Annotated in this window: 46 protein-coding genes, 1 pseudogene and 1 riboswitch (1 of these 48 cut by a window edge); of the genes and pseudogenes, 30 read left to right on the top strand and 17 right to left on the bottom strand. The window is 70.6% G+C overall.

The features are described from left to right. From AQI88_RS47445 to AQI88_RS05775, 3 genes are all read left to right on the top strand, one after another. The coding region (locus tag AQI88_RS47445; RefSeq protein WP_244184047.1) for a cytochrome c oxidase subunit I at window positions 1-910 on the top strand (910 nt) is incomplete at its 5' end. Then, complete coding sequence (locus AQI88_RS05780; protein ID WP_066992855.1) at window positions 907-1,305, top strand: cytochrome c oxidase subunit 4; 399 nt, start codon at window positions 907-909, stop codon at window positions 1,303-1,305. The genes AQI88_RS47445 and AQI88_RS05780, both read left to right, overlap by 4 nt. 131 nt (window positions 1,306-1,436) lie before the next feature. After that, complete coding sequence (locus AQI88_RS05775) at window positions 1,437-2,699, top strand: L,D-transpeptidase (RefSeq protein ID WP_066992852.1); 1,263 nt, start codon at window positions 1,437-1,439, stop codon at window positions 2,697-2,699. Between the two features lie 81 nt (window positions 2,700-2,780). Here the strand turns inward: AQI88_RS05775 and AQI88_RS05770 are convergent, their stop codons facing one another. Next, a complete protein-coding gene (locus AQI88_RS05770; protein ID WP_066992850.1) occupies window positions 2,781-3,182 on the bottom strand; it encodes a response regulator in 402 nt (133 codons plus the stop codon). Window positions 3,183-3,328: 146 nt separating this feature from the next. On the opposite strand from AQI88_RS05770, the gene ctaE reads away from it, so the two are divergent. The 6 genes from ctaE to AQI88_RS05740 all read left to right on the top strand — a co-directional run bounded on the left by ctaE (window position 3,329) and on the right by AQI88_RS05740 (window position 10,411). Further along, window positions 3,329-3,949, top strand: a complete 621-nt coding sequence (ctaE, locus tag AQI88_RS05765; RefSeq protein WP_066992847.1) for an aa3-type cytochrome oxidase subunit III — start codon at window positions 3,329-3,331, stop codon at window positions 3,947-3,949. 62 nt (window positions 3,950-4,011) lie between these two features. Continuing rightward, complete coding sequence (gene qcrC / locus AQI88_RS05760) at window positions 4,012-4,824, top strand: cytochrome bc1 complex diheme cytochrome c subunit (RefSeq protein ID WP_066992844.1); 813 nt, start codon at window positions 4,012-4,014, stop codon at window positions 4,822-4,824. Further along, window positions 4,821-5,879, top strand: a complete 1,059-nt coding sequence (gene qcrA, locus AQI88_RS05755; RefSeq protein WP_066992842.1) for a cytochrome bc1 complex Rieske iron-sulfur subunit — start codon at window positions 4,821-4,823, stop codon at window positions 5,877-5,879. The genes qcrC and qcrA overlap by 4 nt, the downstream gene beginning before the upstream one ends. After that, window positions 5,876-7,513 carry a cytochrome bc1 complex cytochrome b subunit gene (gene qcrB, locus AQI88_RS05750; protein ID WP_066992840.1) on the top strand — a complete coding sequence of 546 codons (1,638 nt, stop codon included), beginning with the start codon at window positions 5,876-5,878 and terminating at the stop codon, window positions 7,511-7,513. The genes qcrA and qcrB overlap by 4 nt, the downstream gene beginning before the upstream one ends. A 119-nt stretch (window positions 7,514-7,632) precedes the next feature. Further along, complete coding sequence (gene trpD / locus AQI88_RS05745) at window positions 7,633-8,697, top strand: anthranilate phosphoribosyltransferase (RefSeq protein ID WP_066992838.1); 1,065 nt, start codon at window positions 7,633-7,635, stop codon at window positions 8,695-8,697. Between the two features lie 74 nt (window positions 8,698-8,771). After that, window positions 8,772-8,888: riboswitch (SAM riboswitch) on the top strand. 161 nt (window positions 8,889-9,049) lie between these two features. Then, window positions 9,050-10,411, top strand: coding sequence for an aminotransferase class V-fold PLP-dependent enzyme (locus tag AQI88_RS05740; protein WP_066992836.1), 1,362 nt, complete (start codon window positions 9,050-9,052; stop codon window positions 10,409-10,411). Window positions 10,412-10,994: 583 nt separating this feature from the next. On the opposite strand, the gene AQI88_RS05735 is transcribed toward AQI88_RS05740, so the two are convergent. Both AQI88_RS05735 and AQI88_RS05730 read right to left on the bottom strand, forming a co-directional pair. After that, window positions 10,995-11,276, bottom strand: a complete 282-nt coding sequence (locus AQI88_RS05735) for an Lrp/AsnC family transcriptional regulator (RefSeq protein ID WP_066992833.1) — start codon at window positions 11,274-11,276, stop codon at window positions 10,995-10,997. Then, entirely contained in the window at window positions 11,273-12,076 is an 804-nt protein-coding gene (locus AQI88_RS05730; protein WP_066992830.1) for a rhomboid family intramembrane serine protease, read from the bottom strand. Before AQI88_RS05730 ends, AQI88_RS05735 begins: the two co-directional genes overlap by 4 nt. 154 nt (window positions 12,077-12,230) lie before the next feature. Between AQI88_RS05730 and AQI88_RS05725 the strand changes: the two genes are divergently transcribed. The 5 genes from AQI88_RS05725 (at window position 12,231) to AQI88_RS05705 (ending at window position 17,587) form a co-directional block, all read left to right on the top strand. Next, entirely contained in the window at window positions 12,231-12,470 is a 240-nt protein-coding gene (locus AQI88_RS05725; protein WP_014672226.1) for a hypothetical protein, read from the top strand. A 37-nt stretch (window positions 12,471-12,507) separates the two neighbouring features. After that, window positions 12,508-13,851 carry an NYN domain-containing protein gene (locus AQI88_RS05720; protein ID WP_066992827.1) on the top strand — a complete coding sequence of 448 codons (1,344 nt, stop codon included), beginning with the start codon at window positions 12,508-12,510 and terminating at the stop codon, window positions 13,849-13,851. A gap of 212 nt (window positions 13,852-14,063) precedes the next feature. Next, on the top strand, window positions 14,064-15,098 hold the full coding sequence (locus AQI88_RS05715) for a C40 family peptidase (RefSeq protein WP_066992824.1): 1,035 nt from the start codon (window positions 14,064-14,066) through the stop codon (window positions 15,096-15,098). Between the two features lie 237 nt (window positions 15,099-15,335). Then, the gene (locus AQI88_RS05710) at window positions 15,336-16,355 is read left to right on the top strand and encodes a C40 family peptidase (RefSeq protein WP_079057405.1); all 1,020 of its coding nucleotides are present in this window, start codon (window positions 15,336-15,338) and stop codon (window positions 16,353-16,355) included. A gap of 29 nt (window positions 16,356-16,384) precedes the next feature. After that, on the top strand, window positions 16,385-17,587 hold the full coding sequence (locus AQI88_RS05705; RefSeq protein ID WP_066992821.1) for a hypothetical protein: 1,203 nt from the start codon (window positions 16,385-16,387) through the stop codon (window positions 17,585-17,587). Here the strand turns inward: AQI88_RS05705 and AQI88_RS05700 are convergent. Then, window positions 17,575-18,105, bottom strand: coding sequence for a PadR family transcriptional regulator (locus AQI88_RS05700; protein ID WP_066992819.1), 531 nt, complete (start codon window positions 18,103-18,105; stop codon window positions 17,575-17,577). The genes AQI88_RS05705 and AQI88_RS05700 overlap by 13 nt on opposite strands. A 32-nt stretch (window positions 18,106-18,137) precedes the next feature. On the opposite strand from AQI88_RS05700, the gene AQI88_RS05695 reads away from it, so the two are divergent. Then, entirely contained in the window at window positions 18,138-19,529 is a 1,392-nt protein-coding gene (locus AQI88_RS05695) for an MATE family efflux transporter (protein ID WP_107118466.1), read from the top strand. Here the strand turns inward: AQI88_RS05695 and AQI88_RS05690 are convergent. After that, a pseudogene (locus AQI88_RS05690) lies at window positions 19,493-20,706 on the bottom strand (glycosyltransferase 87 family protein). The gene AQI88_RS05695 and the pseudogene AQI88_RS05690 sit on opposite strands and share 37 nt — an antisense overlap. 95 nt (window positions 20,707-20,801) lie before the next feature. Between AQI88_RS05690 and AQI88_RS05685 the strand changes: the two are divergent. Both AQI88_RS05685 and AQI88_RS05680 read left to right on the top strand, forming a co-directional pair. Continuing rightward, window positions 20,802-21,944, top strand: a complete 1,143-nt coding sequence (locus AQI88_RS05685) for a glycosyltransferase family 4 protein (protein WP_066992813.1) — start codon at window positions 20,802-20,804, stop codon at window positions 21,942-21,944. Window positions 21,945-22,093: 149 nt separating this feature from the next. Continuing rightward, window positions 22,094-23,731: a GMC oxidoreductase gene (locus tag AQI88_RS05680; protein WP_449657832.1), complete on the top strand. Its 1,638-nt coding sequence runs from the start codon at window positions 22,094-22,096 to the stop codon at window positions 23,729-23,731. Window positions 23,732-23,756: 25 nt separating this feature from the next. Here the strand turns inward: AQI88_RS05680 and AQI88_RS05675 are convergent, their stop codons facing one another. Continuing rightward, complete coding sequence (locus tag AQI88_RS05675) at window positions 23,757-25,592, bottom strand: AMP-dependent synthetase/ligase (RefSeq protein ID WP_066992808.1); 1,836 nt, start codon at window positions 25,590-25,592, stop codon at window positions 23,757-23,759. Between the two features lie 300 nt (window positions 25,593-25,892). Between AQI88_RS05675 and AQI88_RS05670 the strand changes: the two genes are divergently transcribed. The 6 genes from AQI88_RS05670 (at window position 25,893) to AQI88_RS05645 (ending at window position 30,917) form a co-directional block, all read left to right on the top strand. Then, window positions 25,893-26,690 (top strand): metallophosphoesterase family protein, encoded by a 798-nt coding sequence (locus tag AQI88_RS05670; protein ID WP_066992806.1) that lies wholly within the window; start codon window positions 25,893-25,895, stop codon window positions 26,688-26,690. A 100-nt stretch (window positions 26,691-26,790) separates the two neighbouring features. After that, window positions 26,791-27,243: an SRPBCC family protein gene (locus tag AQI88_RS05665; RefSeq protein WP_066992803.1), complete on the top strand. Its 453-nt coding sequence runs from the start codon at window positions 26,791-26,793 to the stop codon at window positions 27,241-27,243. Window positions 27,244-27,319: 76 nt separating this feature from the next. After that, window positions 27,320-28,492, top strand: a complete 1,173-nt coding sequence (locus tag AQI88_RS05660) for an ArsA family ATPase (RefSeq protein ID WP_066992797.1) — start codon at window positions 27,320-27,322, stop codon at window positions 28,490-28,492. A 57-nt stretch (window positions 28,493-28,549) separates the two neighbouring features. Continuing rightward, window positions 28,550-29,041 (top strand): DUF5304 domain-containing protein, encoded by a 492-nt coding sequence (locus tag AQI88_RS05655; RefSeq protein WP_066992794.1) that lies wholly within the window; start codon window positions 28,550-28,552, stop codon window positions 29,039-29,041. A gap of 67 nt (window positions 29,042-29,108) precedes the next feature. Continuing rightward, on the top strand, window positions 29,109-30,062 hold the full coding sequence (locus tag AQI88_RS05650) for an ROK family glucokinase (RefSeq protein ID WP_066992791.1): 954 nt from the start codon (window positions 29,109-29,111) through the stop codon (window positions 30,060-30,062). Window positions 30,063-30,170: 108 nt separating this feature from the next. Continuing rightward, window positions 30,171-30,917 (top strand): endonuclease/exonuclease/phosphatase family protein, encoded by a 747-nt coding sequence (locus AQI88_RS05645; RefSeq protein WP_066992788.1) that lies wholly within the window; start codon window positions 30,171-30,173, stop codon window positions 30,915-30,917. A gap of 8 nt (window positions 30,918-30,925) precedes the next feature. Here AQI88_RS05645 and AQI88_RS05640 read toward each other — a convergent pair whose 3' ends face one another. Further along, the gene (locus tag AQI88_RS05640; RefSeq protein ID WP_066992786.1) at window positions 30,926-31,489 is read right to left on the bottom strand and encodes a hypothetical protein; all 564 of its coding nucleotides are present in this window, start codon (window positions 31,487-31,489) and stop codon (window positions 30,926-30,928) included. After that, entirely contained in the window at window positions 31,482-32,261 is a 780-nt protein-coding gene (locus AQI88_RS05635) for an alpha/beta hydrolase (protein ID WP_066992784.1), read from the bottom strand. The genes AQI88_RS05640 and AQI88_RS05635 overlap by 8 nt, the downstream gene beginning before the upstream one ends. A gap of 175 nt (window positions 32,262-32,436) precedes the next feature. Here AQI88_RS05635 and AQI88_RS05630 point away from each other — a divergent pair, with 175 nt between their 5' ends. From AQI88_RS05630 to AQI88_RS05615, 4 genes are all read left to right on the top strand, one after another. Beyond that, window positions 32,437-33,192 carry a lysophospholipid acyltransferase family protein gene (locus AQI88_RS05630; RefSeq protein ID WP_079057432.1) on the top strand — a complete coding sequence of 252 codons (756 nt, stop codon included), beginning with the start codon at window positions 32,437-32,439 and terminating at the stop codon, window positions 33,190-33,192. Between the two features lie 27 nt (window positions 33,193-33,219). Continuing rightward, window positions 33,220-34,434, top strand: coding sequence for a MacS family sensor histidine kinase (macS, locus tag AQI88_RS05625; RefSeq protein WP_066992781.1), 1,215 nt, complete (start codon window positions 33,220-33,222; stop codon window positions 34,432-34,434). Continuing rightward, window positions 34,431-35,108 (top strand): response regulator, encoded by a 678-nt coding sequence (locus AQI88_RS05620; RefSeq protein WP_066992780.1) that lies wholly within the window; start codon window positions 34,431-34,433, stop codon window positions 35,106-35,108. Before macS ends, AQI88_RS05620 begins: the two co-directional genes overlap by 4 nt. A 123-nt stretch (window positions 35,109-35,231) precedes the next feature. Next, a complete protein-coding gene (locus AQI88_RS05615) occupies window positions 35,232-36,260 on the top strand; it encodes a 6-phosphofructokinase (protein WP_066992777.1) in 1,029 nt (342 codons plus the stop codon). Between the two features lie 17 nt (window positions 36,261-36,277). Here AQI88_RS05615 and AQI88_RS05610 read toward each other — a convergent pair whose 3' ends face one another. Beyond that, window positions 36,278-38,155, bottom strand: coding sequence for an anthranilate synthase family protein (locus tag AQI88_RS05610; RefSeq protein ID WP_066992774.1), 1,878 nt, complete (start codon window positions 38,153-38,155; stop codon window positions 36,278-36,280). Window positions 38,156-38,245: 90 nt separating this feature from the next. Next, on the bottom strand, window positions 38,246-38,302 hold the full coding sequence (locus AQI88_RS49005; RefSeq protein WP_078912442.1) for a trp operon leader peptide: 57 nt from the start codon (window positions 38,300-38,302) through the stop codon (window positions 38,246-38,248). Between the two features lie 105 nt (window positions 38,303-38,407). Here AQI88_RS49005 and AQI88_RS05605 point away from each other — a divergent pair, with 105 nt between their 5' ends. Both AQI88_RS05605 and AQI88_RS05600 read left to right on the top strand, forming a co-directional pair. Continuing rightward, a complete protein-coding gene (locus AQI88_RS05605) occupies window positions 38,408-39,760 on the top strand; it encodes a class II 3-deoxy-7-phosphoheptulonate synthase (RefSeq protein WP_066992771.1) in 1,353 nt (450 codons plus the stop codon). A gap of 137 nt (window positions 39,761-39,897) precedes the next feature. After that, window positions 39,898-40,140: a (2Fe-2S)-binding protein gene (locus AQI88_RS05600; protein ID WP_066992769.1), complete on the top strand. Its 243-nt coding sequence runs from the start codon at window positions 39,898-39,900 to the stop codon at window positions 40,138-40,140. On the opposite strand, the gene bfr is transcribed toward AQI88_RS05600, so the two are convergent. Then, entirely contained in the window at window positions 40,137-40,616 is a 480-nt protein-coding gene (gene bfr / locus AQI88_RS05595; RefSeq protein ID WP_066992767.1) for a bacterioferritin, read from the bottom strand. The genes AQI88_RS05600 and bfr overlap by 4 nt on opposite strands. Before the next feature lie 177 nt (window positions 40,617-40,793). Between bfr and AQI88_RS05590 the strand changes: the two genes are divergently transcribed. After that, entirely contained in the window at window positions 40,794-41,426 is a 633-nt protein-coding gene (locus AQI88_RS05590; RefSeq protein WP_066992765.1) for a sulfite oxidase-like oxidoreductase, read from the top strand. Between the two features lie 18 nt (window positions 41,427-41,444). On the opposite strand, the gene AQI88_RS05585 is transcribed toward AQI88_RS05590, so the two are convergent. The 6 genes from AQI88_RS05585 to thiO form a co-directional block, all read right to left on the bottom strand. Further along, window positions 41,445-41,945, bottom strand: a complete 501-nt coding sequence (locus AQI88_RS05585; RefSeq protein ID WP_066993709.1) for a DUF4396 domain-containing protein — start codon at window positions 41,943-41,945, stop codon at window positions 41,445-41,447. A gap of 75 nt (window positions 41,946-42,020) precedes the next feature. Next, on the bottom strand, window positions 42,021-42,926 hold the full coding sequence (locus AQI88_RS05580; protein WP_066992762.1) for a deoxyribonuclease IV: 906 nt from the start codon (window positions 42,924-42,926) through the stop codon (window positions 42,021-42,023). Window positions 42,927-42,960: 34 nt separating this feature from the next. Continuing rightward, window positions 42,961-44,892, bottom strand: a complete 1,932-nt coding sequence (gene pknB / locus AQI88_RS05575) for a Stk1 family PASTA domain-containing Ser/Thr kinase (RefSeq protein ID WP_066992759.1) — start codon at window positions 44,890-44,892, stop codon at window positions 42,961-42,963. 132 nt (window positions 44,893-45,024) lie between these two features. Next, window positions 45,025-45,819 (bottom strand): thiazole synthase, encoded by a 795-nt coding sequence (locus tag AQI88_RS05570; RefSeq protein WP_066992757.1) that lies wholly within the window; start codon window positions 45,817-45,819, stop codon window positions 45,025-45,027. Between the two features lie 3 nt (window positions 45,820-45,822). After that, on the bottom strand, window positions 45,823-46,023 hold the full coding sequence (thiS, locus tag AQI88_RS05565) for a sulfur carrier protein ThiS (protein ID WP_066992754.1): 201 nt from the start codon (window positions 46,021-46,023) through the stop codon (window positions 45,823-45,825). Then, a protein-coding gene (thiO, locus tag AQI88_RS05560; RefSeq protein ID WP_066992751.1) for a glycine oxidase ThiO crosses the window boundary here: on the bottom strand, window positions 46,020-46,698 show its 3' portion. 482 nt of this gene lie beyond the right edge of the window; only the last 679 of its 1,161 coding nucleotides appear in the window; its start codon lies off the right edge, out of view — the gene reads right to left on this strand; the stop codon is at window positions 46,020-46,022. The genes thiS and thiO overlap by 4 nt, the downstream gene beginning before the upstream one ends.

Below are 46,698 nucleotides of genomic sequence, written 5' to 3'. Positions count from 1 at the left end.
GCCGTTCTTCGGCATCATCTCCGAGGTCATCCCGGTCTTCTCCCGCAAGCCGATGTTCGGCTACATGGGTCTGATCGCGGCCACCATCGCGATCGCCGGTCTGTCCGTGACGGTGTGGGCGCACCACATGTACGTCACCGGCGGTGTGCTGCTGCCGTTCTTCTCCTTCATGACCTTCCTGATCGCGGTCCCGACCGGTGTGAAGTTCTTCAACTGGATCGGCACGATGTGGAAGGGCTCTCTGTCCTTCGAGACGCCGATGCTCTGGGCGACCGGCTTCCTGATCACCTTCACGTTCGGTGGTCTGACCGGTGTCATCCTGGCCTCGCCCCCGATGGACTTCCACGTCTCCGACTCGTACTTCGTGGTGGCCCACTTCCACTACGTGGTCTTCGGTACGGTCGTCTTCGCCATGTTCTCCGGCTTCCACTTCTGGTGGCCGAAGATGACCGGCAAGATGCTGGACGAGCGCCTCGGCAAGATCACCTTCTGGACGCTGTTCATCGGCTTCCACGGCACCTTCCTGGTCCAGCACTGGCTGGGCGCCGAGGGCATGCCGCGCCGTTACGCGGACTACCTGGCGGCCGACGGCTTCACGGCCCTGAACACGGTCTCGACCATCAGCTCGTTCCTGCTCGGCCTGTCGATCCTGCCGTTCCTCTACAACGTGTGGAAGACGGCCAAGTACGGCAAGCCCGTCGAGGTCGACGACCCGTGGGGCTACGGCCGTTCGCTCGAGTGGGCGACCTCGTGCCCGCCGCCGCGGCACAACTTCCTCACCCTGCCGCGGATCCGCAGCGAATCCCCGGCGTTCGACCTGCACCACCCCGAGATCGCCGCCCTCGAGCAGCTTGAGTACGCCGGGCACGGCACCAGCGCCGTCGAAGGCAGCAAGGAGGCCGGCAAGTGAAGATCCAGGGTCGGATGTTCATCTGGCTGAGCGTCTTCATCCTGATCATGGCCATCGTGTATGGCGTGTGGTCGAAGGAGCCGGCCGGTACCACGGCGCTCTTCCTGTCCTTCGGTCTGCTCGTCATGGCCGGCTTCTACCTGGGCTTCACCGCCAAGCGGGTCGACGCGGGTGCCCAGGACGACAAGGAGGCCGACGTCGCGGACGGCGCGGGCGAGCTGGGCTTCTTCAGCCCGCACAGCTGGCAGCCGCTCGCCCTGGCCGTCGGCGGCGCGCTGGCCTTCCTCGGTGTCGCGGTCGGCTGGTGGCTGCTGTACTTCTCGGCACCGATCATCATGATCGGCCTGTTCGGCTGGGTGTTCGAGTACTACCGCGGTGAGAACCGCACCCAGTAGCACGCACCGAGCACACCGGGAGCCCGGACACTCCGTCAGGAGAGTCCGGGCTCCTGCCTTTGCAGCAGTGTCTGTCCCTCGTACGAGTTACGTACCGTGCCAGTAGGGTCTGCACCTCATAGCGTGATCGTATGAACCACACTCCGCGGACCCGCACCGTCGTCAGCTGCGCCCTGCTGGTGACCGCCCTCGGCGCGGGCGTCACCGGCTGCGGTTCGGACGGCAACCCCCTGTCGGCCAAGCCGTACGACGCAGCGGACCAGATTTCCTTCAACGGCCCCACCGGTGCGGGAAAGCGGGCCGACCCGGACAAGCCGCTGGAGGTCACCGCCAACAGCGATGACGGCCGTATCACCGACGTCACCGCCCAGGACTCCACAGGGCGCTATGTGGCGGGCGAACTCGCCGCCGACGGGAGCCGCTGGCACAGCACCTCCCCGCTGGCCGCCAACGCCCACTACACGGTCACGGTGAGCACGGAGGACGAGGACGGTGCGCCCGGCCGCCGGGTCCTCGCCTTCGACACCAGCAGGCCGACCGCCCAGAAGCGCCTGAACGTCACCTTCGGGCCGGACGCGGGCGAGTACGGCGTCGGACAGCCCCTCACCGCCCAACTCGACCACGAGGTCAAGGACAAGGCACAGCGGGCCGTCGTCGAACGCGCCCTCAGGGTGGACTCCACACCGGCCGTGCAGGGCTCCTGGTACTGGGTGAGCGACAAGGAACTCCACTACCGCCCCAAGGAGTACTGGCCCTCGCACGCCACGATCCAGGTGCACAGCAACCTGGACGGCGTAAAGATCAGCGACCGTCTCTGGGGCGGCAAGTCCAAGGCCCTGAAGATCACCACCGGTAACCGGATCGAGGTCGTCACGGACGCCTCGGCCCACCAGCTGACGTTCTTCGAGAACGGCCAGGTGATCAACCAGATCCCCGTCACCACGGGCAAGCCCGGCTACGAGACCCGCAACGGCGTCAAGGTGGTCCTGGCCAAGCAGTACTTCGTACGGATGCGCGGCGCCACGGTCGGCATCGCCGAGGGCAGCGCGGACTCCTACGACCTGCCGGTCTACTACGCCACCCGGGTGACCTGGTCCGGCGAATACGTCCACGCCGCGCCCTGGTCCGTGGGCTCCCAGGGCTACGAGAACGTCAGCCACGGCTGCACGGGCATGAGCACCGGCAACGCCGAATGGTTCTTCGACCACATCCACGAGGGCGACATCGTCAAGGTCGTGAACTCCAACGGCGACCCGATGGAACCCTTCGGCAACGGCTTCGGCGACTGGAACGTCGACTGGAAGAAGTGGCGCACAGGCAGCGCCCTCATCAACGGCACCCCGGAGGGCCCGGCACCACAGGATGCGTTGCGCCTCCAGCCAACAGCGGTGTGAGCGCCCCACAGGGGCGCGGGGAACTGCGCGACCAGCCACACACGACCGGCACTCGCGCCCGTACCCTCGCGCCCCGAGCTCCTAGGCGCTCAGCAACCGCTTCTGACGGAGCAGACCAGCCAGGGCAGCCGCAAACTCCACCGGATCCACCGGCAAGGTGACCGCCGCGTCAGCCCGACTCCACGTGGCCAGCCATGCATCCTGAGGCCGCCCCATCAACAGAAGCACCGGCGGACAGTTGAACACCTCATCCTTGATCTGCCGGCACACCCCCATGCCCCCCATGGGCACGGCCTCGCCGTCGAGCACACAGACATCGATGCCGCCCTTGCCCAGCTCGCGCAGCACCGCCTCAGGAGTCGCACACTCCAGGAACTCGACCAGGGGAACATCAGGAGCGGGCCTACGGCCGGAGGCCAACCGCACCTGTTCGCGCGTGTTGGAGTCGTCGCTGTACACCAGCACCGTAGCGGTCGGCTGCATGCTTCCTCCGGGACGTCAGCGTCGTACGGACAGGGCCGTTTGGGGCGGATGTTACTCCCATGAACACCACGTCAACACCGGTTCGGCGGGCAGCAACACTCCGAACGGCACCCCCCGGAGTGAGGGCGGGATAAGCGACCGACATAATGTCGGTCGTGGCGACAGCAACGACAGTAGAAACCGGGCACGCGCACCCGTCGGTCAACCGGCCGAACCTCACCAGCGTCGGAACCATCATCTGGCTGAGTTCCGAGCTGATGTTCTTCGCGGCCCTCTTCGCGATGTACTTCACCCTGCGATCGGTGACGGGTCCGGCGCACTGGAAGCACATGGCCGAGGCGCTCAATGTGCCCTTCTCCGCGACGAACACCACGATCCTGGTGCTCTCCTCGCTCACCTGCCAGCTCGGCGTGTTCGCCGCCGAGCGCGGGGACGTGAAGAAGCTCCGTGGCTGGTTCATCCTCACCTTCATCATGGGTGCGATCTTCATCGGCGGTCAGATCTACGAGTACACGGAGCTGGTGAAGAAGGACGGGATCTCCCTGTCCTCCGACCCGTACGGCTCGGTGTTCTACCTGACCACCGGCTTCCACGGCATGCACGTGACGGGCGGCCTCATCGCCTTCCTGTTCGTCCTCGGCCGTACCTACGCGGCCAAGAGGTTCACGCACGAGCAGGCGACCGCAGCCATTGTCGTGTCCTACTACTGGCACTTCGTCGACGTGGTCTGGATCGGCCTTTTCGCCACGATCTACCTGATCAAGTAGCCGGGACCGCTCCCGCACATCCAGAAGCATCGACGCAGAAGATCCTGACACCGGGGTAATCCGTGAAAAAGCTCTCCGCACGACGACGCCATCCGCTGGCGGCGGTCGTCGTCCTACTCTTCGCGCTGGCGGCCACTGGGGGGCTGTACGCCGCGTTCGCACCCGCGAGCAAGGCGCAGGCCGATGAAACCTCCCAGTCCCTGACCATCAAGGAGGGCAAGAAGCTCTACGAGGTCGGCTGCGCCAGCTGCCACGGCACCGGTGGCCAGGGCTCCTCCGACGGCCCGAGCCTGGTCGGCGTCGGCGCCGCGGCCGTGGACTTCCAGGTCGCGACCGGCCGTATGCCGGCCGCCACCTCGCAGGGCCCGCAGGTCGTCAAGAAGAAGAACATCTACACGCAGGCCCAGATCGACCAGCTCGCCGCGTACATCGCGTCGCTGGGCGCCGGCCCGAGCGTGCCGACGAAGCAGCAGTACGGCCCGGACGGCGCGGACATCGGCAAGGGTGGCGAGCTGTTCCGCACCAACTGCGCGCAGTGCCACAACTTCACCGGCAAGGGCGGTGCCCTCACCAAGGGCAAGTTCGCGCCGGACCTGACGGGCGTCGACCCGAAGCACATCTACGAGGCCATGCAGACGGGCCCGCAGAACATGCCGTCCTTCCCCGACACCACGCTGTCGGAGAAGAACAAGAAGGACATCATCGCGTACCTGCACGCGATCAACAGCAGCGAGACTGAGCAGCCGGGCGGCATGGAACTGGGCGGCCTCGGGCCGGTCACCGAGGGCCTGTTCGCGTGGATCTTCGGCCTCGGCGCCCTGATCGCGGTAGCCGTCTGGGTCGCCGCTCGGACCGCAAAGGCCAAGAAGTCATGAGTAGCCAAGACATTCCAGAAGAGAACCTGCCCGCTGAGCAGGAGCACGCGCACGTCGCCGTGAGCGTCGCGGACGAGGAGAACCCGTTCGCGGACCCGGGGCTGCCGCCCCACGAGCACCGGATCCAGGACATCGACGAGCGGGCCGCCAAGCGGTCCGAGCGCGTCGTCGCCCTGCTGTTCACGGTGTCGATGCTGGCCACCGTCGGCTTCATCGTCTCGTACGTGACGATCCCGCACGACAAGTCGATCTTCGTCTTCCCGATCGGGCACATCAGCGCGCTGAACTTCGCGCTCGGTCTGACCCTCGGCACGGCGCTGTTCTGCATCGGCGCGGGCGCGGTCCACTGGGCCCGCACCCTGATGTCCGACGTGGAGGTCGCCGACGAGCGTCACCCGATCGCGGCGTCCCCCGAGGTCCGTGCGAAGGTCCACGCGGACTTCAAGCAGGGTGCCAAGGAGTCGGCGATCGGCCGCCGCGGGCTGATCCGCACCACGATGTTCGGCGCGCTGGCCCTGGTGCCGCTCTCCGGCGTCATGCTGCTGCGCGACCTCGGACCGCTGCCCGGCACCTCGCTGCGCCACACGCTGTGGGCCAAGGGCAAGCTGCTCGTCAACATGAACACGAACCAGCCGCTGCGTCCCGAGGACGTCGCCGTCGGTTCGCTGACCTTCGCCAAGCCCGAGGGCCTGGAGGAGACCGACGAGGAGTTCCAGAACGAGATCGCCAAGGCGGCCCTGATGATCATCCGGCTGCAGCCGGACAACATCAAGGACAAGCGCGAGCTCCAGTGGTCGCACGAGGGCATCGTCGCGTTCTCGAAGATCTGCACCCACGTCGGCTGCCCGATCTCCCTGTACGAGCAGCAGACGCACCACGTGCTGTGCCCGTGCCACCAGTCCACCTTCGACCTCTCCGACGGTGCCCGAGTGATCTTCGGCCCCGCCGGTCACGCCCTGCCGCAGCTGCGCATCGGCGTGAACGACGAGGGTTACCTCCAGGCGCTCGGCGACTTCGAGGAGCCCGTCGGTCCTGCATTCTGGGAGCGCGGATGAGCACTACACCGAACGAAGAGGCCCGCTCTCGCGGGAAGGCACCGGCCGGCGAGCGGGTCGCCGACTGGGCCGACGGACGGCTCGGGATCTACTCCCTGGCCAAGTCCAACATGCGCAAGATCTTCCCCGACCACTGGTCGTTCATGTTGGGCGAAGTCTGCATGTACAGCTTCCTCATCATCATCCTGACCGGTGTCTATCTGACGCTGTTCTTCCACCCGTCGATGAACGAGGTGGAGTACCACGGCAGCTACGTCCCGCTCCAGGGACAGCTGATGTCCGAGGCGTTCAGCTCGACCCTGCACATCTCCTTCGACGTGCGCGGTGGTCTGCTCATCCGGCAGATCCACCACTGGGCCGCGCTGATCTTCCTCGCCGGCATGTTCGTGCACATGATGCGCGTGTTCTTCACCGGCGCGTTCCGCAAGCCGCGTGAGATCAACTGGCTGTTCGGCTTCCTGCTGTTCGTCCTCGGCATGTTCACCGGCTTCACCGGTTACTCGCTCCCGGACGACCTGCTCTCCGGCACCGGTGTCCGCTTCACCGAGGGCGCGATCCTGTCGATGCCGATCGTCGGCTCGTACATCTCGTTCTTCCTCTTCGGCGGCGAGTTCCCCGGCCACGACTTCGTGGCGCGGTTCTACTCGATCCACATCCTGCTGCTGCCGGGCATCATGCTCGGCCTGATGGTGGGCCACCTGATCCTGGTCTTCTACCACAAGCACACGCAGTTCGCGGGTCCCGGAAAGAGCGAGAAGAACGTCGTCGGCATGCCGCTGCTGCCGGTGTACATGGCCAAGGCGGGCGGCTTCTTCTTCCTGGTCTTCGGTGTGATCGCGGCCATCGCCGCGGTGACCCAGATCAACCCGATCTGGGCCATGGGTCCCTACCGGCCCGACCAGGTGTCCACCGGCGCCCAGCCCGACTGGTACATGGGCTTCGCCGAGGGTCTGGTCCGCTACATGCCGGGCTGGGAGATCAACTTCTGGGGCCACACGCTCGTCCTGGGCGTGTTCATCCCGCTGATGCTCTTCGGCCTGGTGCTCGCGGCGATCGCGCTGTACCCGTTCATCGAGTCCTGGGTCACCGGTGACAAGAGCGAGCACCACATCCTGGACCGCCCGCGCAACGCCCCGACGCGTACCGCGTTCGGTGTCGCCTGGGTCACCGTGTACATGGTCGGCCTGGTCGGCGGTGGCAACGACCTCATCGCCACCCACTTCAACCTGTCGATCAACGACGTGACCTGGTTCGTCCGGATCTTCTTCTTCGCCGGACCGGTCATCGCGTTCATCGCCACCAAGCGGATCTGCCTCGGCCTGCAGCGCCGCGACCACGACAAGGTGCTGCACGGTCGCGAGACCGGCATCATCAAGCGCCTGCCGCACGGTGAGTTCATCGAGGTCCACGAGCCGCTCAGCCAGGAGCAGCTGCACACCCTCACGGCGCACCACCAGTACGAGCCGGCCGAGATCGGCCCGACGGTCGACGAGAACGGTGTCGAGCGGAAGGTGAAGACGTCCGAGAAGCTGCGCGTCAAGCTCAGCAACGCCTACTACGGCGAGGACAACCAGATCCCGAAGCCGTCCGTAGAGGAGTACAAGGAGATCACGAGCGGCCACGGCCACCACTGATCCCCGCGTCGCCACGCCACGCTGAAGGGCCCCGTCCGGCTTACGGACGGGGCCCTTCGCCGTGTCCGCGGCTGGATAGGGTGGGATCAGACTGTTTTTCTACGACACAGGAGCGGCTGATGAGCGCTGTGACCCCCGCTGGAGGCGACACCGCGGCGGGCCGTTCCTGGCCCGCGGTACTGAACGCCCTGCTCGACGGACGCGACCAGAGCGCCGACGCGACGGCGTGGGCGCTGGACCGGATCATGCGGGGCGAGGCGACCGACGCGCAGATCGCCGGATTCGTGGTGGCCCTCAGGGCCAAGGGTGAGACCGTCGAGGAGATCAACGGGCTCGTCCGGACGATGTACGAGCACGCCAACGTGATCGAGGTGCCCGGGCGGACGGTGGACATCGTCGGCACCGGCGGCGACGGCGCCAAGACCGTCAACATCTCCACCATGTCGGCGATCGTCGTCGCCGGCACGGGCGCCACGGTCGTCAAGCACGGCAACCGGGCCGCATCCTCCGCGTCCGGTGCCTCGGACGTCCTGGAGAAGCTCGGCGTCAACCTCGAGCTGACCCCGCGGCGGGTGGTCGAGGTGGCTCAGGAGGCCGGAATCACCTTCTGCTTCGCGATCAAGTTCCACCCGGCCCTGCGCCATGTGGGCGCCGCGCGCGGCCAGTTGGGCATCCGCACGGTGTTCAACATCCTCGGCCCGCTGACCAACCCCGCCCGGGTGCGGGCCCAGGCGGTCGGTGTCGCGGATCCGCGGATGGCGCCGGTCGTCGCGGGTGTCTTCGCCGAGCGCGGCAACTCCTCCCTCGTGTTCCGCGGCAACGACGGTCTCGACGAGCTGACCACGACGGCCACCTCCCGGGTGTGGATCGTCCGGGACGGCAAGGTCGCCGAGGAGACCTTCGACCCGCGCGACGTCGGCCTCGAGCTGGTGCCGGTGGAGGCACTGCGGGGTGGCGACCCGTCGTACAACGCGGAGGTCGCCCGCCGGCTGCTGGACGGCGAGAAGGGGCCCGTGAGGGACGCCGTACTGCTGAACTCGGCGGCGGCGCTCGTGGCCCTGGACCCCGGCCCCGGGACGCTCGCCGAGCAGCTCCGGGCCGGTATGGCCAAGGCCGCGGAGTCGATCGACTCGGGCGCGGCGAAGCGGGCGCTGGAGCGCTGGGTGGCCGCCAGCAACGCGTGAGCGATGCGAGGCGCGGTCCCGCGATCCGGACAGGAGTTGCGGGACCGCGATCACTTCACGTACGTTTTCCGGCAGGTCATGAGTGACAGTCATGAGGCCCCGGCCGACTGTCCGGCAACCCTCCGTCCGTGGCGGGGTGCCCCGGGTGAAGACCAGGCCGTAGGCAGTGAGGTCTACGGCAAGCGCGGGCCCCTCGCACACCAGGGGTCCTGGTCGTCGAGGGAGCCTTCTGTGAGCAAGCGAATGCGATAGGGCGTAGAGCCCCGCCTCCGCATACCCCTTTCACTTTTCTCCGTGCTTGAGCTGTATCTGCTCGCACGGCGATTCCGCTTACCCCTCACAGGAGTTCGCCATGTCTGCCTCCACCGCTGCCGCCACCCAGGCCATTTGTGCTCCTCTGCCCGTTCTCGGCCGGGATGTCACCGTCCCGCTCGTGACCGGCGGCGAAGTCACCTACGCCGCGCTCGACTACGCGGCCAGCGCCCCCGCCCTCCAGCGCGTCTGGGACGACGTGGCGGCGTACGCGCCGTACTACGGCAGCGTCCACCGCGGCGCCGGCTACCTCTCCCAGCTCTCCACCGACCTGTTCGAGAACGCCCGCAGGACGGTCGCAGAGTTCCTCGACTGCCGCGCCGACGACCAGGTGATCTTCACCCGCTCGACCACGGACTCGCTCAACCTCCTCGCCCGTGCGCTCCCCGCCGACTGCCAGGTCTTCGTCTTCGAGACCGAGCACCACGCCTCCCTGCTGCCCTGGCAGGACGCCCGCGTCACCTACCTCAACGCCCCGCGCACCCCGCAGCAGGCCGTCGAGACCCTGGAGCGGGCCCTGGCCGACCGCGACCCCTACGGCCCGGCCCTGGTCTGCGTCACCGGCGCCTCCAACGTCACCGGCGAGCTGTGGCCGGTGCGCGAGCTGGCCGCCGCGGCCCATGCGCACGGTGCCCGGATCGTCCTGGACGCCGCCCAGCTGGCCCCGCACCACCCGGTCTCGGTCAAGGATCTGGACGTCGACTGGGTCGCCTTCTCCGGCCACAAGCTGTACGCCCCCTTCGGCTCCGGCGCCCTGGCCGGCCGCGCCGACTGGCTGCGGGCCGCGGAGCCGTACCTCGCGGGCGGCGGCGCCAGCCGCAAGGTCACCCGGCGTACGGACGGGGGAGTGGACGTGGAGTGGCACGAGAGCGCCGCCCGCCACGAGGCCGGCTCCCCGAACGTCATCGGCGCCTACTCCATCGCCTCCGCCTGCAAGGCCCTCACGGAGGCCGGATTCGACACCCTCGTGGCCCGCGAGCAGCACCTGATCTCCCAGGTCCGCGAGGGCCTCGCCGAGGTCCCCGAGGTCAGGATCCTCTCCCTCTTCGGCGACGACGCCCCACGCGTCGGCGTGATCAGCTTCGTGGTGGACGGCTGGAACAGCTCCCACTTCGCCGCCGCCCTCTCCGCCGAGTACGGCATCGGCGTCCGCGACGGCCTCTTCTGCGCCCACCCCCTGGTCCGCACCCTCCTCGGCTCCGACCCCCAGACCCAGGGCGAGTGCGGCGCCCCCGAGGCCGCACCCGGCGAGAAGTCCCTGAACGCGATCCGGGTCAGCTTCGGTGCGGGCACCCCGGACGAGCATGTCGAGCGGTTCATCAACGCCGTGCGGGAACTGGTCACCGAGGGCGCGAAGTGGCAGTACCGCACGGAGGACGGCCGCTGCGTCCCGGCGGTCTGACCCGCCGTACGGGCGCCCCGCGGCAGAGGCCGAACCACCCTGGACACCAACGGAGTTGACCAGGGATCCGAACCCGCGGCACACCGCCCGAAAGGGCGGCGCACTGCCGCCCTCAGCGGGCTCGTACGGACTCTGGAGGCGAAGCAGGCCGGGCCGCCCGGCAAGGCCTTCTCGCTGGGCGCGGCCCTCGCCTACGCGGCCGACGCCGACGGAGGCGATCGCGGCGGTCGGCCACACACCGGGATCCGTGCGGGAAGGGGTGGGCCCCGACCGGTACTCCCCCGGGGCCCGGCGGGCGGTGCAGGTGCCCGCGGAGATCAGGCGTCGGGCTGGGCAAGGGACGGCAGGGCGGTCCCCGTCACCGTTGCCGCCGGCATCGAGGCGCACGGCGGTCGTGGCCCGGCAGTGCCGGACCCGGACCCAGGGACTGGCCGGCGCCGCGCGCAGGCCCTGCGCAGCGGTGTCGCCCGACGGGGTCAGGTGTGCGTCGGGGGCCGGGAGCCGTTGCCGGTGACCACCGGAAGCGACTCGGCCAAGGGGGCTCTGCGGTCGACGGCCGAGTGGACCTCGCGGCCCAGTGGTCCTAGTTGTCCAGGCCGATCGCGAACGCAGCCTCCAGGTCGTGCTGGGAGTAGGTGCGGAACGCGACGTGGGTGTCGGTGGCCTCCACGCCAGGGATCTTGCTGATCCGCCCGGGGATCACGTCTGCCAGATCCTCGTGCTGCCCCACCCGCACCATGGCGATCAGGTCGTACGTACCGGTGACGGAGAAGACCTCGCTGACGGACTCCAGCGAAGCGATCTGCTCCGCGATCTCGGGGATCCGGTCCACGCTGGTCTTGATCAGGACGATCGCGGTGATCACGAGTGGTTCTCTCCCTCGGGTGCCGGAGCCGGTGCGGACCTCACTCTAGTCGCCCGCCCGTCTCCCACCACCGCCCTTCCCGGGCCGCCCTTCGGGCCCTTCTCTTTCCCGTAGCGCACCCACGCGTAGACGAAGCCGAGGCAGAAGCCCACCAGGTGGGCGAGGTACGCCACCCCGGGACCCTGGCCCGCGCGGCCCGCCGCGAGCCACTGCAGAGCCGCCCAGAAGGGCAGCACGACCCAGGCCGGGAAACGCATCGGCAGGAAGAACAGGAAGGGGAGGAGACTGGTGACACGGGCGCGGGGGAACAGGTAGAGGAACGCTCCGAGGACCGCCGAGATCGCCCCGGAGGCGCCCACCAGCGACTGCTCGGAGGCGGCGTTGGCGGCCGCGTAGCCCAGCAGGGCCAGGTACCCGCAGCCGACGTAGAAGAGGGTGAACTCCACCCGGCCCATCCGTTCCTCGGTCATCACCCCGAAGACGAAGAGGAAGAGCATGTTGCCGAGCAGATGCACCCAGCTGCCGTGCACGAACAGCGCGGTGGCCGGAGTCAGGGCCGCTCGCGCGGGCCCGTCGAACAGCTCCGCCGGGACCACCCCCCAGTGCCGGAAGTACGCGCGCTGTGCCGCCGCCAGCGTGTCCCCGGAGCCGTACGCCGGAGTCAGCCCCGAGGCCGGGGTCAGCGCGAAGATCAGACAGCACAGGGCGATGAGGCCGCATGTCACCGGTGCGGAGGCGCCCCGGACCGCCCTGAGCGCCGTGAGTGCCCTGCCGGCCGCCGTGCTCCAGGTGTTGATCATGACTACAGAGCATGACGTAACGGGACGCAAGCTGACAGACCGCCTCGCCGCCCCGGACAGGCGGGCGGCGAGTACCCGCCAGGCCGTAGGGTTACGAGCCACACGCGTCGAGGAGCGGCGCGCACCGACCCGAGTAAGGAAGCGAACAGCCACGATGACGGTTCCCCTGCCGACCGCCACGACGCGATGGCGCTGCACCCTCTGCGGCAACCTCACCCGCTTCGACGTGACCCGCTCGTCGAAGGTCGTCGAGTACGTCCATCTCGACCTGGCAGGTGAGCCGACGGTCGAGGAGCGCGAGGTGGTCAGTGAGACCATCGAGTCGGTCCGTTGCCGCTGGTGCAACGCGGTGGACCAGGTGGAACTCGTGGACAGGCCGGGCGCCGGCTCCTGAGCGGAGCGGGCCCCGTACAGGTATTGGGGTGTGACGGATGGTGGAGACCGCAGGCGGGGGGCCGGGCGACGGCACCGCTGAGGTGCTTGACCGTCCGCTGCCCGACGGCGTGCGCCGGCGGGTCGTGCAGATCGTCTCGGACGGCTTCGGCGGCCTGACCATGACGGAACTGCCCGCCCAGCTCAGGCAGTACGCCCGGTTCACCCCGAGTCGGCGGGCCAAGTTCGCCGGGAACGCGATGGCGGCCGCGGTGGAGACCGATCCGCTCTTCCGGCAGCGGATCGGGGAGAAGTTCAGAGAGGCGCAGCCGGAGCTCTCCGGCGCCCTCGACTCCGGCTCGCCGCCCCCGGCCGCGGACCCGCTCGACGTGGCGGCCGCGGCCTACGTACTGCGCCCCACGGGCTGGGTGAAGCTGGTCACCGCGGCCGGCGAGGAGGCCCAGCGCGCGGATGCCGAGCGGGCCGACGAGGAGAGCCGGGCCGAACTGGAGCGGCTGCGCGCGGAACTCGTCCAGGCCCGGGAGCAGACCCGCAGCGAGACCGAACGGCTGCGCACCGAGCTGGAGTCGGCGAAGAAGGAAGCGGAATCGCTTCACCGCAAGCTGCGTGCCGCGCTCAGCGACGTCAAGCGCGGGGAGGCCGCGCTGCGCAAGGTCCAGGGCGAGATCGAGGCCGTGCGCGCCGAGGGGCAGACGCAGCTGTCGGCCGCCGAGAGCGAGTCCCGGCGGCTCAAGGCCCGCCTGGGCGAGGCCGAGGCCGCGCTGGAGGCCACCCGCAGGGCGGCCCGCGAGGGCCGCAGCGTCGAGGACATGAGGGTACGGCTGCTGCTCGACACCCTGCTGGACGCCACGCAGGGGCTGCGCCGGGAACTCGCGCTGCCGCCGGTCTCCGTGCGCCCGGCCGAGACCGTGGACGCGGTCGAACCGGGCCGCATGACCCCGAAGGACATCGCGGCCCGGGCGCTGTCCGAGAACGATCCCGCGATACTGGACCAGTTGCTCGCGCTGCCGCAGGCGCATCTGGTGGTCGACGGCTACAACGTCACCAAGACCGGCTATCCGCAGATGCCGCTGGAGAAGCAGCGGCTGCGGCTCCTGGGCCAGCTCTCGGCGCTCGCCGCGCAGACCGGCGCCGAGGTGACGTGCGTCTTCGACGGCGCCGAACTCGCCGCCCCGGTGCTGCTCGCGCCGCCGCGCGGGGTGCGGGTGCTGTTCTCCAAGCCGGGGGTCACCGCGGACGAGCTGATCCGCCAGCTCGTGCGCGCGGAGCCGCCGGGCCGTCCGGTGATCGTCGCCTCGACCGACCGGGAGGTGGCCGACGGGGTTGCCAAGGCGGGTGCCCGACCAGTCGCCTCTGCGGTACTTCTGAAGCGACTGTCCTGAAGGTCCAACGAGCACACTCGATGCCCGAATTGGCCGTATCGTCACGCAACGTAGTGTCAAGCAGGCATCACCTCATGTGAGTTGAGTGCAAAGAATGCATTGCGTGAAGGGATTTTTTGATGTGAGGATTTGATCTGATCACAAGAGGGTCACTAGGGTCTGGGCTCGAACCTCCGAACGGGTGAACACTCACAAGAAGGAGTTCGTCCTCCGTGGCGTCCCACCGTCGACCCAAGCAGCCGAGCCGCACGCGTGTCACCGTGCTGACCACCGCAGCCGCCGCTGCCGTCGCGCTCAGCGCGAACGCCGCCAACGCCGCGCCGAGCGAGAAGCCCGGCAAGGACGAGGTCAAGGCGAAGGTCGACAAGCTCTACGGGCAGGCCGAGCAGGCCACCGAGAAGTACAACGGGGCCAAGGAGAAGCAGCAGAAGCTGCAAAAGGAAATCTCCACCATTCAGGACAATGTGGCCCGCGGTCAGCAAGAGCTCAACAAGCTGCGCGACGGCCTCGGTTCGCTGGCGACAGCCCAGTACCGGTCCGGTGGCATCGATTCCTCGATCCAGCTCTTCCTGTCCTCCAACCCGGACGACTTCCTCGACAAGGCGTCCACGCTCGACCAGTTGAGCAGTCAGCAGGTCGAGGCCCTGAAGAAGATTCAGGACAAACAGCGCGAACTCGCCCAGGAGCGCTCCGAGGCCACCGAGAAGCTCAAGGACCTCGCCTCCACCCGCACGGAGCTGGGCAACAAGAAGAAGGAAGTCCAGGGCAAGCTCGCCGAGGCGCAGAAGCTGCTCAACAGCCTGACCGCCAAGGAGAAGGCGGATCTCGCCGCCCAGCAGCAGCGCGCCGACCGCTCCTCCAGCGAGCGCGTGCACCTCGGTGACGCCCCGCCCGCCTCCGGCCGCGCCGAGGCAGCCTTCTCCGCCGCCCAGAGCAAGATCGGCTCGCCCTACGTCTACGGCGCCTCCGGCCCCTCCTCCTTCGACTGCTCGGGCCTGACCTCCTGGGCCTACGCCCAGGCCGGCGTCTCGATACCGCGCACCTCCGAGGCACAGGCCAACGCCGGCACCAGGATCTACAACCAGGCCGACCTGAAGGTCGGGGACCTGGTCATCTTCTTCGGCGACTACCACCACGTCGGCCTGTACGCCGGCAACGGCCAGGTGCTGCACGCTCCGCACACCGGCGCCGTGGTGCGCTACGAGGCGATGAGCAACATGACGTTCGAGTTCGGCGTCCGCATCTGACCCACACGAAACGGTTGACAGGGTGGCGCCCGAACGGGCGAATCCCGTGAACCGAAGCTGACTCCACGCCCCGCCCATGACCTGCGTCAGCGGCGGGGCGTCGTGTTTGTGCAGGCGCAGAGTGCTTTGGCCGCCGCCCTTCCGCACGGCTACTGTCTGCCGCGTTTCCCCGGCGCAGGGGCCTCCCCGTCCCCAGCGCCGGGGAAGCCGTCTCTGTCAGCCAGCAGAAGGACTGCCGTGGGGTCCCATCGCCGCCTTGCACCGTCCGGCCTCGACCGGGGCGCCGGTGCCGCCCTGTGTGCGCTCGCTGCCGCAGCCACCGCGCTCGGTGCCGTACCCGCACAAGCAGCACCGCACGAGGGCACCCGTGCCGAGGTGGACCGCCTCTACGCGGAGGCCGAGAAGGCGACCCAGGCCTACGACAAGGCCGACGAGCGTGCCGACACGCTGCGCCGGGAGGTCGGTCACGCCCAGGACCACATCGCCCGGCAGCAGCAGCGCATCAACACCCTGCGTGAGCGGCTCGGTTCGCTGGCCGGTGCCCAGTACCGCTCCGGCGGCATCGACCCGGCCGTCGCCCTGCTCTTCTCCGACAGCCCCGACGACTACCTCGACAAGGCCGCCACCCTCGACCGCATCGGCGCCCAGCAGGCCGAGCGGCTGCGCGAGTTGCGGTCGGCGATGCGCGAACTCGCCCAGGAGCGCGCCACGGCCGCCGGGAAGCTCGCCCTCCTGGAGCAGAGCCGCAGGGCGGTCGCCGCGCACAAGCGGACCGTCGAGCAGAAGCTCGCCAAGGCCCGGCAGCTGCTCAACTCCCTGCCCGCCACCGAACGCTCCGCCCACGACCGGACCTCCCGCTCCGACCGCGGCGACCTGCCCGACCTGTCCGGTTTCGGTGCCGTCGCCCCCGACGCCCGCGCCGAGGCCGCCGTCGCCGCCGCCCTCTCCGCCCTCGGCCGCCCCTACGTGTGGGGTGCCAACGGGCCCTCCGGCTTCGACTGCTCGGGCCTGATGCAGTGGTCGTACGGGCACGCCGGGGTCCATCTGCCGCGCACCTCGCAGGAGCAGCGGTACGCCGGCCGGCAGATCTCGCTCTCCGAGGCACGCCCCGGCGACCTGGTCGTCTACCGCGGCGACGCCAGCCATGTGGGGATGTACGTCGGCAACGGCCAGGTCGTCCACGCGCCCTACCCGGGGGCGCCGGTGCGCTACGACCCGGTCGGGATGATGCCCATCACCTCGGTCACCCGGCCCTGACATCCCGCTGCGCACCGTACGATCGGGAAATGGCTGATCGCAGACGGACGCGGGGGGTGTGGCGCACCGTGGCGGCGGGGCTCTGTCTGCTGCTCGTGCCGCCGCTGTCCGGATGCGGCGGGCGATCGGCGGCCGACTCCGCGCGGGCCCAGGTGCAGCGGGTGCTCGACACCCGGTCGGCGGCCCTGCTCGGCCACGACGAGACGGCCTACGGCGCGACGGGCATCCGAACCGAGTACGCCCGCCTGCGCGCGCTCCCGCTGGCCTCCTGGACCTACCGCGTGACCGGCCTGCACGGCGGCGGCCCGGGCGCCACCGCCGACGCCGAACTGCGCTACCGCATCGCCGGCTACGACCGGGCCCCGGTCAGCGTCCGCCGCACCCTCAGCCTCGGCCGCACCGCCGACGGCAGGTGGTACGTCACCGCCGACAGGCCCGCGCGCAAGGCCGGGCAGCAGCTGTGGGACCAGGGCCCCGTGACCGCCGTCAAGGGCGCGCACAGTCTGGTCCTCGGGAGCGGCGAGAGCACCGGCGGACTGCGTCTTTACGCCCGGCTCGCCGACCGCGCCGTCCCGGCCGTCTCCCGTGCCTGGGGCACGGACTGGACGCGCCGGGTCGTCGTCCTCGTCCCGCGCACGCTTCAGGGCATGGCGGGCCTGCTCGCCTCGCCCGCCGCCAACTACCGGGGCATCGCCGCGGTCACCACCGGCGAGGCGGGCGGCTCCGGTACGGCGCCGGCGGACCGGGTGGTCGTCAACCCCGAGGCGTACGCCGTGCTCGGCGCCGTCGGCAAACAAGTGGTCCTCACCCACGAGACCACCCATGTGGCGACCCGCGCGCACACCACCACCGCCACCCCGCTGTGGCTCTCCGAGGGCTACGCCGACTGGATCGGCTACCTCGGCACCGGCCGCACGCCCTCCGAGGTCGCGCCGGAACTGGCCCGCGCTGTCCAGGACGGCCGGGTGCCCTCGGCCCTCCCCGCCGACGGGGACTTCCGTTTCGACAGTGACCCGGCCCGGCTCGCGCAGGCCTACGAGGGCGGCTGGCTGGCCTGCCGGATGATCGCCGACCACTGGGGCACGGCCCGGCTCGGCGCCTTCTACCGGGCCGTCGGCGACCACGCGAAGCGGGCGGGCGCGGTCGAGGAGGCGATGACCAAGGTGCTCGGGACGACGCCCACGGCCTTCACCGCCCGGTGGCGGGAGTACGTGCGCGCTCAGCTCCGCTGACCGAGCACCTCGACGGCCTCGCGCAGCCACGCCCGCTCCGCCGTGCCGGTGGCCCGGGCGACGCGCAGCATGCCCTGCCGGAAGAGGTCCTCGGCTTCCTCCGCGCGCACCGGCTCGCCGTCCCGGTAGAAGAAGCTCGCCGGAGTCTCCAGAAAGTCCAGCCGGCGGCGCAGCACCGCGGCCTGCTCGGCCGGGTCGGGCAGGTGGCGCAGGAAGGCCAGGACCGTGTTGAAGCGGACGTGGTCGGTGATCTCCACCTGCTTGGGACGGCGCAGCCGCTCCAGCAGATCCGCGCGGCCCTGCGCGGTGAGCGACAGCACCCGGCGCGGGGCGGCGCTCGCGCCCTCCTCGGTGCGCTGGTCGAGCTTGCCCGCGGCGACGAGCCGGTTGATGGCCGGGTAGAGGGCGCCGTCGCTGACCGGGCGGACATGACCGCTCAACGCGGTGATGCGCTCCTTCAGCTCGTAGCCGTGCAGGGGCTCCTCGGCGAGAAACCCCAGGATCGACAGCTCCAGCACGCGAACTCCTCCTTGCAGCGGGCCTGACGGCCATGCTAGCTCTTATCGAGATACCTCGAATAGAGATGGCTCGATTCGTGATAGCTCGATACGAGGGGAACCTGATGAACGCTCACCGCAGACAGCTCGTCTCACTCGCCCACCCCGTCTACCTCTCGCTCCTCGCCTCGGTCGCCTCCGGGATCATCAACACCGTCTGGGTCTCCCGGCTCGGCGGCGCCGCCGTGGCCGCCGTCGCCGTCGCGACGAACACCGAGAACGTGCTGCTCGGCTTCGCGCTGGTCTTCGCCTCCGGTACGACCGTGTTGATCGCGCATGCCAGGGGAGCCCGCGATCCCGGCGCCCTACGGGCCGCGGTACGTGGCGGCTGGGCGCTGTGCGGGCTGGTCACGCCGCTGGTGGTGGCGGGAGGGCTCCTGCTGCGCGAGCCGCTGGCCCGCCTGGTCCTCGGCGGTGGCGGGTCGGCCGCCCTTCACCTCGCGACCGCCTACTTCGCGATCTCCCTGCCGGGCATGACCGTCTTCTTCGCCCAGCAACTCGTCGACGGCATCCTCAAGGGCGCCGGCGACACCCGTACCCCGATGCGGCTCGCCCTGCTGGCCAACGGGCTCATCCTGCTCTGTGACCCCCTCCTGATTCACCTCTACGGCGTCCAGGGCGCCGCCGTCTCCACCGTGCTGTGCCGGTGCGTGGCCCTGGTGGCGGGCCTGCGTGTCCTCGGCCGGGGCGCCCTGCTGCGCGCGGCCGGGCAGGCCCGCCCCGCTGAGCCGGTGCCCGCTGCCCTGCGCCGTACCCTCACCACCGGCCTGCCCATGTCCGCCGACTTCACCGTGCGGCAGGCCGGGGCGCTGGTGCTGGTGGCGATTGTGGCGCGGCTCGGTGTGCCGGCGGTGGCCGGCTACGCGATCGCGTACAAGGTCATGTACGTCGCCACGATGGCCTTCTACGCGGTACGGCAGGCCGCCGCGATCCACACCGCGCACACGCGGGGCACGGGGAAGGACGCGCGCCGGGACATCGGCCGGGAGGCGATGCTCGTGTCCGGGGCCCTCGGCCTGAGCGCCGCCGTCCTGTTCGCCGCCACCGCCCCCTGGATCATGGCCGCCTTCGGCGCCGGACCCGAAGTCGCCCACCAGGGCGTGCTGTTCCTGCGCTGCGTCGGCCCCTATCTGCTGCTGATGGCCTGCTTCATCGCGCTCGGCGGGGTCTTCGAGGGCAGCGGCGGAGCACCGGCACTGCTCGGGGTCACCCTGCTCGGCACCGCCGTTCAGCTGCCCCTGGCCCACGCCCTGTCCGGCCTCGGCCTGCCCGGTGTCTGCCTGGCGCTCGCGCTCGCGATGGCCGTGCAGTGCGGGGCCGTGGCGGTGCTGCTGCGGCGGGCGGGGCGTCAGGAGGCGGAGGTCTCCTTCGCGCGGGTCGCCTGAGGGGGCAGCGGGGTCACGGTGGCCGCGGGGACCGTGCACCGCCACAGCTCCCGGGCCGCCCTCAGCGCGGCGGCGACCGGCAGGCCGTTGCGGAGCAGCAGCGTGACGCCGTACGGATCGCTCACGGCCACGTGCACGAAGCCGACCGGGAACTCCAGGACCGTCAGCAGGGCCGCGGCGAGGAGCAGCGAGGCGGGCGCACCCATCCGGCTGGACCGGAAGCACAGGCACACGGCGGCCAGGCCGATCAGCCGCACCAGGTACTGCGGGCTGATCACCCGGCTGGTGACCGTGAACAGCAGCACCGCCGTGAAGGCTGCCTCCGCGAGCGTGTGCGGCGCGAGGCGGGCCGCCCGCAGCCGCCACAGCACCAGCCGGCCGAAGGCCGCCCCGGTCAGCGCCATCGCGGCGCTGCTGACCAGCCCGACGTACGGGCCGAGGAACTCGATCGACCCGTGGTTCAGCAGCACCTCGCCCTGCCGGCCGAAGTGCCAGGCCACAGGGAAGACCGGACCGCCCGGCGACTCCACCTCGGTGCCCCGGTCCCGCTGGAAGGCGAGGAAGCCGAGCCCGCCGGGCACGGCCGGCGCGAACAGCGCGCCGAGGCCGCCCGCGGTCACCGCGGCCGACGCCCACGCCCGCAGCCGCGTGGCGCCCACCAGGAGCAGCGCCGGCCACACCTTCAGCAGCGCCCCGAGGCCCGCCGGCGCGCCCGGCACGCGGGGGTGCCGGGCCCCCGCGAGCAGGGCCGCCACGGCCACCGCGGTCACCATCAGGTCGTAGCGGACGTACACCGTCGGGCCGAGCAGCGGTACGCCCGCGACCCAGGTCCAGGCCCCGCGCGGCGACCGGCCGGGCCGCAGGCCCGTGTACAGCAGCAGGGACAGCACGGTCGGGTCGGCGAGGCACGCCGGCACGAAGAAGGCGTCCGGTAGGACAGGAAGGGCAGGGCGGCAGGGGCGAGGACCGCAAGGGCGGCGGCGGGCGGGTACCGCCAGGTGACGTCGCCCAGCGGAAACGTGCCGTGGCGCAGCACCTCGTACCAGCCCTGGTAGATCACCGAGACGTCGGTGGTGACGTCCACGCCGGGAAAGGGGAGCACCCGCAGGACGAGGAGCAGCAGCACCAGCCGGCTGACACACCAGGCCGCCGGCGCTCCCGCCGCCTTCCCGCTCACCCGCACCCCTGCTCGTCCGCCGGCCCCGGTCCGCCCCGTGATTGCCTGCCGACCTGTGCGGGTGCCATGAGGCGCGCCCGGTAGGGTCGACGGCGATGCACAAGACGCTGATCGTCACCAACGACTTCCCGCCCCGGCCGGGCGGCATCCAGGCCTTCCTGCACAACATGGCCCTCCGGCTGGAGCCGGGGCAGCTCGTCGTGTACGCCTCCACCTGGAAGCGCAGCCGGGAGGGCATCGAGGCCACGGCCGCCTTCGACGCCGATCAGCCCTTCACTGTCGTACGCGACCGCACGACCATGCTGCTGCCCACCCCGGCGGCGACCCGGCGGGCGGTCGGGCTGCTGCGCGAGCACGGCTGCACCTCGGTGTGGTTCGGGGCGGCCGCGCCGCTCGGGCTGATGGCGCCCGCGCTGCGCAGGGCGGGCGCCCAGCGGCTGGTGGCCACCACCCACGGGCACGAGGCCGGCTGGGCCCAGCTGCCCGCCGCCCGGCAACTGCTGCGCCGGATCGGTCGGTCCACGGACACGATCACGTACCTGGGCGAGTACACCCGCTCCCGGATCGCCACCGCGCTGACCCCGGACGCGGCCCGGCGGATGGTCCAGCTGCCGCCCGGGGTCGACGAGAAGACCTTCCACCCCGGCTCGGGCGGCGAAGAGGTCCGGGCGCGGCTCGGACTCACCGAGCGGCCGGTGGTCGTGTGCGTGTCCCGGCTGGTGCCGCGCAAGGGCCAGGACACCCTGATCCAGGCCATGCCCCGGATCCTGGCCGCCGAGCCGGACGCCGTGCTGCTCGTCGTCGGCGGCGGCCCCTACGAGCAGGACCTGCGCCGACTGGCCCGGGAGACCGGCGTCGAGGCATCGGTCCGCTTCACCGGCGCCGTGCCCTGGTCCGAGCTGCCCGCGCACTACGGCGCCGGGGACGTCTTCGCCATGCCGTGCCGCACCCGGCGCGGCGGCCTGGACGTCGAGGGCCTGGGAATCGTCTACCTGGAGGCGTCGGCCACCGGGCTGCCGGTGGTCGCGGGGGATTCGGGCGGCGCCCCGGACGCGGTGCTGGACGGGGAGACGGGCTGGGTCGTGCGGGGCGGCTCCCCCGAGGAGGCCGCCGACCGCATCATCCCCCTGCTGCACGACCCCGAGCTGCGTCGCAGGATGGGGGAGCGAGGCAGGCAGTGGGTCGAGGAGAAGTGGCGCTGGGACCTGCTGGCGCAGAGGTTGAAAGCACTGCTGTAGTGCAGCGCCCCATAAGGGGCGCGGGGAACTGCGCGACCAGCCACGAACGACCTGCAGTCGCCGACCGAGTGCACCCACCACCCTGGATGGCGCCCCAAATCCAGGCGTACCCCCTAGTCGGACTTGGTAATTCCGCACATGCTGCGCACATGACAGCAAAACTGACGCAGCATCAGCTGAGCAGACGTCACATCCTGGGCATGATCGCCCTGCAGACCGCCGCCACGGCCGGTCTCACCCGCATCGGTCTCAAGTCCGCACAGGCCGCCGAACCGGCCGCCGTCGACAACGCGACGGCCATCGTGGTCGGTTCCGGTTACGGCGGCGCCGTAGCCGCCCTCCGCCTCGGCCAGGCCGGCATCCGCACCCTCGTCCTGGAGATGGGCCGCCTGTGGAACACCGCCGGCAGCGACGGCAAGGTGTTCTGCTCCACCAGCGCCCCCGACCAGCGCTCCATGTGGTTCCGCACCCGCACGGAGGCCCCGCTGGCCACCTTCCTGTGGCTGGACCTCGTCAACAAGGACATCAGCGCCTACCCCGGAGTCCTCGACCGCGTGCACTACGACCACATGTCCGTGTACGTCGGCCGGGGTGTCGGCGGCGGCTCCCTGGTCAACGGCGGCATGGCGGTCACCCCGCTGAAGTCCTACTTCGCCGAGCAGTTCCCGACCGTCGATGCCGACGAGATGTACGGCACCTACTTCCCGCGCGCCCGCTCCATGCTCGGCGTCAACACCGTCGACCCGGCCTGGTTCGAGTCCACGGAGTGGTACCAGTTCACCCGCACCTCCCGGAAGGCCGCCGCCAACGCGGGCCTGAAGACCACCTTCGTGCCGAACGTCTACGACTTCGGCTACATGCAGCGCGAGGCCGCCGGCACCGCCACCAGGTCCGCGCTGGCGGGCGAGGTCATCTACGGCAACAACCAAGGCAAACGCAGCCTCGACAAGACCTACCTGGCCGCCGCCCTCGGCACCGGCAACGTCACCATCCACACCCTGGAGAAGGTCAGATCGGTCACCAGGGCGAGCGACGGGTCGTACGTCCTGACCGTCGACCGCATCGACACCACCGGCACCGTCGTGGAGACCAAGCAGTACAGCTGCACGTACCTCTTCCTCGGCGGCGGCAGCCTCGGCACCACCGAACTCCTCGTCCGCGCCCGGGACACCGGCACCCTGCCCGACCTGACCTCCGGCGTGGGCGCGGGCTGGGGCACCAACGGCAACACCATGCTCGGCCGCGCCAACCACCTGTGGGACACCGTCGGCGCCAACCAGGCGACCATGCCCGTCATGGGCATCGACGACTGGGCCAACACCGCAAACCCGGTCTTCGCCGAGATCGCCCCGCTGCCCATGGGGTTCGAGCACTGGATCAGCCTGTACCTGGCGATCACCAAGAACCCCGAGCGGGCGTCGTTCTCGTACGACTCCACGTCCGGGGCGGTGAAACTCGGCTGGACCCCGGCCCAGAGCGCCGTGTCGGTCGCCATGGCCAAGAAGCTCTTCGACCGGATCAACGCGGCCAACCTGACCATCTACCGGTACGACCTCTTCGGCTCGACCAGCAAGATCTTCGCGGACGACTTCACCTACCACCCGCTGGGCGGCTGCGTCCTGGGGAAGGCGACCGACGACTACGGCCGGGTGAAGGGGTACTCCAGGCTCTACATCACCGACGGCTCGCTCGTGCCCGGCTCGCTCGGGGTGAACCCCTTCGTCACCATCACCGCGCTCGCCGAACGCACGATGGCGCGGGTCCTCGCCGAGGACACCGCGCCATGATGCGTTACCAGCGTTGCCAGTCAGGCTATTTGGCGTAGATCGCCTCGATCTCGTCCGCGTAGTCCTTCGCCACCACGTTCCGCTTGAGCTTCAGCGACGGGGTGAGGTGGCCCGATTCCTCCGAGAACTGGGAGGACAGAATGCGGAACTTCCGCACCGATTCCGCCTTCGACACCGCGGCGTTGCCGTCGTCGACCGCCGCCTGGATCGCCGCCTGCAGATCCGGGTCCTCGCGCAGCGACGCCGCGGTGGAGCCCGCCGGCTTGCCGTGCTCCTCGGCCCAACGGCCCAGGAACTCGTCATCGATGGTGACCAGCGCGCCCACGAACGGCCGCCCGTCGCCCACCACCATGCACTCCGCGACCAGCGCATGCGCCCGGATCCGGTCCTCGATCACGGCCGGGGCCACGTTCTTGCCGCCCGCGGTGACGATGATCTCCTTCTTGCGGCCGGTGATCCTGAGGTAGCCGTCCTCGTCGAGGGTGCCGATGTCACCCGTGTGGAACCAGCCGTCGGCGAGCGCCTCCGCGGTCGCGCCCGGGTTGTTCCAGTACTCCTTGAACAGGTGCTCGCCGTGCAGCAGCACCTCGCCGTCGTCCGCTATCCGGATCACCGAGCCCGGCAGCGGCTGGCCGACCGTGCCGATCTTCTGCCGGTCCCAGGGGTTGAACGCGGTCGCCGCACAGGACTCGGTCAGGCCGTAGCCCTCCAGCACCGTGAAGCCGATGCCGCGGAAGAAGTGGCCGAGCCGTTCGCCCAGCGGGGCGCCGCCGGAGATCGCGTACTCGCCCCGGCCGCCGAGGACCGCGCGCAGCTTGCTGTAGACCAGCTTGTCGAACACCTTGTGCTTGATCTTCAGAGCCAGGGGCGGGCCCGACGGGGTGTCCAGCGCCTTGCTGTAGGCGATCGCGGTGTCCGCGGCCTTGTCGAAGATCGCGCCCTTGCCGTCCGCCTGCGCCTTGGCGCGCGCGGAGTTGTAGACCTTCTCGAAGACGCGCGGGACACCGAGGATCAGCGTCGGCCGGAAGGCCGCCAGCTCGTCGGTGAGGTTCTTGATGTCCGGGACACAGCCCAGCTTGATCGGCGCCATCATCGGCGCGACCTGCACCAGCCGCCCGAAGACGTGCGCGAGCGGGAGGAAGAGGAGGACGGAGCACTCACCGGTACGGAACAGCGGCCGCAGGCGCTCCACCACGTTCCCGCACTCGGCGAAGAAGCTGCGGTGGGTGAGCACACACCCCTTGGGGCGGCCGGTCGTACCGCTCGTGTAGACGATGGTCGCCGGGTCGTCGGCCTTGGCGAGCGAGGAGCGCTCCTCCACGGTCGCGTCCGCGACGTCCTGCCCGAGCCGGCCCAGCTCCTCCAGGCCGCCGGCCTCGATCTGCCAGACGTGCTTGAGGGCGGGCAGCGCGTCGCGGACCGAGTCCACGGCGGCCGTGTGGTTGTCCAGCTCCACGATGCAGGCGGTCGCGCCCGAGTCGGACAGGATCCACTGCACCTGCTCCGGCGAGCTGGTCTCGTACACCGGCACGGTGACCGCGCCCGCGCTCCAGATCGCGAAGTCGAGGAGCGTCCACTCGTAGCGCGTCCTGGACATCAGGCCGACCCGGTCGCCCGGCTGCACACCCGCGGCGATGAGGCCCTTGGCGGCGGTGTGCACCTCGGCCAGGAACTCCCGGGCGGTCACGTCCTGCCAGGTGCCTCCCCCAGACTTCGTCCGGGGGGACTCCCACTTCGCTTCGCTCACCTTGCGGGAGATGACGGCGACGTCGGGATGCTGCGCGGCGTTTCTGCGGACGATGTCGGTCAGATTGCCGTCCGCGGGGACCTCGTACAAAGCCGGAAGGCTGAACTCGCGCAAGACTGCTGCTCCTCATAGGGCGCCGGCGCCACGACACTGTGTGATGCGACGGTGTGGTCCAAGGCTCGGGCAAGTGCTCCGGATGTTCACGCTTGGTTGAAACCCAGAGCACGACTGGACTGCCCGGACGTTACCCGTCGGTATGGCTTCTACGACAGGGGGTCCCGACGAGATGTTCGCTGCGTCACACAGGATGGCGTTCCTTCGCGCACAGTAGTCCACGGCCTAAGCGACCGGCGAGTAACCACAAGCCGGGCCGCCACTGTTCACGCAGATCCCACACGCCTACCCTTGATCACCATGGCACCCACACGCTCCGGCAACCGAAGGACTCGCGTCCATGTGGTCAGTGACGTGCACGGCAACGCCCGTGACCTGGCCCGGGCCGGCGAAGGTGCGGACGCCCTGATCTGCCTCGGCGACCTCGTCCTCTTCCTCGACTACGCCGACCACTCGCGCGGGATCTTCCCCGACCTGTTCGGCAAGGAGAACGCCGACCGCATCGTCGAGCTGCGCACCGCCCGCCGCTTCGAGGAGGCGCGCGCCTTCGGCGCCCGGCTGTGGGCCGGGATCGGCTCCGACCGGGCCGGCGCGATCGAGAAGGCGGTGCGCAAGCAGTACGCCGAGCTGTTCGCCGCCTTCCCGACACCGACGTACGCCACGTACGGCAATGTCGACATGCCGCCTCTGTGGAGTGAGTACGCGCGGTCCGGCACCACGGTGCTGGACGGGGAGCGGGTGGAGATCGGCGGCTGGACGTTCGGCTTCGTGGGCGGCGGCCTGCGCACCGCGATGCGCACGCCGTACGAGATCGACGACGAGGAGTACGCGGCGAAGATCGAGGCCGTCGGCGAGGTCGACGTGCTGTGCACGCACATCCCGCCGGAGGTGCCCGAGCTGGTCTACGACACCGTCGCGCGCCGCTTCGAGCGCGGCAGCCGGGCCCTCCTGGACGCGATCCGCCGCACCCGCCCCCGCTACTCCCTCTTCGGCCATGTCCACCAGCCGCTGGCGCGCCGGATGCGGATCGGAGCGACCGAGTGCGTGAACGTGGGGCACTTCGCCGGTACGGGCAGGCCCTGGGCGCTCGAGTGGTGAGGACCGGGAGACGAGGTGAAGGCGGTGAAGGCGGCAGGTCGGCGGCGCGGTAGCCTTCACGCTGCACACTCTTCGGTCCGTATCTGGAGGAGCCACGGCGATGGCGGAACACACCAGTTCGAGCATCACGATCGAGGCGGCTCCGGCCGACGTCATGGCGGTGATCGCCGACTTCGCCCGCTACCCGGACTGGACCGGCGAGGTCAAGGAGGCCGAGGTCCTCAAGACCGACGAGCGGGGCCGCGCCGAGCAGGTCCGCCTCGTCATGGACGCCGGGGCCATCAAGGACGACCAGACCCTGGGCTACACCTGGACCGGGGAGAACGAGGTCTCCTGGACGCTGGTGAAGTCCCAGATGCTGCGCTCCCTGGACGGCTCCTACATCCTCAAGCCGGCCGGCGCGGGCGCCACCGAGGTCACCTACCAGCTCACCGTCGACGTCAAGATCCCCATGCTCGGCATGATCAAGCGCAAGGCGGAGAAGGTCATCATCGACCGCGCCCTGGCGGGCCTGAAGAAGAGGGTGGAACAAGACAGCCCGTCCGGCGTCTGAGGACGAGGCCGCCAGGCCGAAGCGGGGGTCTGGGGGGCGGCAGCCCCCAGGGCCGGCACCGGTACCGTTCACCCTCATGCGCACCATCCTGATCACGGGCCCGGGCGGCAGCGGTCGCACGACCGTCGCTGCCGCCACCGCACAGCGCGCCGCAGGCGAAGGCACCCGCACCCTCCTGCTCAGCGCCGATCACACCGACACCCTCGGCGCGGCCCTGGGCACCGGAACAGGACCGACCCCGACGGAAGTCGCCCCCCTCCTCACCGTGTGGAGGCCCGACGCAGTCGACCGCTTCCGGCAGGACCTCACCGCCTTCCAGACCCGCGCCGCGAACGTCCTCGACCTCCTCGGCGCCGCCCGCCTGGACGCCGAGGAAGTCACCCCGCTGCCCGGCGCCGAGGAGCTGTCCTTCCTGCGCGCCCTGCGCGACGCCGCCCTCTCCGAGCGCTACGACCTCCTCGTCGTCGACCTCCCGCCCCTCCCGCAGGCCCTCGCCCTGCTCGCCCTCCCCGAGGAGATGCGCCGCTACCTGCGCCGCCTGCTCCCGCCCGAGCGGCAGGCGGCCCGCGCCCTGCGCCCGGTCCTCGGCCGCCTGGCCGGCGTCCCCATGCCCGCCGAATGGCTGTACGAGACGGCAGCCCGCTGGGACGTCGAACTGGCCGCCGTGGAGGCGGTGCTCACCGACCGGCACACCTCCGTACGCCTGGTCGCCGAACCCGGCCCCGCCGGCACCGACGCCGTCCGCACCGCGACCCTCGGCCTCGCCCTGCGCGCCCTGCGCACCGAGGCCCTGATCGCCAACCGCGTCCTGCCCGAGACCGTCCCCGACACCTGGCTCTCCGGACTCCTCGCCCAGCAGCGCAAGGCGCTGGCCGACTGGGAGGAGCAGTACGACGCCCACGCCGTCCCCCACCTCGGCCACGATCCCCACGGCACCGACGACCTCGCCGCCCTCGCCGTGCCCGGCGTCAACGCCGCGCCCGCCCCGGTCGAGTGGCCCGTCACCGACCGGCTCGCCGAGGACGGCGTGCTGGTCTGGCACCTTCCGCTGCCCGGCGCGATACGGGAGGACCTCGATCTGATCCGGCGCGGCGACGAACTCGTGATCAGCGCAGGCCCCTTCCGGCGCATCGTTCCGCTGCCCTCCGCCCTGCGCCGCTGCACCGTCGCCGGCGCGGGGCTGCGGGAGGGCGAGCTACGCATCCGGTTCGCCCCCGACCCCGACCTGTGGCCCGCCCCCGGACGATGAACGCCGTACGCCCATTCGGGTAACGTCGTAGGGGCGAACCGTAGTCAGGAGTCCGCCATGAGCGAAGAGCGCCCCGCACCCGACACCTCCGACGAGGCCGGGGAGGAACGGGCGACCGACGCCGACGCCTGGGCCACGGCCTGTGCCGAGGACCTCGCCGCCGAGAAGGCCCGCCGCCGCGCCGAGCACGGCCCGACCCCGGGCTCCGCCGCCGAGGAACTGCGCAAGTTCGTGGACACGGTCGCCGACAAGCTGTCCGGTCTCCAGTCCCCGCTCCTCGGGGCCGTCGCCGGACCCGCCGCCCAGCAGGTGGTGCGGCAGGTCGTCCAGCAGGCGAAGGCCGCCGTCGAACCCGTCATCGAGCGCAACCCGGAGGTCTTCGACCACCTCGCCGCGGCCGGCACCGAACTGCTGGCCGCCTACCGCTCCGCCGTCCAGGCCCAGGAGCGCCGCTGGACCACCGGTGCGGCCGACCTGAAGGACGACTGGCCCGACCGTCCCGACCGGGGCGAGGGCACCGGTCCGGGCGAACGCATCGACCTGGACTGAAGCCCTCCCACGGCAGGGCCTCGGGTACGGTTGGCCGTAGCGGGGCTCGACCGAAACTGAGGGATTCATGGGACTCACCATCGGCGTCGACATCGGCGGCACGAAGATCGCGGCCGGCGTGGTCGATGAGGAAGGCAACATCCTCTCGACGCACAAGGTGCCGACCCCGGGCACGCCCGAGGCGATCGTGGACGCCATCGCCTCCGCCGTCGAGGGCGCGCGCGCCGGGCACGAGATCGTCGGCGTGGGCATCGGTGCGGCCGGTTACGTGAACCGGCAGCGCTCCACCGTCTACTTCGCCCCCAACATCGACTGGCGCCAGGAGCCGCTGAAGGAGCAGGTCGAGGCCCGCGTCGGCCTCCCGGTCGTGGTCGAGAACGACGCCAACGCCGCCGCGTGGGGCGAGTACAAGTTCGGCGCCGGCAAGGGCCACCGCAACGTCATCTGCATCACCCTCGGCACCGGCCTCGGCGGCGGCATCATCATCGGCAACAAGCTGCGCCGCGGCCACTTCGGCGTGGCCGCCGAGTTCGGCCACATCCGGATGGTCCCGGACGGCCTGCTGTGCGGCTGCGGTTCGCAGGGCTGCTGGGAGCAGTACGCCTCCGGCCGCGCCCTGGTCCGCTACGCCAAGCAGCGTGCCAACGCCACCCCCGAGGCCGCCGAGATCCTGCTCGGCCTGGGCGACGGCACCCCGGAAGGCATCGAGGGCAAGCACATCTCCATGGCCGCCCGCCAGGGCGACCCGGTCGCCGTCGACTCCTACCGCGAGCTGGCCCGCTGGGCCGGCGCCGGCCTCGCCGACCTGGCCTCCCTCTTCGACCCCTCGGCCTTCATCGTCGGCGGCGGCCTCTCCGACGAGGGCGAGCTGGTCCTCGACCCGATCCGCAAGTCCTACAAGCGCTGGCTGGTCGGCGGCAACTGGCGCCCGGTCGCCGACGTGATCGCGGCCCAGCTGGGCAACAAGGCGGGCCTGGTGGGCGCGGCCGACCTGGCCCGCGAGCCCGACCCGATCATGTAAAGAAACCCGTGCTGTCCCAGGGGCGCGGGGAACTGCGCGACAAGCCACAACGAACCGGCAGTCGCACACGACCTCGCGCCCCGAGCCATGGGGCGTACATTGATCCACATGGTGCTGCTCCCGAACTCCCGTACAGAGCCCGAAGGTTCAGCCCTCATCCGCGTCCTGAGCTACAACATCCGCTCGATGCGCGACGACACCGACGCCCTGGCAAGGGTGATCACCGCCTGCGCCCCCGACCTGGTCCTCGTCCAGGAAGCCCCCCGTTTCTTCCGCTGGCGCAAGAAGCTCGCCCGACTCGCGGCGGACTCCGGCATGGTCGTCCTCACCGGAGGCGCGACGGCGGCGGGCCCGGCGATCCTGTGCAGCTTGCGAGCCACCGTCGAACGAACGGAAGACGTACTCCTCCCGCTCACCCCCGGCCTGCACCGCCGCGGCCTCGCCACAGCAGTGGTCCGTTTCGGCTCAGCCCGCGTGGGCGTCATCAGCTGCCACCTGAGCCTGCAGAAGGACGAGCGCTACGAGCAGGCCGGCCTGCTCCTCGACCGCCTCGCCGCAATGGGCGTGGAGCACGCCGTCGTCGGCGGTGACCTCAACGAGCGCCCCGACGGCCGCACCTTCCGCCTCCTCTCCGACAGCCTTCAGGACTGCCGGACCACCACCCCCTGGGGCGGCGAGTTCACCTCCACCCCCGCCGCCCCCCACCAGCGCATCGACGCCGTCTTCGCCACCAAGGGCATCGAGGTGCTCGGCTGCGGGGTGCCCCTGGACCAGCCGGGGATCACGGAGAGGGACCTGAGGGCGGCCACGGACCACCTTCCGGTCCTGGCCGCCCTCAGAATCCCGGCCGCCTGAAGCGTCGCTCAGACAACCGCCCCGCGCCCGGGATCACCGTCGTCGTCCTCGTCCGTCCGCATCCGCGTCACCAGCGTCACGAACCCGCCGAGGAAGCCGCCGATGCCGAGGGTCGTCAGCCACCAGGTCATCTCCCAGCCCAGCAGCACGGCCAGCAACAGCAGGATCGGGCCGCCGACGACCCCGAGCCAGGCGAACTTGGCGGTCGTGTCGGCCGTCGGCAGAGGCGGCGGCTCGGGCGGCACGAAGTGGCCCTCGTCGTCCTCGTCGAAGTCGTCCTCGGACGGCTCCGGCGCGGTGTAGTCACGCGGGCCGACGCCCGGCGCGAACGAGATCGAGCTGCCGAGCGGCCGCGCGGGCCGCGGTTCCTCGGAACCGTCGCCGCCCTCGCCCGGGGGATCCGGCTCGGGCAGCGCGAGGTCTTTCACCGGCTTGAAGGGCTTGGCGCCCGGCGGGTCCGCCGGCTCCTCGCCGTACCCCGCGACGATGGCCTGCCAGGCGGCCTCCTCGTCGAAGGGCACTCCCTTCTCGTCCGGCTCGCGGTCCTCGCGGTCGGAGTCGTGCTCAGCCAACTGCGGCCGTCCCTTCCTTGCCGACACTGGGTGCGAGCCGGCCGATGAAGGCGAGGCTCTCCTCGAAGATCCGGTCCGCATCGTGGTCCAACGTCGCCACGTGGTAACTCTGTTCCAGCACGATCTCCGTTACGTCCCTGGAGGAAACCCGGCTCAGCACGCGGGCCGGGTCCGCCGCCGGGACCACATGGTCCTGGGCGCTGCGCAGCAGCAGCAACGGCTGGGTGACCTGGGGCAGCTCGCCGTCCAGCCGGCGCAGGAACACCCGCAGGGAGTGCGCCGCGTGCAGCGGCACCCGGTCGTAACCCAGCTCCGCCGGACCGCCCTTGGCGATGTCGCTGGCGATGCCCTTCGTCGTCCGCACGAGATGCCGGGCCACCGGAAGGGCGTACGCCGACAGGCCGTGCACCCGGTTCGCCGGGTTGACGACGACCACCCCGGCGATCCGCTCGCCCTCCTTGGCCGCCAGCCGCAGCGCCAGCGCCCCGCCCATCGACAGGCCCGCGACGAACACCCGGGAGCACCGGTCACCCAGCAGCTGCAGCTCGCGGTCCACCTCCGCGTACCAGTCCTGCCAGCCGGTGAGCTGCATGTCCTCCCAGCGGGTGCCGTGTCCGGGCAGCAGGGGCAGCGACACGGTCAGGCCGTGCGCCGCGTGGTGCTCCGCCCAGGGGCGCAGCGACTGGGGCGAGCCGGTGAAGCCGTGACAGAGGAGGACACCCACCTCCCCGCCCTCGTGGCGGTACGGCTCGGCTCCGGGGAGAACCGGCACCTTTCGGGCTCCTGTTCCTGAGAGGGCCTCTCCAGTTTCCCGAGAAGAGAGGCGTGAAGAACGGGCGGATGTGTTTCACCGTACGCGACCGCACTGACACCGACCAGGGTCGTCGGGCTCATTGACGGCACTCCGGGTTAAGGTCTGATCGACGGAAACAGGAGGCACGCGGGTGTTGTACGGCACGATGAAGGTTGCCATCGGAGGGCCGCTGAAGGTCGCCTTCAGACCTTGGGTGGAGGGCCTGGAGAACATTCCGCCCGAAGGGGCCGCGATCCTGGCGAGCAATCACCTGTCCTTCTCGGACTCGTTCTTCCTGCCCGCGGTCCTCGACCGCAAGGTCACCTTCATCGCCAAGGCCGAGTACTTCACCACGCCCGGCGTCAAGGGCCGCCTCACCGCGGCCTTCTTCAAGGGCGTCGGACAGCTCCCGGTGGACCGCTCCGGGGCGCGCGGCGCCGGCGAGGCGGCGATCAAGAGCGGCATAGAGGTGCTGGAGCGCGGCGAGCTGTTCGGGATCTACCCGGAGGGCACCCGCTCGCCCGACGGCCGCCTGTACCGGGGCAAGCCCGGCGGCCTCGCGCGCGTGGCGCTCGCCACCGGCGCTCCCGTCATCCCCGTCGCGATGATCGACACCGAGAAGATCCAGCCGCCCGGCAAGGTCATGCCCAAGCTGATGCGCCCGGGCATCCGGATCGGCAAGCCGCTGGACTTCAGCCGCTACCAGGGCATGGAGCACGACCGGTTCGTGCTGCGCGCGGTGACCGACGAGGTCATGTACGAGATCATGAAGCTCTCCGGCCAGGAGTACGTCGACATGTACGCGACCGCCGCCAAGCGGCAGATCACGGACGCGGCGAAGGCGGCCAAGGAAGCGGAGAAGGCGGAGAAGGCCGCCAAGGAGGCGGAGAAGAAGCAGGCCGAGGGCTAGCGGGGGAAACCGGGGGATCGGGGGGCCATGCCCAAGCGTGAGCGGGTCATGACGATGTCGGTCGAGCTGCCCCTGTGGCGTGCGCTCGCCGGCTACCGCGTGCTGACGATGCTGTACGCCATCGGCCTGTGCGCCACCGCGTACGACCACTTCGCCCACCCCTGGGTCGCCGTCGCCTACTACGCCGTCCTGGCCGTGTGGACGCTCGCCACCCTGCCCCGGGTGGCGAACGAGGCCAGCTGCACCAAGCGTTTCCTGGCCGTCGACCTGACCATCGCCCTGACCGGCATCCTGCTCACCCCGCTCGCCGACAGCCACGAGCGGATCGCGGGCGGCGGCCCGACGCTGCCGTCGATATGGACCGCCGGCTCGGTGCTGGCCTTCGCCATCAAGGGCGGCTGGCGGTGGGCCGCCGTGGCCTCCACCGCCGTCGCCGCCGTCAACCTGATCGAGCGCGGCCATCCCGCCCGGGACACCGTGCACAACGTGATCCTCGTCTGGGTGTCCTCCGTCGCCATCGGCTACGTCGTGGAGGTCGCCCGCGCCTCCGAGCGCACCCTCGCCCGCGCCCTGGAGATCGAGGCCGCGACCCGGGAGCGGGAGCGGCTGGCCCGGGACATCCACGACAGCGTGCTCCAGGTGCTGGCGATGGTGCAGCGGCGCGGCGCGGTCCTCGGCGGCGAGGCGGCCGAGCTGGGGCGCATGGCCGGGGAGCAGGAGGTGGCACTGCGCACGCTGGTCTCCGGCGGCCTGCTGCCCGTCTCCCGGGTCTCGGAGGACACGGCCGCCGGAGCCGTCGTCCGCGCGGTCGAGGAACCGGACGACGACGGCCCCCTCGACCTGCGCTCCCTGCTCGCCCCCTACGCCGGCGCCCGGGTCAGCCTCGCCGAGCCCGGCGCCCCGGTGCCGCTGCTGCCGGAGGCCGCGCGGGAGCTGGCCGCGGCGGTCGGGGCCGCCCTGGACAACGTGCGCAGGCATGCCGGCCAGGACGCCCGGGCCTGGATCCTGGTCGAGGACGAGCCCGACGAGATCGTGGTCACCGTCCGGGACGACGGCCCCGGCATCCCCGAGGGCCGGCTCGCCCAGGCCGAGGGCGAGGGCCGACTCGGCGTGGCCCTCTCGATCCGGGGAAGGCTGCGCGACCTGGGCGGCAGCGCCGAGCTGCTCTCCGTCCCCGGGCAGGGCACGGAGGTCGAACTGAAGGTACCGAAGGTCTCGTGGGACAAGGCGGAGAAGCGATGAGCGAGCAGCAGGACCCGATCAAGGTCATGGTGGTCGACGACCATCCCATGTGGCGCGACGCGGTCGCCCGGGACCTGGCCGAGTCCGGCTTCGAGGTGGTCGCCACCGCCGGCGACGGCGAGCAGGCGGTGCGCCGCGCCAAGGCCGCTGCCCCCGACGTCCTCGTCCTGGACCTCAACCTGCCCGCCAAGCCCGGCGTCCAGGTGTGCAAGGAGCTCGTCGCCCACCACCCCGCCCTGCGCGTCCTGGTCCTGTCCGCGAGCGGTGAGCACGCCGACGTCCTGGAGGCGGTGAAGTCCGGCGCGACCGGCTACCTGCTGAAGTCGGCGTCCACCGAGGAACTGCTGGACGCGGTGCGCCGTACCGCCGTCGGCGACCCGGTGTTCACACCGGGCCTGGCCGGACTGGTCCTCGGCGAATACCGGCGCCTGGCCTCCGAGCCCGCGCCCGCCCCGGACGCCGACGAGCCGGGGGCGCCCCGGCTGACCGAGCGGGAGACGGAGGTGCTGCGGCTGGTGGCCAAGGGGCTGAGCTACAAGCAGATCGCCGAACGCCTCGTCATCTCCCACCGCACGGTCCAGAACCACGTCCAGAACACCCTCGGCAAGCTCCAGCTGCACAACAGGGTGGAGCTCGTGCGGTACGCGATAGAGCGCGGCCTCGACGACGCGTGAAACCGCCTGGTCAAGCAGCCTCCTGACAATTCACCGGAATCACCCTTCCCGCCTCTCGCTGTGTGACGCGAGTCACCATTACCGTGACTGAGCGTCAGGCAACCGCGGCGAAGGGACATTTCCATGCGGGTCGGAGTACTGACCGGAGGCGGCGACTGCCCCGGGCTCAACGCCGTCATCCGGGGCATCGTCCGCAAGGGCGTGCAGGAGTACGGATACGACTTCGTCGGCTTCCGGGACGGCTGGCGCGGCCCTCTCGAAGGCGACACCATCCGCCTCGACATCCCCGCGGTGCGCGGCATCCTGCCCCGCGGCGGCACCATCCTCGGCTCCTCGCGCACCAACCCCCTCAAGCAGGAGAACGGCATCCGCCGTATCAAGGAGAACCTGGCCAAGCTGGAGATCGAGGCCCTCGTCGCGATCGGCGGCGAGGACACCCTGGGCGTGGCCGCGCGGCTGTCCGACGAGTACGGCGTGCCCTGCGTCGGCGTGCCCAAGACCATCGACAACGACCTGTCCGCCACCGACTACACCTTCGGCTTCGACACCGCGGTCGGTATCGCCACCGAGGCCATCGACCGCCTGCACACCACCGCCGAGTCCCATATGCGGGTCCTCGTCTGCGAGGTGATGGGCCGCCACGCCGGCTGGATCGCCCTCCACTCGGGCCTGGCCGGCGGCGCCAACGTCATCCTCATCCCCGAACAGCGCTTCGACCTCGACCAGGTGTGCGCCTGGATCACCTCCCGCTTCAAGGCGTCGTACGCCCCGATCGTCGTCATCGCCGAGGGCGCCATGCCGAAGGACGGCGACGTGGTCCTCAAGGACCAGTCGCTGGACTCCTTCGGACACGTCCGCCTCTCCGGCGTCGGCGAGTGGCTGGCCAAGGAGATCGAGAAGCGCACCGGCAAGGAGGCCCGCACCACCGTCCTCGGGCACATCCAGCGCGGCGGCACCCCCAGCGCCTTCGACCGCTGGCTCGCCACCCGCTTCGGCCTGCACGCCATCGACTGCGTCCGGGACCGCGACTTCGGCAAGATGGTCGCCCTGCGCGGCACCGACGTCGTCCGCGTCCCGATCGCGGAGGCCACCGCCAAACTGAAGACGGTGGACCCCAAGCTGTACGAGGAGGTCGGGGTGTTCTTCGGCTGACGACCGCCTCCGGACGGCTACACGGTCGTGCGGCGCAGCTGACCCATCAGCTCCCGTACGACCGCGGCCCCGTTCAGGCTCAGCACCGACTCCGGGTGGAACTGCACCCCGCTGAACCCGGGGCCCCGGATCGCATGCACCTCACCGTTGCCGGCCCGGCTCACCTCGACGCCGTGCGCGGCGAGTTCGGCGAGCGCCTCGTCGTCGCAGCGCGCCACGAAGCTGTTGTAGAAGCCGACGGTCTCGCACCGCCCGAACAGGTCGATCTCCGTCTGCGCACCCTGGTACGGCACTTCCTTCCGTACGATCTCCAGGCCCAGCTCGGCCGCGATCAGCTCGTGGCCGAGGCAGACGCCGAGCACGCCGTGCCGGTGCTCCCGGATCACCTCGGCGGTGAGTTCCCGCAGGACCTGCATCTTCGGGTCGGCCGTGTCGGACGGATCACCGGGGCCGGGACCCAGCACCACCGGCCCCGCGTGCACCCGCACCGCCTCCCGCAGGCCGGGCTCGTCGTACCGCCGGACGGTGACGTCCAGCCCGCTCGACCGCAGCACATGCGCCAGCATCGCGGTGAAGGTGTCCTCACCGTCGACGACGAGTGCGTGCCCGGTCAGCTGCCCGGACCGCTCCTGCATCCGCAGCCAGAACGGCGCCAGCGACGAGCGGCGCCCGTCCAGCGCGGCCCGCACCCGGGGGTCGTCGGCCAGCCGCGGCCGCACCCGCTCCTCGCGCGGCCGGGACGGCCGTACCCCCAGGGCCGCCAGGACCCCCGCCGCCTTCGCATGGGTCTCCGCCACCTCGCCCGCCGGGTCCGAGCCGCGCACCAGCGTCGCGCCGACCGGGACGCGCAGCCGGCCGTCCGGGGAGATGTCGGCGGTGCGGATCAGGATGGGGGAGTCCAGCGTCTGGGCGCCCACGGATTCTTCCCGCCCGCCACCCGCGTACCGGCCGAGCAGCGCCAGCGCCCCCGCGTAGTAACCGCGCCCACCGACCTCGTGCCGCTCGATGACCCGGCACGCGTTCTGCACCGGCGACCCGGTGACCGTCGCCGCGAACATGGTCTCCTTCAGCACCTCCCGCACATCCAGGGAGGACTTGCCACGCAGCTCGTACTCGGTGTGCGCGAGGTGCGCCATCTCCTTCAGGCGCGGGCCGACGACGACCCCGCCCATGTCGCCGACGGTGCACATCATCTTCAGTTCCTCGTCGACGACCATGGACAGCTCCTCGATCTCCTTGCCGTCGGCGAGGAAGTCCAGCAGGTGCTCCGGCGTCGGCCCCCCGGCCGGATAGCGGTACGTCCCACTGATCGGGTTCATGACGACGGTCCCGCCGGACATCCGCACATGCACCTCGGGACTGGCACCCACCAGCGTCCGCTCCCCGGTGTGCACGACAAACGTCCAGTACGCGCCCCGCTCACCCTCCAGCAGCCGCCGGAACAGCGCCAGCGCGTCGGCCCGCCCGAACCCCGGGATCTCACCCTCGTACGTCCGCCGGATCACGAAGTTCGCGCCCTCGCCCCGGCCGATCTCCTCGCGCAGCACCCGCCCGACGATCTCGCGGTACTCCTCGTCGCCGACGTCGAAGCCCCCGCCCTCGACCCGCACCTCGTGACCGGGCAGCGACCGCAGGGCCTCGGCGAGCGGGATCTCGTACGACTCCTCGGGCGTCAGCACGAGCAGCGGGGTGCCGTCGTCGCGGACGTCGAAGCCGCGCTCGCGGATCTGCCGGAACGGCACGAGCGCGAGGCCCTCCTCGGGCAGGTCGGCGAGGCGCTCACGGGGGGTGACGGGTCCGATCAGCACCTCCACCGTGTGCTCGTCGCGGCCCGGGGCGCGACGGCGGAGCAGGGCGAAGGGGCGGGGGTCGTGCAGCAGCTGTGCCAGGTCCATGGTTCCTCTTCCGTCGGTGAGGAGGAACGACCCCGGATACGCCGAAGGCCGCCCCTCGGGCGGCCTTCGCGAAGTCTTGCGTACGCGCAGTCAGTGGGCCGCCGGATGAGCGGTCCACCACCAGTTCTGGGTCGAAAGCGCGAACATGGCGGGAACCCTACCGCACAGGCCGGATGTCCATGGAGCAATCACTTCGTCTCACCCTTCGAGCCAGACGGAAACCATGCGACACGACCCCGTAATGTTTACGAGGTGACCGTGAACGCTAAGACCAGCCCGAGCGCTGGCAACACCTGGCGAGACCTGCCCGCGGCGCAGCAGCCCGAGTACCCCGACACCGAGGCTCTGCGCGCAGTGATCGCGGACCTCGAGTCGTATCCGCCGCTCGTCTTCGCGGGCGAGTGCGACCAGCTGCGCGCCCGGATGGCGTCCGTCGCCAAGGGAGAGGCGTTCCTCCTCCAGGGCGGCGACTGCGCCGAGGCCTTCGACGCGGTGTCCGCCGACCACATCCGCAACAAGCTCAAGACGCTGCTCCAGATGGGTGCCGTCCTCACCTACGCGGCCTCCGTGCCCGTGGTGAAGGTGGGCCGCATCGCGGGGCAGTACTCCAAGCCGCGCTCCAAGCCGACCGAGACCCGCGACGGCGTGACGCTCCCGACCTACCGGGGCGACTCCGTGAACGGCTTCGACTTCAACGAGGCCAGCCGCATCCCGGACCCGGAGCGACTCAAGCGCATGTACCACGCGTCGGCGTCCACGCTGAACCTGGTGCGTGCCTTCACCACCGGCGGTTACGCCGACCTGCGCCAGGTGCACGCCTGGAACCAGGACTTCGTGAAGTCGTCCCCGTCCGGGCAGCGCTACGAGCAGCTCGCGCGGGAGATCGACAACGCGCTGAACTTCATGCGGGCCTGCGGCACCGACCCGGAGGAGTTCAAGACCGTCGAGTTCTTCTCCTCGCACGAAGCCCTGCTGCTGGACTACGAGTCCGCCCTGACCCGGGTCGACTCCCGCACCGGCAGGCTGTACGACGTCTCCGGGCACATGGTGTGGATCGGTGAGCGCACCCGGCAGCTGGACGGGGCGCACATCGAGTTCGCGTCCCGGATCAGCAACCCGATCGGCATCAAGCTCGGCCCGACCACCACGGCCGAGGAGGCGCTGCAGTACATCGACCGCCTCGACCCCGAGCGCGAGCCGGGCCGGCTGACCTTCATCGTGCGCATGGGCGCCGACAAGATCCGCGACAAGCTCCCCGAGCTGGTGGAGAAGGTCACGGCGTCCGGTGCGACGGTGGCCTGGGTGACCGACCCGATGCACGGCAACACCTTCGAGGCGGCCTCCGGGCACAAGACCCGCCGCTTCGACGACGTGCTGGACGAGGTCAAGGGCTTCTTCGAGGTCCACAAGGGCCTCGGCACCCACCCGGGCGGCATCCACGTCGAGCTCACCGGCGACGACGTCACCGAGTGCGTGGGCGGCGGCGACGAGATCTTCGTCGACGACCTGCACCAGCGCTACGAGACGGCCTGCGACCCGCGGCTGAACCGCAGCCAGTCGCTGGACCTGGCGTTCCTGGTCGCGGAGATGTACCGGGACCAGTAGTCGTGTGGGGCGCGGATCACATGCGATCCGCGCCCCTCGGCACTTTTGCGGGTTCTGTGTGGCGGGTAAGGTTAGGTTAGCCTCACCGATCAAGCGGGACGGCCATACCTATCAATCCCGTCGGGAGGTGAACCCGCGTGTACGTGTGCAGCTGCTTCGGCATCACCGAGGCCCAGGTCAAGCAGCATGCGGAGGACGGCGCCTGCACTCCCCGGCAGATAGCCTCCGCCTCCAAGGCGGGCACCGACTGCGGTTCGTGCGTACGGCGCATTCAGGCGATCCTCGGCCGTGGCACGTGCCCACGCCGTGAGCTGGCCGAACAAGGCAAGCCGGTGCTGGCGGAGCTGTCCGGCCCCGTCGCCCTGGACGAGGCGGCCTAGCTTTCCGGCTGCTCGATCAGCTGGGCGAGGTAGAGCGCCTCGCCGAGCTTCTCCACCAGCTCCAGCTGGGTGTCGAGGTAGTCGATGTGGTGCTCCTCGTCGGCGAGGATGTCCTCGAAGATGTTCGCGGACGTGATGTCGCCCTTCTCGCGCATCACCTTGATGCCCCGCTTGAGCCGGTCGATCGCCTCCACCTCGACCTGCCGGTCGGCCTCGAACATCTCCTTGACGGTCTGCCCCACCCGCACATGGAACAGCCGCTGGTAGTTGGGCAGTCCCTCCAGGAACAGGATCCGGTCGGTGAGCACCTCGGCGTGCTTCATCTCGTCGAACGACTCGTGCCGCGTGTACTTGGCGAGCTTCGTCCAGCCGAAGTTCTCCTGCATCTTCGCGTGCAGGAAGTACTGGTTGATCGCGGTCAGCTCGCCGGTGAGCTGCTCGTTGAGGAACTCGATGACCTCGGGGTCGCCCTGCATCGCAGCGGCTCCTTCCACATGGAGGGACGGGTGAGGTGTGCGGCGGCATGATTGCACCGGTGAGCGAAGATCGTCCAGTAAGTGCGTACTTAGTAAGTACGGCCTAGCTTGTGGCTATTTGTCCGCTTCGTGGATGGGTGGTCAAGGGCACTGCCCCAGGTCTGTCAGGATGGATACATGGGTCATCCGGTGGAGCGCGAATCTGGGGCAGCGGCAGGGTCCGAGCTTCCGCCGGGGCAGCGACTCCAACGTGGCTGGCCGGTCACGCACTACGGGCCCGTACCGAAGTTCCGGCCCGAACGCTGGGAGTTCCGGGTCTTCGGCGCCACCGCCGACGGCGACAAGCGCACCTGGAACCACGAGGAGTTCACGGCCCTGCCGTACACCACCGTGGTGGCCGATCTGCACTGCGTGACGAAGTTCAGCATGGTCGGCGCGGAGTGGGGCGGCATCCCCGCCCGGACGATCCTCGACCTGGCCCCGCCGGCCCCCGATGTCACCCATGTGATGGTGTGGGCGGAGTACGGATTCAGCTCGAATCTGCGCCTCGCGGACTTCGACTCCGACCGCACCCTCTTCGCCACCCACAAGGACGGCGAACTCCTCACCGCCGAGCACGGCTTCCCGGTGCGCCTGATCGTCCCCCATCTGTACGCCTGGAAGGGTCCCAAGTGGGTGCGGGGCGTGGAGTACATGACCGCCGACCGCCGCGGCTTCTGGGAGGAACGCGGCTATCACAACATCGGCGACCCCTGGAAGGAGCAGCGCTACTCCTACCAGGAGGGGCCCGGGGAGGGCCCCGAGCTCTGATCTCTCCTGGTGTGCCGGTCAGTGGTGGTACTGATGCACCACCGCGTGGCCCTTGCCGCGGCCGATCGTCCACTTGTTGACCGGCGTGGTCACTGCGAAGGCGATCACGAGCGAGATCACCAGCGAGGTCCAGAACAGCGCGTCGCCCAGTGTGGCGTCCATCGCGGACGGCCAGACCAGGATCACCCCGTTGTCGATCAGCTCCATCACCACGATGGACAGGGTGTCCGCGGCCAGTGCCACCCGGAGGGCCGTACGGAAGTCGACCCCGGCGCGCAGGACTCCGCGCAGGGTGAGCGAGTAGCCGAAGAAGAAGGCCAGGACGATCGCCAGCAGCATGGTCGGCAGGTTGCCCCACCCGAACGCCGTGGCGATGACCATGCCCAGCACCTCGCCGATGGCACAGCCGGTGAGGCAGTGCAGGGTGGCCTGGGCGGCCACCGACCAGGTGGCGGCAGGTGTGTGGTGGTGCGCGTGTGCTTCGTGCTGGTGGTGTGCTATGTGTGCCTCGTGCTGCATGACGGCCCCCATGTCAGGTATGTGGTTCCTGCACCGAGCAAGAACCACATACCCCGTAGGGGTATTCCCCAGGGGTTATCCGTCGCGCAGTTTCTTCAGCCGCTCCACATCGGCCGCGTGCCCCTCCTTGCCGCCGGGGGTCTCGATGATCAGCGGTACGCCCTCGGTCGCGGGGTGGGTCATGAGTGCCCGGAACGGGTCCTCGCCGATGTGCCCGGAGCCGATGTTCTCGTGCCGGTCCTTGTGCGCACCGACCACGTCCTTGGAGTCGTTGGCGTGGATCAGCTTCAGCCGGCCCTCGCCGACCGTCTCGACCAGCAGGTCCAGGGTCTGATGCATGCCGTCCGGCCCGGTCAGGTCGTGCCCGGCGGCGAAGATGTGGCAGGTGTCCAGGCACACGCCCAGCTTCGGATGTGCGTCCAGCGCCTCGAAGTACGGCCCGAAGTCCCAGGTGCGCGAGCACAGCGAGGCGCCCTGCCCGGCGGTCGACTCCAGCAGCAGGAACGGGTCGTCGTCGCGGGTCAGCTCGTCCAGCAGCGGCAGCAGATGCTCCCGCACCTGCTTCAGCGCCACGGCCCGCTCCCGCCCGCCCGTCGCGCTGCCCGTGTGGACGACGACACCCAGCGCACCGATCTCCCGCCCGCGCCGCAGTGAGTGCCGCAGCGACTGAACCGACTTCTCCACGGTCGCCTCGGTGTGCGAGCCGAAGTTGATCAGATAGGGGGCGTGCACATACGCCGGGATCGACTCCGCCGCGCAGGCCGCCCGGAACGCCTCGTCCTGCCGCGGATTTCCGGCCGGCGTCGCCCAGCCGCGCGGATTGGCCACGAAGACCTGGACGGTCTCGGCCTTGAGGTCACGGGCGTACGTCAGACCTACGGAGTTCAGACCGCCGGCCACGGGGACGTGACCGCCGACGGGGTTGCGGGAAGGACCGGTTCCGGGGCCGCCGGTCAGGGTGCGGGACTGCTCGATGCTCACCCGTTCAGGGTGTCACGCGGCGCGCCGCCCCCGGTCACCGGATGGTGATTGTGATCGTCGACCCCTTGGGGGCCATCTCGCCGCCGTCCACCGACTGCTGCTTCACGGTGTCACCGAAGAGCCCGAGCAGCCCCCGGTCCTTCTCCACCTTGAAACCGGAGGCCTCCAGCAGCTTCGTCGCATCGTCCACGCTCGCCCCGACCACGTCCGGCACCTCGACCATCTCCGGGCCCTTGGACAGCGTCAGCGTCACCGTGTCGCCCTCGGCGGCCTGGCTCTCGCCCGCCGGGGTCTGCCGGGCCACCTTGCCCTTGTCGTACTCGGAGTTGACCTGCTGCGTGGAGACGGTCACCTTCAGGCCGGCGTCCTCCAGCTCCTGCTTGGCGTCGCCCAGGTCGTCACCGGTGACGTCCGGTACGTCGATCGGGTTGCCCTTGCTGACCAGGAGCGCGATCGCCGAGCCCGCATGCCGCTTGATGCCCGCCTCCGGGTCGGTGCTGATCACCGAGCCCTTGGCGATGCTGTTGCTGAACGCGCGGTTGACCATGCCGGGCTCCAGCCCGGCCGCCTTCAGCCGTGCCTGTGCCTTCCCCAGCGGGACGCCCGCCAGGTCCGGCACCTTCACTATCGCGGGACCCCGGGAGATGACGAGGGTCACGGAGTCGTTGCTCCGGATCCGGGCCCCGGCCGCCGGGTCGGTGCTGATGACCGTGCCGCGCTTCACCGTGTCGTTGTATTCGAGCCTGACCCGCTTGACGTCGAGCCCGGCCGCCTTCAGCCGCGCTCTCGCCTGGTCCTCGGTCTTGGCCAGCAGCGGCGGGACCTTGGTGAACTGCCCGGAGCTGATGTACCAGACCCCGGCACCCACGCCGAAGACCACCAGAATCGCTGCGATGATCGTGACGAGCCCGCGCCGGGGCCGCGCCGGCCGCCGCCGCGGAGGTGCCGGCGGGCTCTCCAGGCGGCTGGTGTGCTGGACGGCCGCCGCGGGATCCTCGTCGTCCTCGTTGACGGGCAGCGGCCGGGGCACGGTCAGCGAGCGCGGGATCACGCTCGTACGGTCCGCGGCGTTGTCGTGCTCCGCGGACAGTGCCTGAGGCGGCAGGGCGTCCAGCTGCTCGGCGCTGAGCTCGGCACGCGCCCGCAGCACCTGGCCGAGCAGCGCGGCCGCGTCGTACGGCCGCACCTCGGGGGTGCGCGCGGTGGCCGAGGCGACCAGCTCGTCCAGCTCGTACGGCAGCCCCGGCACGAGCGCCGAGGGCGGCGGCACGTCCTCGTGGATGTGCTTGTAGAGCACCTGGGCGGGGGAGTCCCCGGAGTGCGGCTTGCCGCCGGTCAGCATCTCGTAGAGCACGACACCGCAGGCGTACACGTCCACGCGCGGGTCGGCGGTGCCCTGCTCGATCTGCTCGGGCGCGAGATACGACACCGTCCCCAGCACGGCCCCCGTCGTGCTGGTCACCGTGTCCACGGACCGCACCAGGCCGAAGTCGGCGACCTTGACCCGCCCGTCGTCCCCTATCAGCACGTTCTCGGGCTTCATGTCCCGGTGCACGAACCCGGCCCGGTGCGCGGCGCCGAGCGCGGCCAGCACGGGCTCCAGGATGTCCAGCGCGGCCCGCGGCTGCAGCGCGCCCCGCTCGCGCAGCACGTCCCGCAGGGTGCACCCGGCGACGTACTCCATCGCCAGGTACACGTACGACCCGTCGGTGCCCTGGTCGAAGACCTGTACCACGTTGGGGTGGGCGAGCCGGGCGACCGACTTGGCCTCCCGGATGAACCGGTCCACGAACGACCCGTCGGCCGCCAGCGCCGGGTGCATCACCTTGAGCGCGAGAACCCGGTCCAGGCGGGTGTCCAGGGCCCGGTAGACCGTGGCCATCCCGCCGACCGCGATCCGCGCGTCGACGCGATACCGGCCGTCGAGCACCTGCCCGACGAGGGGGTCCTGAAGGGTCGTATCCACGCAGGCGAGTGTACGAGGGGCGACCGACAGTCCCGCCCGTTGGGCCATTCCGGGGACGGAATGCAGCAGAGCTGTGACCCTGGAGTCACCAGCGGTCATGGGCCGATGACACTGGTGCGGACGGGCGTGCGACTAGAACGCAGGGCGTTCTGGATCGAGATGCGCGCGTCCCTCCGTCGGGGAGGAGGCCTCGGCGAAGTGCCGGCGCGGGATCCGCCCGGCCAGCCGGGCCAGCCGCCCCGCCTCCACCGCGTGTTTCATGGCGGCGGCCATCGTCTCGGGCTCCTGTGCCCGCGTGACGGCGGACGCGAGCATGACCCCCGCACACCCCAGCTCCATCGCCAGCGCCACGTCCGAGGCCGTACCGGCGCCCGCGTCCAGGATCACCGGCACGCGCGCGTGCTCCACGATCAGCTGGAAGTTGTGCGGATTGCGGATCCCGAGCCCGGACCCGATCGGCGAGCCCAGCGGCATCACCGCCGCACAGCCCACGTCCTCCAGCTTCCGGGCGAGCACGGGATCGTCGTTGGTGTACGGCAGCACCGTGAAGCCGTCGTCGACCAGCGTCTCCGCCGCGTCCAGCAGCTCCACCGGATCCGGCAGCAGCGTCCGCTCGTCGGCGATGACCTCCAGCTTGATCAGGTCGGTGCCCAGCGCCTCCCGGGCCAGCCGGGCCGTCAGCACGGCCTCCCCGGCGGTGAAACAGCCCGCCGTGTTCGGCAGCACCCGGATGCCCAGCTTCTCCAGCACCGACAGCACCGAGCCGTGCACCTCGGGATTGACCCGCCGCATGGCCACCGTGGTCAGCTCGGTACCGGACGCGACCAGCGCCCGCTCCAGGACGTCCAGGCTCGGCGCACCGCCCGTACCCATGATCAGCCGGGAGCCGAGGGGCACACCGCCGAGGACGAAGGGATCGTCGGCCATGGGTCAGCCTCCTTGGACGGCGGTGAGGATCTCCACGCGGTCTCCCTCGGAGAGGGACGTGAGCGGCCACTGCGCGCGCGGGACGACGGTTTCGTTGACGGCGGCGGCCACCCCGGAGGGCGCCACGGTGAGGGTCTTCACGAGGGCGTCCAGCGCGGTGCCCGGGGCGAGCCGGTGCTGCTCCCCGTTGACGGAGATGTTCATACGGGCTGCTCCATGAGTACGGCGCCGAAGCGCCTCGGCGTGAATGGACGGGCCTCGGCCGGCAGCTCGCCGCCGGTCAGCAGCTCCGCCATGACGTCCCCGGTGACCGGCGTGAGCAGCACGCCGTTGCGGTAGTGCCCGGTGGCCAGCAGCAGCCCGTCCAGGCCGGACGGGCCGAGCAGCGGCGCGTTGTCGGGGGAGCCCGGGCGCAGCCCTGCGCGGGTCTCGGTCAGGGGCAGCTCGGTGATGCCCGGCACCAGCTCATGGGCGTCGCGCAGCAGCTCGTACACGCCCCCCGCGGTCACCGTCGTGTCCCAGCCCAGCTCCTCGCTGGTCGCGCCGACGACCAGCTCGCCGTTCTCCCGGGGCACCAGGTAGACATGGCTGCCGCGCACCACGGCCCGCACGGTACGGCTCAGGAACGGCGCGTACCTCCGGGGCACGGTCAGGCGCAGCACCTGCCCCTTCACCGGCCGCACGGGCGGCAGGACGGCGTCCGGGACGCCCGCGAGGCGCCCGCTCAGGCTCCCGCCCGCGAGCACGACCTGTCCCGCGCCCAGCCCGGTGCCGTCCGCCGTGGTGACACCGGCGGCCCGGTCCCGTACGACGTCGAGCCGCTCGGCCCACGACCGGTGGAACCCCACCCCGGCCCGCTCGCACGCGGCCACCAGGGCC

The organism is Streptomyces cellostaticus, from assembly GCF_001513965.1.
Taxonomy (GTDB): Bacteria; Actinomycetota; Actinomycetes; order Streptomycetales; family Streptomycetaceae; genus Streptomyces; species Streptomyces cellostaticus.
The sequence above is the reverse complement of the archived record's forward strand: the minus strand, read 5'-3'. Positions and strand labels throughout refer to the sequence as shown.

Excerpts from the sequence above, each read along its gene's own strand:
- AQI88_RS05775 (WP_066992852.1), top strand. The coding sequence starts at position 1,437 with ATGAACCACACTCCGCGGACCCGCACCGTCGTCAGCTGCGCCCTGCTG.
- AQI88_RS05770 (WP_066992850.1), bottom strand. The coding sequence starts at position 3,182 with ATGCAGCCGACCGCTACGGTGCTGGTGTACAGCGACGACTCCAACACG.
- ctaE (WP_066992847.1), top strand. The coding sequence starts at position 3,329 with ATGTCGGTCGTGGCGACAGCAACGACAGTAGAAACCGGGCACGCGCAC.
- qcrA (WP_066992842.1), top strand. The coding sequence starts at position 4,821 with ATGAGTAGCCAAGACATTCCAGAAGAGAACCTGCCCGCTGAGCAGGAG.
- qcrB (WP_066992840.1), top strand. The coding sequence starts at position 5,876 with ATGAGCACTACACCGAACGAAGAGGCCCGCTCTCGCGGGAAGGCACCG.
- trpD (WP_066992838.1), top strand. The coding sequence starts at position 7,633 with ATGAGCGCTGTGACCCCCGCTGGAGGCGACACCGCGGCGGGCCGTTCC.
- AQI88_RS05740 (WP_066992836.1), top strand. The coding sequence starts at position 9,050 with ATGTCTGCCTCCACCGCTGCCGCCACCCAGGCCATTTGTGCTCCTCTG.
- AQI88_RS05730 (WP_066992830.1), bottom strand. The coding sequence starts at position 12,076 with ATGATCAACACCTGGAGCACGGCGGCCGGCAGGGCACTCACGGCGCTC.
- AQI88_RS05725 (WP_014672226.1), top strand. The coding sequence starts at position 12,231 with ATGACGGTTCCCCTGCCGACCGCCACGACGCGATGGCGCTGCACCCTC.
- AQI88_RS05720 (WP_066992827.1), top strand. The coding sequence starts at position 12,508 with ATGGTGGAGACCGCAGGCGGGGGGCCGGGCGACGGCACCGCTGAGGTG.
- AQI88_RS05705 (WP_066992821.1), top strand. The coding sequence starts at position 16,385 with ATGGCTGATCGCAGACGGACGCGGGGGGTGTGGCGCACCGTGGCGGCG.
- AQI88_RS05695 (WP_107118466.1), top strand. The coding sequence starts at position 18,138 with ATGCTAGCTCTTATCGAGATACCTCGAATAGAGATGGCTCGATTCGTG.
- AQI88_RS05685 (WP_066992813.1), top strand. The coding sequence starts at position 20,802 with ATGCACAAGACGCTGATCGTCACCAACGACTTCCCGCCCCGGCCGGGC.
- AQI88_RS05680 (WP_449657832.1), top strand. The coding sequence starts at position 22,094 with ATGACAGCAAAACTGACGCAGCATCAGCTGAGCAGACGTCACATCCTG.
- AQI88_RS05670 (WP_066992806.1), top strand. The coding sequence starts at position 25,893 with ATGGCACCCACACGCTCCGGCAACCGAAGGACTCGCGTCCATGTGGTC.
- AQI88_RS05665 (WP_066992803.1), top strand. The coding sequence starts at position 26,791 with ATGGCGGAACACACCAGTTCGAGCATCACGATCGAGGCGGCTCCGGCC.
- AQI88_RS05660 (WP_066992797.1), top strand. The coding sequence starts at position 27,320 with ATGCGCACCATCCTGATCACGGGCCCGGGCGGCAGCGGTCGCACGACC.
- AQI88_RS05655 (WP_066992794.1), top strand. The coding sequence starts at position 28,550 with ATGAGCGAAGAGCGCCCCGCACCCGACACCTCCGACGAGGCCGGGGAG.
- AQI88_RS05650 (WP_066992791.1), top strand. The coding sequence starts at position 29,109 with ATGGGACTCACCATCGGCGTCGACATCGGCGGCACGAAGATCGCGGCC.
- AQI88_RS05645 (WP_066992788.1), top strand. The coding sequence starts at position 30,171 with ATGGTGCTGCTCCCGAACTCCCGTACAGAGCCCGAAGGTTCAGCCCTC.
- macS (WP_066992781.1), top strand. The coding sequence starts at position 33,220 with ATGCCCAAGCGTGAGCGGGTCATGACGATGTCGGTCGAGCTGCCCCTG.
- AQI88_RS05620 (WP_066992780.1), top strand. The coding sequence starts at position 34,431 with ATGAGCGAGCAGCAGGACCCGATCAAGGTCATGGTGGTCGACGACCAT.
- AQI88_RS05615 (WP_066992777.1), top strand. The coding sequence starts at position 35,232 with ATGCGGGTCGGAGTACTGACCGGAGGCGGCGACTGCCCCGGGCTCAAC.
- AQI88_RS05610 (WP_066992774.1), bottom strand. The coding sequence starts at position 38,155 with ATGGACCTGGCACAGCTGCTGCACGACCCCCGCCCCTTCGCCCTGCTC.
- bfr (WP_066992767.1), bottom strand. The coding sequence starts at position 40,616 with ATGCAGGGCGACCCCGAGGTCATCGAGTTCCTCAACGAGCAGCTCACC.
- AQI88_RS05590 (WP_066992765.1), top strand. The coding sequence starts at position 40,794 with ATGGGTCATCCGGTGGAGCGCGAATCTGGGGCAGCGGCAGGGTCCGAG.
- AQI88_RS05585 (WP_066993709.1), bottom strand. The coding sequence starts at position 41,945 with ATGCAGCACGAGGCACACATAGCACACCACCAGCACGAAGCACACGCG.
- AQI88_RS05570 (WP_066992757.1), bottom strand. The coding sequence starts at position 45,819 with ATGGCCGACGATCCCTTCGTCCTCGGCGGTGTGCCCCTCGGCTCCCGG.
- thiS (WP_066992754.1), bottom strand. The coding sequence starts at position 46,023 with ATGAACATCTCCGTCAACGGGGAGCAGCACCGGCTCGCCCCGGGCACC.